This window comes from Pseudarthrobacter polychromogenes, assembly GCF_014644495.1.
Taxonomy (GTDB): Bacteria; Actinomycetota; Actinomycetes; order Actinomycetales; family Micrococcaceae; genus Arthrobacter; species Arthrobacter polychromogenes.
The window spans coordinates 266,936-323,194 of sequence record NZ_BMKU01000005.1; the positions used below are offsets into that span (position 1 = coordinate 266,936).

Genomic DNA, 56,259 nt, shown 5'->3' on the forward strand with positions numbered 1-56,259 from the left:
TCTCGATCGATGCGATCGGCACGCAGAAGAACCAGGTGGACGCAGGCAAGCTCCGCTACCTGGCCATGCTGACCGAGGAACGGGATCCAAAGAACCCGGACGTCCCCACCGCCAAGGAAGAAGGAATCGACCTGCAGAACGCTTCATGGGTGGGGATCATGGCTCCGGCCGGTACGCCCGAGGAAGTTGTCAGCAAGCTCTCCGACGCCATGGGCAAGGCTGTTGAGGACCCGGAGTACAAGAAGGTCATCGAAGGCTCCAACCTTGTGCCGACCTTCAAGGACGCGGAGGAGATGACGGCGTTCCTTGACGAGGAAGCCGACCGCTACGGACCGTGGATCAAGCTCGCGCAGGGCAAGTAGCGCAGGCACACACTTCGAGGCAGACGGGCCGGCCAGCCTTCCGCTGGCCGGCCCCTACTGAGGAACCCCAATGAACGATCACACAGCAACAGGGCCGCCGGCAGGCCTCAACCCAACAGACCCTGGGCAGGACCACGCCGAAGCCCATATCCACCCGGCGTCAGAGGTGCTGGTCACGGACCGTGCGCACCGGCTCAGGGAACTGGTTCCGGCCGCCGTCACCATCGGCCTCGGCGTCCTGGTCCTGGTGCTCGCACAGGGCATCCGCTCAGGGGTCCGGGTGGAACTCGGGCCTCCCTTCTGGCCCACCATGCTCGCATGGAGCCTTATCGTGTTCGGCGTCCTGCAGGTGGTGGTCAACGTGCTGCGCGGGGTCAGCCGGGCCAACCTCCCTGATCCGCTCAGCGGGTGGGGCATCGGCCGGATGCTGCTGACCGCCGTGATCCTGGTGGGCTACCTCATGCTGTGGAACGTCCTCCAGTTCTGGTTGATTACGTTCGCAACGTCAGTCGCGCTGACGGCCCTGTACGGCGGCCGGGGCTGGAGGCCGCTGCTCGTGTTCCCGGCCATCGTTACGGCCCTCCTCCATTTCCTTTTTGTCGTCGCATTGCGGGTGAACCTATGATCCAGATCGCTGCCTCGCCCGTCACGGACGGCATCATGACCGTCCTCCAGGTGGATACCCTCCTCTACATAGGCCTGGGCATCCTGGTGGGCATGCTCGTGGGTGCCTTCCCGGGTGTGACTGCCACCATGGCCGTGGCCCTCGCCAGCGGGTTCACGCTGACGCTGGAACCCATCCAGGGCCTCGCCGTCCTGCTGACCATCTACGTGGCCGCCCAGTTCGGTGACCGGGTGCCGGCCATCCTCATCAACACCCCGGGCACACCTGCCTCCATTTCCACAACCTTTGACGGCTACCCGCTTGCCCTGAAAGGACAAGCGGGCCTGGCCCTGACAACGTCCGCTTTCGGCTCAGCCTTCGGCATGCTTTTTGGCATCCTTATCCTGGCGGTTGCCGCGGTGCCCCTTTCGGAATTCGCACGCCAGTTCGGGCCGCCGGAAATGTTCGCGCTGGTGGTCTTCGGCCTGACCATGATGGTGGGTGTCTCCTCGGGACGAATCCTCAAGGGCCTTGCCGCCGGAGCCTTCGGTCTCCTGCTGGCCACCGTGGGCCGTGACCCCATCACCGGTGACGCCCGCTTCACCCTCAACGTCCTGGAACTGAACGGCGGCGTGCCGTTCATTCCGGTCATCATCGGGTTCTTTGGCGTGGCGGAAGTCCTCAACCAGATTCTCACCAGGCGCAGGCACCTGCACCACGTCAAGCCCGTCACCCAGCTGGGCCAGTGGATGCCCGGGCGGAAACTGATGCAGAGGCTGTTCAAGCCGATGGGAATCGGCGCGGTGACCGGATCCGTCGTCGGCCTTGTCCCGGCGGTGGGCGGCGACATCGCCGGCATCATCGCGTGGGACAACGCCAGGAAAGTCTCCAAGCACCCGGAGGAGTTCGGCAAGGGCTCCCTTGAGGGCCTGACTGCCGGCGATACCTCCAGCACGGCAACCCTGGGCGGCAGCGTGACCACCACCATGGCGCTCGGCGTCCCCGGCGATTCCGTCATGGCCGTCATGATCGGATCCATGATGATCTGGGGCATCCAGCCGGGGCCCAGCCTCTTCAGCAGCCGGCCGGACCTCGTCTCCTCGCTGGTCACGATCATGCTGATCGCCACCATCCTGACCCTCGGGCTGAGCCTCCTGCGCATGCGCGGCATGGTCAAGCTGCTGGAACTGCCCAGCCACTACCTGTGGGTCATCATCCTGATCTTCTGCATGGTGGGGACGTATTCCATCAACAACAGCGTCTTCGATGTGTTCATGATGATGATTTTCGGAGCCGTGGGGCTGTTTATGCTGCGTTTCGGTTTCCCTGCAGGCCCCGCTGTTCTGGGCCTTATCCTTGGCCCCCTGGCCGAGGCAAACCTGCGCCGCGCGCTCATCACCGACGGGTGGGCATCCGTCTTCACCAGTCCCATTGCGCTGGTGCTCCTTGCCATCTCTGTTGCGGCCCTGGTTGTCCCTCCCCTCCGCGCGCAGCTGAAGCGGCGCAAGGCCGTGGGTGCTGGAGCGGACCCGGCGAAGGTTTCGAGCTAGACACGCTTACGGACGCCGGGACCCACCCAGGTGGGCCCGGTGTCCTGTATTTTTCGGAAGGGCAAGAAGTCCATGGAAGAAGAACATCCGGCGTACTTTGTGAAGTCGGTGGGGAAGGCCTTTGACGTCCTCAGGGCGTTCACGTCGGATACCCCCCGCCTGACCGTCTCCCAGATTGCGGCGGCGACGGACATAACGCGCGCCTCTGCCCGGCGGTTCCTGCTGACGCTGGCGGACCTTGGGTACCTGCGGACGGACGGACAATCTTTTGAACTGACCGCCCGCTCCCTGGAGCTTGGTTCATCCTTCCTCTCCACCCTGTCCCTTCCCCGCGTAGCCGAGCCGCACCTCAAATTGCTGGCGTCCGAGCTCGGCGAGACGGCGTCGCTTTGCGTCCTTGATGGGGCGGACGTCGCCTACGTCGCCTGTGTCCCGTCCCCGCGGCTCCTCAACGTATCCATCAGCGTGGGCACCAGGTTTCCGGCGTGGGCGACGTCCATGGGCCGGGTGCTCCTCGCTGCCCTGCCGGCCGACAGCCTGGAGGCGTACTACGAATCGGTCCACCTGCAGCGTTATACCGAGCACTCCGTCGGCAGCCTGGAAGCCCTCAAGGACGAGGTCAGCCTTGCCCGGAGCCAGGGGTGGTCCATGGTGTCCCAGGAACTGGAGAACGGCCTGCGCGGCGTTGCCGTTCCCATCTGGTGCGGAGACGAGGCCGTCGGCGCCGTCAATGTCTCATTGCAGACCCACCGCTCCTCCCAGGACGTGATCGAACAAACAGTTGTCCCGCTCCTGCAGGAAACAGCCCGAGGGATAGGGCTGGACTACCAGGGCCGCCCGGCAAAACGCCTCGGCAGGGTGAATGTACTTGGGCCCGCAATGGCGGACATGCAAACCTGACAGGGCCCGCACGGCACCCCGGCCCGCGGCACCAGCGAACCAGCCGGCCCTTGCCCCGGAGCGGCAGGAATGCCACTGTGTCTCATGGCCACAGAAGCTGACGTCCGCAGGATTGCCCTGGCGATGCCGGGCGTCACGGAGCGGCTGAGCTGGGGCCAGCCCGCATGGTTCGCCAGGACCCTGATGGCCCGCATCTGGGAACCCGGAGTCCTCACCGTCAAGACTGACGAACGCGAGGCCCTGGCGGGAACGGAGCCGGAAACGTTCTTCTGGACCCCGCATCACGAGCGTTCTCCCCAGCTGGTGCTGGTGCGCCTGGCCGGGATCAGCGGGGAGCTGCTGGCGGAACTGCTGCAGGATTCCTACCGGCTGGCGGGCGGGGAACACAGCAGCCGCATGCAGCCGTAAGGTAACTGTTTGCCACAAAAGCACGCCGCCCTACTCCCGCGGCACCGGTGCGGGCCATAGACTCAAGCCAACTACGTGCAGCAGCGCCGCTCCGCGAAGCCACCTCGTCCAGGTGACCAGGAACGGCCCGGCAGGGCGGCGCTCCCGCATCCATGCAGCGAGGGGAGTCAGCGGGTGAAACTGGGCATACCGCGGGAACGCCGGGAGGGTGAACGGCGGGTGGCCGCCACCCCGGAAACGGTCAAGCAGCTGGCGGCGCTCGGCGTCGAGATACTCCTCGAGGAAGACGCCGGCGCCGCGGCCGGGTACCCGGACCTCGCGTACAGCCAGGCGGGTGCACACATTGTCCCTGAGCTCGATCCCGCCCAGCTGGACGTCCTCGCCCACGTCCGGCCCCTCGACCCGGACACAGCCCGGTCCCTCAAAAGGGGAGCCGTCACCGTGGGCCTCGCATCGCCGTCGTCCGAACTGCCAACCGTCCAGGCGCTCGCCGACGCCGGCGTCACATCCTTCGCCCTGGAACTCGTGCCCCGCATCTCCCGGGCCCAGTCCATGGACGCCCTCAGCTCGCAGGCACTCGTGGCCGGGTACCGCTGCGTCCTTGAGGCGGCCATCCGGCTGCCCAGGTTCTTCCCGCTGTACATGACCGCCGCCGGTACCGTCCCGCCCGCCCGGGTCCTGGTGTTGGGGGCCGGGGTGGCGGGCCTGCAGGCCATTGGCACCGCAAAACGCCTGGGCGCCCGGGTCTTCGCCAACGATATCCGCCCCGCCTCCGCGGACGAGGTAGCCTCCATGGGCGGCACCTTCATCCGGCTGGACCTCGAAACGGCGGAGGCTGCCGGCGGCTACGCCCGCCAGCTCAGTTCCGACGCCGGCACCCGGCAACGCCAGCTGCTGGCACCGCACGTGGCCCAGGCCGACGTCCTGATTACGACGGCGGCCGTCCCCGGCAGGCGGGCACCGCTCCTGGTCACGCGGGAGATGGTGCAGGGCATGCGGGCCGGGTCGGTGGTTGTGGACCTCGCTGCCGAGTCGGGCGGCAACGTGGAAGGCGTCGTGGCGGGCCAGGACGTTCCCGTACCCACCGCGGACGGCTCCGGCCACGTCTGGCTGGTCGGCCTGAAGGATGCACCCTCCGCCATGGCGTCGGACGCTTCCCGCCTGTACGCCAAGAACGTCGCCAACCTGCTGGTGCTGATGGTCCGGGACGGTGCGCTCGCTCCCGACTTCAGTGACGAGGTTGTCGCCGGGGCCTGCCTCACCCACGACGGCACGGTACGGCACCAGGCGACGGCGGACCTGCTGGCCGAGCGGGCCGGCGCCCGGCGGGAAGGGGCGCTCTGATGGACGGTATGAGCCTGCTGACCATCACGGTCCTGGCCGTCTTCGTCGGCTTCGAGGTGGTGTCCAAGGTCTCCAGCACCCTGCACACGCCGCTGATGTCCGGCGCCAATGCCATCCACGGCATCATCCTGGTGGGCGCCATCATCGTCGCCGGCCAGGCTGCAGACCCGTGGGTGCTCGCGGTGGCGCTCCTCGCCGTCGTCCTTGCCACCGCCAACCTGGTGGGCGGCTTTGTGGTGACCGACCGGATGCTGCACATGTTCCATGCGCGCAAAGCGGCCGGTACCAAGCAGGCCGCCCGGAAGGCGGACGGCAAATGAGCCTCCTGAACCCGGTGTGGACGTCGCTGCTGTACCTGGTCGCCGCCGTCTTCTTCATCCTGGCGCTGCGCGGGCTCAGTTCCCCGCGGACCGCCCGCCGCGGCAACCTGATCGGCGCGCTGGGTGCGTTGATCGGCGTCGTCACGGTGTTCCTGTCCGCGCAGCTGGACAACGTCCCGTGGATCCTTGGGGCCATCGTGGTGGGGTCGGCCGTGGCTGCCCCGGTGGCCCGGGGCGTGAAGATGACGCAGATGCCGCAGCTGGTTGCCGCCTTCAACGGCGTGGGCGGCGGAGCTGCTGCCCTCGTGGCGCTTCTCGAACTGAGCCACGCAGGCGATCCCTGGGTGCGGCTGGCCATCGTCTTCACGCTCCTGATCGGTGCCGTGTCCTTCGCAGGTTCGGGGGTCACGTTCGCGAAGCTCCAGGAACTGATGACCACGCGGCCGGTGGTGTTCCGCGGGCTCCCCGTGGTGATGGCCGCGGTGCTGCTCGCCGCCGTGGCGGCCGCCGTCGTCGTCGTTTTTACCGGTTCCCTTCCGCTCGCGTTGCTGCTGCTGGTGCTGGGACTGGCCGCCGGAATCCTGCTGGTGCTGCCGGTGGGCGGGGCCGACGTCCCTATCGTCATCTCGCTGCTGAACGCCTTTACAGGCCTTGCCGTGGCCGCCTCCGGCGTGGTGCTGGGCAACGTGCTGCTGGTGGTGGCCGGCACCCTGGTGGGCGCCTCGGGCACCATCCTTACCCGGGCCATGGCGGCGGCGATGGGACGCAGCGTGGCGGGCATCCTGTTCGGCGCCTTCCGGGGAGGCTCGACGGCGGGATCCACCGCCGTGAGCGAACGTCCCGTCCGTTCCTCCAGCGCGGAGGACGTTGCAGTACTCCTGGGCTACGCGCAGCGCGTCATCATTGTTCCCGGCTATGGGCTGGCCGTGGCCCAGGGCCAGCACACCGCGGCCGAGCTCGCACTGGCACTGGAAAGCCGCGGGATCGAGGTGGACTTCGCCATCCATCCCGTGGCCGGCCGGATGCCCGGACACATGAACGTGCTGCTGGCCGAAGCCAACGTCCCGTACGAATCCCTCAAGGAAATGGGGGAGATCAACCCGGAGTTCAAAACGGCGGATGTGGCGCTGGTAGTGGGCGCGAACGACGTCGTGAACCCGGCAGCCAAGACGTCCTCCGGTTCACCCATTTACGGCATGCCCATCCTGGAAGTGGCGGATGCCCGGCAGGTGGTGTTCCTCAAGCGTTCCATGCGTCCCGGGTTCGCCGGGATCGAGAATGACCTGCTGTACGAGCCGCAGACGTCGCTGCTGTTCGGCGACGCCAAGGACTCGCTGGCCCAGGTGCTCGGGGCCGTCAAAGCACTGTAGCCGCGCCCCTCGCGGCGAAGCTCCTGCCGGCCTGCTTCGAGGCCCGGGCGGGGCAGGCTAGTCTTCTCTCAGACGTAGCCTTTCCACTTGCCATCAGAGGACACCATGACTGCCAACAGCTCCACCTCTCTCCAGCGTGCTGCAATCATCGTCAATCCCGCCAAGCCGGTGGACATCGACGTGCGCGGCCTGGTGGCAAAGCACTGCGTGGAGAACGGCTGGGGCGAGCCGCTCTGGTTCGAAACCACCAAGGAAGATCCCGGTGTAGGCCAGGCCAAGGAAGCACTCGCGCAGGGGGCGGACATTGTGATCGCCGCCGGCGGCGACGGGACCGTCCGGTGTGTCGCCGAGGTGCTGTCCGGCGGGGACGTGCCCATGGGGCTGCTCCCGCTGGGTACCGGCAACCTCCTGGCCCGCAACCTCGGCATGGACGTCACTGATTACGACGGCGCCATGGCCGGGGCCCTGACCGGCACCGAGCGGAAGATCGATGTGGTCCGTGCCCGCCGCAGCGACCCGGACATGGAGCAGCTGTTCCTGGTGATGGCCGGGGTGGGATACGACGCCACCATCATGGCCGACACCAACGAGGAACTAAAGGACAAGGTGGGCTGGCTGGCCTACGTGGACGCAGGTATCCGGAACCTGCCCGGCAAGCCGGTCAAGGCCACCATTGTGATCGACGGGAAGCCGGCTGTCCGCCGCGGTGTCCGCAGCGTCATGGTGGGCAACTGCGGCAAGGTCCAGGGCGGCCTGGAAATCTTCCCCGAGGCAAAGGTGGACGACGGCCTGCTGGACGTTGCCGTGCTGGCGCCGCACCACGGGAAGCTGGGCTGGTTCTCGGTGGTTGCCGGAATGATCGGCAAGGGGCGGGGGAAGGACACAGCCGTAGAGTACTTCCAGGGCAAAACCGTGGAGATCACCCTGGAGCACAACGACGACTACCAGCTGGACGGCGACCACGAAGGGCAGGGCAAGCACGTGGTCATGACCATGGAACCGGCAGCCCTGACCCTCCGTATGTAATTCCCAACTGGGTAGCGCTAACTGTCGTTTTGGAGGGTCATAACGACACTTAGCGCTACTCAGTTGGGCGGGGACGGGGCGGGCCGGTGCGCCAGGATTTCGGCGAGCTCCGCGAGCCGGTGGGCGCGGGCTGACTCCGCAGGAGTGAACGGTTCCCCGGGCCGGGCAAAGGTGATGGGGCCGTGCCAGGCCGTCGGGATCTTAAGCCGGGTGCCGGCGTCGTGCCTTTCCAGCAGTGCCTCGGCAGGGGAAAGGACCCGTGCCCGCAGGAGCTCGGCCACGGCCAGCGGAAGCTCGTCCGGCGCCTCAGCTATCCGCGCCGCCAGGCTCAGCGCTTTTGTCTGCCCGTCCGCCATCGCCAGCGCGGTGGTTGGCCAGACGTGGGAGTGTGTACCGCCAGCCAGGTGCAGCGACTCCAGGAGCTGGTATTCGTCCACATCGCCGGGCGTGGACAGCACAAACTCGTCCAGTACGCCGCCGGCCACCGGGTGAACGTGGATGCTCAGGATGTTGGTCTCCAGGCGGGCCAGGGCCTTGGTGACTTTCTGCAGCGCCCCCGGCTCATCCTGCAGGACGGTGCGTGCCCTCCATAGCGCCGGCGCCCCGGCGAGCCGGCGCCTGTGCCGCAGCGCCGGTGCATGCAGCCATCCGCGAAGCACCCGTGCCGCGGAGGGCTCAGCCACCCAGATCACCAGGACGGTGGCTGTAACAGTCAGCACAAGGACCTTGGCCAGGTAGGAAAGCTGGGTGTCCACCACCAGGGCGTGGACCAGGAGCTCGATCGGCAGCATCACGGCCACGTTCGCCAGGGTCAGCCGGGTCCTTGTTGGTTCGGGCATCAGGCCGCACACTTCGCAGCTCAGTTCAGACGCGGGAGTCTTGCTTGCACCGGGCTTCATGGTCCAAGGATCGCGTCGTGCTGTTTCGGCGGTGTTGCCCGGCCGTTCCGATCGTGCGAAGCATGCCGGGCGTAGGATTTTTGGTGGAACGTCAGCGCGGCCGCCCGTCTCACCAGAAACAGATCCCAGACGCCCGGCACCGCAGGAAGGCCCTATTCCACGTGAAGATGCTCACCGAGATGTTCAACATTGCCCCCGCCAACAAGGACCACCACCCGGCCCTGAGGTGCGCGGTGGGTGTCTTCGTGCCACTCTTCACGCTTGTGCTGCTGGGCCGGCTGGACCTTGCCATCTTCGCGTCCTTCGGGGCTTTCACAGGCATCTACGGCCGCGGCGAACCCCACGGCATCCGCTTCGCACTGCAGCTGCGGGCCGGCCTGCTGATGCTGCTGGTCATCCTCCTCGCAGCGCTCGCTGCCCGGGCCGGCGGAGCCTGGGGACTGGACGAGGCCGGAACCACGTGGCTCCTGGTCCTGGCCACCACGCTGGTGGCAGGCGGCTGTTCGGTGGCAATCGCGTGGTTCCGCCTGCGCCCGGCGGGATCGCTGTTCCACATCTTCGCCTTCGCGGCCATTGCCTCCATTCCCAACCAGCCGCCGCTGTGGGAGGGCATGCTGGTGGCCTCCCTCACCACCGCCTTCTGCCTGCTGATCGGGTTCTCCTCCCGGATACTGCCCAGCCGCCGGGCAGCATGGTCCCGGCCGCGCCCCATCCGCCGCACCCCCGACGAAAAGCGTGCTGCCCTGCTTGAGGGCTTGGGCTACCTGGTGGCTGCAGGCCTGGCCGGTGCGCTGGCCACCTGGGCCGGCAGCCGCCTCGGGTTCGGCCACAACTACTGGGCCATGGTGGCCGCCGTCGTGCCGCTGGTGGGCCACACCACCCGGCACCGGGTCCGCCGCGGGGTGCAAAGGATCATCGGCACCGTGCTGGGGCTGGTGGTGATGGCGGGCATCCTGCTGCTGGGCCTGCAGCCCTGGCAGACCGTCCTGGTCATGGCGTTGTGCCAGTTCGGCGCCGAGATGTTCATCATCCGGCAGTACCTGCTGGCCCAGGTCTTCGTCACGCCATTGGCGCTGGTGTCCACCCTCCTCGTGGTTCCTTCCTCGCCTACCATCCTGCTCCGGGACCGCATCATTGAAACGGTGATCGGCGCCGCCGTCGGCATCGCCGTGGTCCTGGCCCCCGGCGCGTGGCGCCGTCTCCGCGGACGCGCGACGGCGGCCCCGGCCGAGGTGCCTTAGCCGCCGCAGCTGCGGCGAAGGTAGGCTGAAAGCGTCCCATTCAACGGAAGCGGTGCGTGCAGTGGCGAATTCTGCCTCGGGTGATTCGGTGGTGGACCGCATTGTCCGCTTGCTCTCCGCCTTCCCCGAGGACGTCAGCGCCCTGCAATTGTCCGAACTGGCGGAGCGCGCGGGCCTTCCGCTCACCACTGCCCACCGGCTGGTACGCCAGCTTGCGCACCACGGCCTGCTGGACGCCGCTCCCGGCGGCCTGGTGCGCCCCGGCCTGCGGCTCTGGGAACTGGTCAACCGCACCGCACCCACCCTTGCCCTGCGGCAGGCCGCCATGCCGTTCATGGAGGACATCCAGCAGGTCCTCAACCAGAACGTGAACCTGGCCGTGCTGGACGGCTGGGACGCGCTTTTTGTGGAACGGCTGTCCCGCCGCGGATCCGTGGCCAACCGGGCGAGGGTGGCCGGCCGGATGCCCGTCCATACCTCGTCCGCGGGACTGGCGCTGATGGCCCACCAGGACAGGCTGCTGCAAAGCCAATACCTGGACCAGTTCGCGGACCCGGACGGTAAGGTCGCCACCGACGCTGTCCGCTTGCTGCTCAGCGAGACGTTCCACCAGGGCTTTGCCCAGCTTAAGGGCGTGGTGGACCCGGACACGTGGGGGATCGCCGTCCCTGTGCTGGACGCCCGCCAGCGCGCGGTGGCGTCGCTCGGCGTCGTGGTCCCTTTGCGCGAGATGCGGCTGCAGGCACTGGTGCCCGCACTGCAGACGGCCGCCAGGGGGATAGCCCGCAGGCTGAACGACTCGTAGGCCGGCACCAATTCTTCCGTTGAACGGAATTCATATAACGCCGCTCACCTGCCGGAGCGCACACTGTTGGCAGAAGCACCACACGGCCGCGCAGCTGCGGCCCCGCAACGAAGCGAGAACGCCATGCCACGCACAATCATCACCACCCAGGTGGCCATCATGGGCGCAGGCCCGGCCGGCCTCATGCTGTCCCACCTGCTGGCCAAGGCCGGCATTGAGTCCACCGTCATTGAAGTCCGCAGCCACAAGGACATCTCGGAGACCGTCCGCGCGGGCATCCTGGAGCACGGCACCGTCAACATGCTCGTGGACAGCGGGGTCTCGGACCGGGTGCTGCGCGACGGGGACCGGCACGACGGCATCGAACTCCGGTTCAACGGGGAGAGCCATCGCGTGGATTTCAAGGACCTGGTGGGGGAGTCCGTCTGGCTCTACCCGCAGACCGACGTGTTCCTGGACCTCGCCGCCCGCAGGAAGACCGACGGCGGGGACGTCCGCTACAGCGTCACGGACACCACCGTGCATGACCTGGAAGGCCGGCCAAAGGTCTGGTTTACGGACTCCGAAGGGGCGGAGTTTGAGATCCAGGCCGACTTCCTGGTGGGTGCAGACGGGTCCCGCAGCCACTGCCGCTTCCAGATTCCCGAGGCCAGCCGCAAGTGGTACTTCCACGAGTACCCGTTTGCCTGGTTCGGAATCCTGGCCGAGGCTCCGCGCAGCGCCGACGAACTGATCTACGCCAACTCCGCCAATGGCTTTGCCCTGATCAGCCAGCGGACCGAGACCGTCCAGCGCATGTACTTCCAGTGCGACCCCAAGGAGAACGTGGCGGAGTGGGATGACGACCGGATCTGGGCGGAGTTCCGCAGCAGGGTCAACGGCAACGGCTTTGAGCTCAAGGAGGGGCCGGTGATCGACAAGATGGTCCTGCCGTTCCGCAGCTTCGTGCATACGCCCATGCGTCACGGCAACCTGTTCCTCGCCGGCGACGCCGCCCACACGGTCCCGCCCACCGGCGCCAAAGGCCTCAACCTCGCCATCCACGACGTCAAGATGCTCTTCGAGGGTCTGGATACCCATTACAACTCTGGCTCGGACCACCTCCTGGACTCTTTCAGCGGCCGGGCCCTGGAGCGGGTGTGGAAAGCGCAGCAGTTCTCCTACTGGATGACCACCATGCTGCACACCTCCACCGATGCGGACGACTTCTCCCGGGCGCGCCAGCTCGGCGAGCTGAATTCCGTGGTGTCGTCAAGGCACGGCATGGCCTACCTGGCGGAGGCCTACACCGGCTGGCCGGGCCACGCCTGACGTGCAGAGTTTTTGTCCAGATATGCAGGGTAAATAGCCCTTACACCCTGCATATCTGGACAAAAACTCTGTGGGGAGGGGCGACGGCGGGAGGCGCCTTAGGGGGCGAGCAGCCGGCGGACTGCGGCTGCGATGGACGCGGCCTCAGGCCGCTCGTCCCGCCTGACCGTGAGCAGGTGGAGCAGGACACCGTCGCCATAATCCGCCAGGTCCCGTGCCCGGGCGGCCGCATCGGCCACCCCCAGCGCGGTGAGGGCCGGGACCAGGCCGCCCACCAGCCGGAAATGCCCGGCAGTTACCGCTTCCGGCCGGTCCAGCGAAAGGGCCAGCCGGGCGCGGGTCAGGCCCGCGTGCTCGCCGGCCAGCGCCAGCAGCATGGAAGCCAGTTGGCCCGCAAGTTCCTCGAGGTTCCGCGGCGGACCAGCCGCTCCCTGGTCCCGGAGCAGCTGGGTGTCCAGGTGCTCCAGGCGGTCCAGCACCGCTTCCACCAGGGCGGTTCGGTTGCGGAAATAGTTGGAGGTGGTCCCTTCCGCCACCTGCGCGGCGGCGTCCACGGCCCGGTGGGTAAGGCCCTTCATTCCCTTGTCAGCCACGAGGGCGAGGGCGGCATCAAGGAGCTGGGTCCGGCGGTCAGGCATGCGCCCAGTGTAATTGAGCCCTTCCGGATCACTACAAAAGTAGTAAATTTACGTGCATGGACACAATCTCGATTGTTGGCGGCGGCATTGCCGGCCTGGCGCTGGCCGCGGGCCTGGACTCCAGCCGGTTCCTGGTGACGTTGTACGAGAAACGGCCCGAGCTGCCGGCAGTGGGCCACGCGCTGGGGATGTGGCCCAACGCCCAACGTGCGCTTGCGAGGCTGGGAATCCTTGAAGAGGCCCGGGCGGTCAGCCCGATGATCGGCAGCGGATCGGTCCGTGACGCCCAGGGAGAGCCCTGGATCACCATCAACGCGGGGGAGATGTTCGGCATCTCCCGGGTTGACCTGCTGCGGTTGCTGGACGGTGCCGTCCCGGGAACCGTCCGCCGGATCACCAGCACCGTCAGGTCACTTCCCGACGACGGCAGCCTGGTGGTCGGTGCTGACGGCGTGCACAGCGCAGTCCGGCGGGATGTCTGGGGCGCCGGAACGGATGCACGCCTCACCCCGTACCTCGCCCTCCGCGGGACCCTGCCTGCTCCGGTCAGCCAGGACGAGGTGGGCGAGTACTGGGGCCGCGGCGACCTGTTCGGCATGGCTGCCGCCCGGGGAGGGTCCTTCTGGTGGGCCAGCTACCGGTCCGGGATGGGCCCGTACGGGATTGACGCAGCGTCAGCCCTGGAATACGCCCGGGAGCGCTATTCCGGCCACGCGCCCGCCATCCGCCGCACGCTGGCCGCAGCCACGCCCGAAGCATGCCTTGTCCAGCGGATCTGGACAGTTCCGCATCTTGGCTCCTACGTCCGCGGGCGGACCGTGCTCATCGGCGATGCCGCCCACGCCATGCTGCCCACCCTGGGGCGCGGCGCCTGCGAGTCTCTGGTGGATGCCGTAACACTGGCTGACCTCCTCAACACGCTGCCCGAAGGCCAGGCACTGCGTGCCTACGACCGGCAGCGTCGGCCAAGGACCCGCGCCCTCAGCCTGGCGTCCTCTGCCATGGGGCGCGTCGCCTTTGCGGACGGTGCCCAGCCGCTGCGTGACGGCGTCCTCAAGCTGGCCCGGCGGCGGAACGCCCGCGCCGCCGTCGTCAGCGGTTCCGCTGGCTGATCAGCGCACGGGAGCTGCAGGCTGCGCGGCGTCCTCCCCGGCCACCGGCGTTCCCGGAAGCCCCGGACCGGGAACCTGGGAGGCCGGCGGGACGGCCGGCAGCTTCTTCTTCCGGGACCGCTCCCTGCTGGAGCGGCCATAGACGAGATACATGGTCACACCGGTGATGACCATCAGCAGCACCGTGTAGACGAACGTGTTGGCGACTCCGTCAACGCCCTCCGCGCCGTCGGTATTGGCCTTGATGACCAGGCCCAGCGGCTGGACCAGGGGGTGGGCCAGGAAGATCGCGGTGTCGTAGTCGTCCAGCAGGCTGTTGAAGTTCAGCGCCGTGATGGCGGCGGCCGCCGGGAGCACCAGCGGCAGGAGGATCCGCCGGAAGACGTACAAGGTCTTGGCGCCCATGATGGCCGCAGCCTCCTCCAAGGAGGAGTTGACCGAGGCGAAGGACGCCTTGAGCATGCGCAGCGTGAACGGGATCTTCACCGTGACGAACGCGATCAGCAGGATCACGGTGGTCCCGGTGAGGACTGCCCCCCCCACCAGGGGATTGGGGTGGTCGTAGCTGATGATGAGGCCCAGGGCCAGGAGCGCGGACGGCAGGATCCACGGAATGTGGAGCAGGTATTCGAAGACTGAGGCCACCCAGTTCTTGTACTTCTGCAGCAGCCGGGCCACAAACAGCAGCCCGCCCACGGCGATCAACGCCGCCAGGGCGCTGTACACCACGCTCACGATGAACGGCCGCAGCCCGGACGGCTGGGTCAGGACCCGCTGGTAGTTCTCCAGCGTGAGGCTGCCGAACACCAGCTCGCCCGTCTGGATCGCGGCGCCGTCGGCAAAGGAGTACAGCACAATCAGCACCACCGGCAGCGTGTACACCGCAAACAGCAGATAGGCCACCGCGTGGACCACCACGTTGGCCACAGGGTTGGTGATGTCCTGCTTCTGCAGCGCCGAGGAAACTTTGGACACCGAAAAATACGTGCCGCCCTTTTCCAGCCGGGACATCACGGCGAGCATCAGTATGGTGGCCAAACCCAGGATCACGGCCAGCAGCGCCGCCAGGTCCCGCGAGGTGGGGCTGTTGGTGAACGTCAGGATCATCGGGGTGATGGTCTGGAAGTCTCGTCCTCCGAGCACCTGCGGAGCGCTCAGGGCGCCGAGCCCGGTCAGGAAAGACAGGATGGTGACGGCGAACAGGGTCGGCTTGAGCATCGGCAGCACGATCCGCCGCAGGATGGTCCAGGTGGACGCCCCCAGGTTCCGGGCCGCTTCAATGGTCTGGTAGTCAACGCCTTTCAGGGCGTTGGCCACGAACAGCATGTGGTTGGTGGTGGTGGCGAACGTCATCACCACCAGGACGGCGAAGAAACCCGAGAACCACGCGGGGTCCATGCCGGGAAACACCTTGACCAGCAGGGACGTGACAATTCCCTTGTCCCCGTAGATGAACTTGTACCCGGCAGCCAGGACGATGCCGCCGTAGATGAAGGTGGACGCGTAGCCCAGGAACAGGATCCTGGAACCGCGGATCTGGAAGTAGTGCGTCACCAGGACAATGAACACACCCACCAGGTTCACCGTGATGGACAGGGCCACCGCCAGCAGGAAACTGTTGCCCAGCGCCTTCATGGCGCGTTGGGACGAGAAGAGCTTTTCCGCGGCCCGCCCGGAGAAGCTGCCGTCCGGGAAGAAGGTGGCGATCAGGACGTTGATGTTGGGCCAGACCAGGAATGCCGCGATGAACCAGGTCAGGACGGCCCCCACGATCAGTACGAAGGGGGAGCGGACCATGGCGCGAACCGCCGTGCTGCTCATGGCAGGACTGCTGCCGGGTCCCGCTGCCGAAGGGCGGCGCCTGTGTCCGGGTGGTATTGCAGAACGTGGGCAGGCTGGAGGTAGACGGTGGTTTCCGTGCCGGGGTCGTGGTGGGCGCCGCCTTCTTCCTTCACCAGGAGGCGGATGTCGGCGCCGTGGCTGCGCACCACGTACCGGCTGTGCAGGCCGTGGTAGGTGCGGGACACCACCGTGCCGGGAAGTCCGACGGCGGCTCCCCCTTCAGGCGCGGGGCTCAGGGACGCCTTTTCCACCCGCAGGTAGGAATTGGCGTCCGGGCTGAGCCCCGCCCCTGAGAGCCGGTTCAGCTCCGCCACGAACTCCGGCGTCAGGGCCGAGCTGTCCCCGATGAAGTTGCAGACGAATTCGGTGGCCGAATGGTCGTAGATCTCCTGCGGGGTCCCCACCTGCTCCACCGCGCCCTTGTTGAACACGGCTACACGGTCGCTCATGGCCAGGGCCTCGTCCTGGTCATGGGTGACGTACACCGTGGTGATCCCGAATTCGCTCTGCAGGTCCTTGAGCTGCTGGCGGAGCTGGTGGCGCAGCTTGGCATCCAGGTTGGACAGCGGCTCATCCAGCAGCAGGATTTTGGGCCGCAGCACCAGGGCCCGCGCCACCGCCACGCGCTGCTGCTGCCCGCCGGACAGCTCGGCGACGTTCTTGGACAGCTGCTCATCGCTGAGTTCCACCCGCCGGGCAATGTCCCGGACCAGGCGGTCGCTGTCCGCGGGTTTCTCCTTCCGGACCCGCAGCCCGAAGGCGATGTTTTCCCACACGCTCATGCTGGGGAAGAGGGCATAGTTCTGGAACACCATGCCCACCTGCCTTTTGTCGCTGGGAAGCCGGGTGACGTCCTTGCCGTCAACGTGCACTGTGCCGTTGGAAGGCTGGATGAAGCCCGCCAGCGTGCGCAGCGCCGTCGTCTTCCCGCAGCCGGACGGCCCCAGGAGGGTGAAGAACTCCCCCGGGAGCACGTGCAGGTCAAGGCCCGGGATGGCGGTGAAATCACCAAAGGAAACTTCGATGTTGTCCAAGCGGATCATGGCAAACCTGTCTGATGAAGCAAACGGCTGGGTGGACGGGGACCGGCAGTGTGCCGGGTTACGTCATGTACTCCAGCTCGATCTTTTCCACCCAGGCGCCCATGTTTTCCTGCACGAAGTCCCAGTCGATGTCCTGCTGCTTGAGGTCCGCGAAGAAGTCCACCACCTCGGGATTGGCCTGGGCTTCGGCCTCCTTGTTCACCGGCATCGCGTTGAACTGCTGGGCAAACTCGCCCTGGACTTCGGCGCTGCCGAACCAGTCGATGAACTTCTGCGCCTGTTCCTTCTTTTCTGTGCCCTTCACCAGCGCGATCTGTTCCACGGCCAGCGGGACGCCAACGGACGGGACCACTGTTTCCACGTTGACGTTGAAGGACTTCTCGCGTTCGGCGATGATCGAGGACGGCATCTGGCCCATGTCCACTTCACCGGCCGCGATCCGGGCAAAGAGGTCGGTCTTCGCAACTGCAGGGCTGCCGTTCTGGAAGTACTGCTCCACCTGCTCCCAGCCTTCGTCCGAGACGCCAAGGTCGCCGGAGTCGTCCTGGTAGCGGCTGAGGATTCCGGCGAAGACCAGCTGTGCCGTGGCGGTGCCCAGGCCGGTTACCCGCTCGTAGCGGTCTTTGAAGTCGTCCTTGGTCCACAGGTCGGTCCAGTCCTGCGGGGCGTTGTCCGCGGGGATCTTGTCCGAGTTGTAGCCGAGGAGGATGGCCTGCTTGACCAGCGGCCAGTACGTTTCGCCGTCGCCCAGTTCCTTGTCCACCTCGCCCGCCCACGACGGTTCGTAGGCCTCCAGGGCGTCCTCGGCCTGGATCTGCGAGAAGTACATGTTGTTGAGCCCGAAAGCGACGTCGGCGATGGGGTTGTTCTTTTCCGCGATCAGCTTGTTGGTGGCGTCCGCACCGCCCGCGCCGACGATCTCGATCTTGAAGCCGGCCTCGGCGGCCTTGGCGGTCCACCATTCCCCGCGGCCCTCACCGTTGGAGTTGGTGTAAACCACCAGGGTGTCCCCGGAACCGCCTGCCGGGGCTGAGGCATCACCGGACGCTCCCGGCGATGCTTCACCTCCTCCGCATCCGGCAAGAAGGGTGACGGCGACGGCGGCGGCAACCAAAGTCTTCAAAGTACGCACGATCTGGACTCATTTCTGGACTGGAATCGGAGCATGTCCGGCAAGCCTAACGCCGGGCAGGCGGAATTCACGGCTGTTATGGCTATCGATTCGATAAACAGCCCGGCTGGTTACTCTGGTCCAGTCAAAGGAACGGCCGGGGGCGTGCGGGTAAACAGGCGGTAAAGCGTCAGCCGCTACTGTGCGTCTCCGCTGAGCGTCTCCGTCAGGTGGTGGGTGGGGATCCTGTCCCGGTCGTAGGTGATTTCCGTGTAGCCGTGAGGCTCCGGCCTGCCTGATGGGTTGAGGTTCACGAAGACGATTTCCTCGATGGTGAGGATGCTCTGGCGGGTGATCATGTTGCGGACCTCGGCGCGCATGGTCAGGGATGTCCGGCCGAAGCGCGTGGCAGTCAGCCCCATTTCGATCAGGTCGCCCTGCACTGCTGAGCTGACGAAGTTGATCTCCGAGATGTACTTGGTGACGGCGCGCCCGTTGCCCAGCTGGAGGATCGCATAGATGGCCGCTTCCTCATCGATCCACTTCAGCAGGCTGCCGCCGAACAGCGTCCCATTTGCGTTCAGGTCCTCGGGCCGGACCCACTTGCGGGTACGGAAAGTGATGTCTGCTGTCTCCATAGGCCGAGGTTAGCCGAGGCGCTGCGGCCGCACCCACTGTGACGAAGCCCGCCCCGGAAGCCGGGACGCCTGCCTAGGCCATTGCGGTCTGCGCGGCGCTGCGGGCATTGATGCTCTTGGCGTAGCAGTACGAGTGCGCCACCCCAATGTAGTGGCCAAAGTTGGGCACACCCTCAAATCCGGAGTTTTCGTAAAAGTTCCGGCCGTCCGGCTGGGCAGATCCCGCTTCGGCCTTGATGCGCGTGTATCCAAGTTTGAAAGCTTCCGCCTCGAGGGCCGCCAGTATCGAGCTGGCCACGCCTGAGCCGCGGGTGTAGGGAAGGACGTACAGGCGCTTGATCTCTGCAGTGGTGGCGTCGATCATCCGCAGGCCGCCGCAGCCCACGGGCTGGCCCGAGCCTTTGTCATAAGCCACCAGGAAGACGGCACAGTCCGCGCTCGACGGCGGCGGGCCGGGTTCGTGGTCAGGGGTGCCAAAGCGGGCGTCGAGTTCGGCCTGCTGCGCGCGCCGCAGGTCGGCGCCTACGGGGTTGGACCAGGGCACCTGCCTGATGTTCAACCGCGGGTTGGTCTGCATTCTGCCTCGCTTCGCCGAAGGGTTATGCAAACTTAGGCTACGAGGAGGCGGTTACGCCGGTGTTTCCTGCCGGTTAGTTCCCGGAGAACGCATCAGGACTCGCCTGCCGCAACTTACTTGGCTGCCTAGTTATTAGCTGGTCTAATATGATTGCATGCGTTCTACGGGTAATGAGGGGTCCGGTTATTGGTACGGGCCCGACGGTCAGTTGGATTACAGCGCCGCGGTGTTGAAGTCCCTGCGGGACTACCGGACCGCTGAAACGGCGGTGCGCCGCTCCACCCGGGACTCCATGGGCATGGGGGAGACGGATATCCTGGCCCTCCGCTACCTGCTGCGCGTCCAGGCCTCCGGAAAGTCGGTGGTACCCAAGGACATCAGCCAGTTCCTCGGCATCACCAGCGCTTCCACCACATCCCTTATTGACCGGCTCGTGGCCAGCGGGCATGTCCGCCGCGAGGCCCACCCCACCGACAGGCGCTCCGTCGTTGTGGTTCCCACCGTTGAGTCCGACAGGGAGGTGCGCCTGACCCTTGGCAACATGCACCGCGAAATGATGGCGGTAGCCGAGGGCCTCTCGGTAGACGAGGCGAGGGTGGTGGTGGAGTTCCTGAGCCGGATGACCGAAGCGCTGCAGAAATCGCACCATGAGGAAAAAAGTAACTAGCCTGACTAGCTAGATGGACTAGCAATATGTATGCTTACGAATAATCCCGAACATTTACAGCCGGAGTCGTGAGCGTGTTGGTTACCTTTACTGAGCTTTTGCCCCTGGATTCCCCTGCATCCAACCCTGACTCCAGCGCACCGTGTCCGTCGGACGGCACTGGCAGCGGCGCTGCCCTCCATTGCGGAACGGCCATGGACCTCGTCACCCCCGCCGTGGGGCCGGCCGCCGTCGGCTACTCGTTTGAACCTGAGGGCGGCGGTCCCGTCCAGCTTCCGCCCGTGTGGCGCTGCGGGTGCGGCTTCCAGTTGGACGCATGGATCCGGTCCCCCTACGCCCGCGCATCCCGGGCCGGTGCCGCTGTGCAGGATGCGCCGCACTCCGCTGCCCTCTCAGCGTGAGCATCCCGTCCCCGGCGCACAGGCAGCCGCCTGGTGCGCTCACCCCCGGCGGGGCCGTGGTGGCCGGCCGCTACCAGTTCAAGGACCTCCTGGGCCGCGGCACACTGGCCCAGGTTTTCCGGGCCGCCGACCTTGACGGCGGACCGGATGTGGCCGTCAAAGTGGCGGTGGACGATTCCGTGAAGCATTTCGAGCGGATCAGCAGTGAGGCCGCCGTCCTGGCTGCCCTCAGCCACCCCTCGATTGTCAGGTATATCGGACTGGGCGTAGTCCCCAGCGGAACGCCGCTGGCCGGGCGGCCGTTCCTGGTGGAGGAGCTGGCCCTGGGCCCGAGCCTCTCGGAGGCCGCCCGTAGCAGCCGGCACCATCCCGACGCCATAGCCGGCTGGGCGCGGGGGCTCTTCGAGGCCCTGGCCCATCTCCATGGAGAAGGGCTGGTCCACCGGGATATCAAACCCGCCAACCTGATGCTGAGCGGGCTGCGGCGGAGCCCGGTGCGCATCGTGGATTTCGGCATCGTGGCGGCTGCCGGCTCACCTGCGGAACCAGGGGTTTCCTCAGGAACCGTGCACTACATGAGCCCGGAACAGGCCTCGGGAGGTCCCGTCTGTCCTTCCTGGGACGTCTATGCGATGGGTTTGGTCCTCCTGGAACTCCTCACCGGATCCAAGGCGTTTCCCGGGACGGCCATCGAGTCGCTCGTGGCCAGGACCCTTCGCAGTCCCCAGGTGCCGGACTCCCTGGGTCCAGGGTGGTCTTCCTTCCTCCGGTCCCTGACGGCCATGGACAGTGCGGAACGGCCGACGGCGGCGGAGGCCGCAGGCATGGCCGCGGGGCTCGTGCCCGTACCTGTGGACGAAGCCAGCAGCCCCTGCCGCAGAATGGCGGTTTTTCCCGCCCGCCGGATCCGGCAGCTGACCTAAGCCCCGGCGGTGTCCTGCCCGGTGGGGTCCTCCGCAGTTGGATCAGCCAGGGCGAGTCCGCCTACCGGGCTGCCGTCCCAGTGGAGCAGTTTCCAGCCGCGGTCCGGGTCGCCTTCCAGCGCCACGATTCCGGTGTTGGCCAGCACATGCCGGGCCGCGAACTCATGGTCCGCATCCTCCGCCCGGCGCCCCGCCCAGGTCCGGATGGCTGCGCCGTGGCTCACGACGGCCGCCGCCTCATGCCGGTGGTCGAGCGCCTGTTCAACCACCCGGCGGATGGCGGCGTCAAAGCGTTCAAAGAAGGTATGGCCGTCAGGGCCGGCCGGCATCCTCCGGTCCAGGTCCCCTGCCGCCCAGGCGAAGACCGTTCCCATGTAGCGCTTGTGGGACTCCTCGTCCGTCAGTTTCTCCAGGGACCCGGCTTCAATCTCGTGCAGGCCGTCCAGCACCTCGACCTCCAGACTGTGCACCCGGCCCAACGGTGCGGCGGTGATCTGCGTCCTGATCAGTGTGGACGCATACAGGGCGCCGATGGGTTCGTTCGCCAGCGAGCGGGCCATTGCCTCGGCCTGGCGTTCACCCAGTTCTGTAAGGCCGGGCCCCGGGTGCTCAGTGTCCAGCTGGCCGAGCACGTTACCGGGGGTCTGTCCGTGGCGGATGAGCAGCAACTTCATGCTTCCAGTTTCGCACTCCCGGCACGGCCGGGTGACCGCAACAGAAGGCGCCGGACCCCTTGGGAGCCCGGCGCCGCCGTCGTACTTTACTGCCGTACCGTCCGCGGAACGGGAGCGGGAGCTACTTCAGGTGGTCCACCAGCTGGTCCGCGATGCCGGTGTACTTGCCGGGCGTCAGCGCCAGCAGCCGGGCCTCGGCTTCAGGTGACAGGCCCAGGCTCTGCACGAATTCCTGCATGCGGCCGGCGTCCACCCGCTGGCCGCGGGTAAGGTCCTTGAGGCGCTCGTAGGGGTTTTCCATGCCTTCGACGCCGGCAATCGCTTCTGCGCGCATGACCATCTGGATGGCTTCACCCAGGACTTCCCAGTTGGTGTCCAGGTCTCCGGCCAGCACATCCTCAGCCACATCCAGGCGGTCCAGGCCCTTGGCAACGTTCGAGATTGCCAGCAGTGAGTGGCCGAATGCCACGCCGATGTTTCGCTGGCTGGAGGAGTCGGTGAGGTCCCGCTGCCAGCGGGACGTCACCAGCGTGGAACCCAGGACGTCCAGCAGCCCGCACGAGATTTCGAGGTTGGCCTCCGCGTTCTCGAAGCGGATCGGGTTGACCTTGTGCGGCATGGTGGAGGAGCCGGTGGCACCCGCAACCGGGATCTGCGCGAAGTAGCCGATGGAGATATAGCTCCAGATGTCCGTGCAGACGTTGTGCAGGATCCGGTTGAAACGCGCGACGTCGGCGTACAGTTCCGCCTGCCAGTCGTGGCTTTCGATCTGGGTGGTGAGCGGGTTCCAGGTCAGCCCCAGTCCCTCGACGAAGGACTTGGACACCTGCTGCCAGTCGGCGCTGGGCACGGATGCCACATGGGCGGCGTAGGTGCCGGTGGCGCCGTTGATCTTGCCCAGGTACTCCGTCCGGGCGATCCGGTCCAGCTGGCGGGTCAGGCGGTGCGCGATGACCGCAAGTTCCTTGCCCAGGGTGGTGGGCGTCGCGGGCTGGCCGTGCGTGCGGGACAGCATGGGGACGGCGCGGTTGTCCTCCGCCATCCTGCTGATCTGGGCCACCAGGGCGCGCGCGGCGGGCAGCCACACGTCCTCCACAGAGCCCTTGACGCCGAGCGCGTAGGAGAGGTTGTTGATGTCCTCGGAGGTGCAGCCGAAGTGGACCAGGGCGGTCAGGTTTTCGATGCCGATGGCGGGCAGGCGGCGGCCGATGTAGTACTCCACGGCCTTGACGTCGTGGACCGTGACGGCTTCGATATCCGCGAGTTCGGCCACCGAGCCTGCGTCGAATTCGGTCACGATGGCCCGCAGCTGGTCCTGCTGTGCAGAGGTCAGCGGCCCGGCACCCGGAAGGACGTTGTTGCTGGTGAGGTGGATCAGCCATTCAACTTCCACAGCCACACGGTCACGGTTGAGAGCCGCCTCGGAGAGGTAGTCCACCAGGGGCGCGACGGCTGACTGGTAGCGGCCGTCCAGCGGGCCGATCGCAATCTTTTCCGGGGACGCGGCAAGGGCCAGGCGTCCTGAGGGCGTACGGGTGTCAGCTGTGGCGGCAGTTTCAGGCATGTGCTGATTCTTTCACGAACTCCGGCGGCCCCTTAAGCGGCGGCCTGCACGTTACTTGTCCACATAGCCGACGGCGGCCCTACAGCCCGGGACAGTCCTTTCGTAGCGTCGGGGTAGGGAAGAGGGCCGGGCGGTGTGTCTTGGCGGGGTGCTACGGAAGTGGGGCGGCATGGAAGGGGAAGCTGAGGGATGGGAACGGGACTGGCGGCGGTGCGGGGCGTCCGTGGGGCGGAAGGGTGAGCAGTGAGCTGGCAGGGGCGGACCTGCAGGCCGACTTGCGCCGGGTTTCCCAGGTGGACCAGCTGGCTGCTCGTGTGGCGGCCTGCGTGGTTCGGGGAGAGGAAGTGCTTGCGGGATTCAGGGACATCCAGCTCCTGCAGTGGGAGTCGCCGGCAGGGCGGGCCTACCGGGACACCGTGGCTCTGCAGGCGTCGGCCCTGCGGCGCGCCCTCGAATCATTGATGGAAGCAAAGGCAGCCGTGGAACGGCACAGCCGGGAGACCCTGGTTGCCGGCTGCTCCTACGGCGGCAGGTTCTAGGTGGCCGAGGCCACGCCGTCCGGCACCGGCGGCCCTGTCCGGGTTACCGGCCCGGAACAGGACGGCCCCCTCACAATCCGGGGCGGGGTGGGCGGCATCAGCTTCCAGCTGGAGGAGCTGGCCGCGGGTGCGGAAAAAGTGGATGCCCTGGCGGGACGGCTTGCCGGGGTGGAGGCCGAGGTCCGCCGCATCTGGGAAGAGCTTATTCCGTTCCAGGACCAGCCCCGGTGGACCGGGACCATGGCCCTGAGCGCGGTGGGCGAGTCAGAGCGGAGCCTCCAGGCCGTGCGGACCGAACTCCAGCGCATCAGCAGCCAGGTCCGGGCGTGCAGGCAGGAGTACGAAATGGCGGAGGCAAGGGCAGCCGCTGAGCGGTCCCTTGGGATGATGGGCATTGGAGACCTCGGCAATGCTCTTGTGAACGTGTCCGTCACAGGCGCCGCTGACGAGAGAACGATGGAAACACTCGTCGCGTCCCTCGGGCTCGATGCCCCGGGAGTGAAGAAGCGCATTGAAAAGGAACCCTGGCCGTGGGAGGTGCTGGAGGACGCGGGCGCGTTCAACCGTCCCCTCGTTCTGGACCGCCAAGAGACGGTTTCCATTGATCTCGATTCCTCCCCGGCCGGCCTGCTGGAGCGCATCCGGCTCATCGATGCCCGCGGCCCGGGATTCATCGAGGTCATCCAGGTCCACGGGGGAGGAAAAAGTGCCTATGTGGTGGTGATTCCGGGCACGCAGCCGGAACTACTGAGCGCCGGCGGCAACAACCCCCTGGACGAGGTAGGGGTGGGTGAAGCGATGCTCTACGACTCTGACGAAATGAACATGGCGGCCCTGCAGGCTTTGAATGCCGCAGGTGCCGGGCAGGGAGACCCGGTGGTTGCCGTGGGATACAGCCAAGGTGGGATTCACGCCATGAACCTGGCTGCAGATCCCAGGTTTCTCCGGCAATATGACCTGAGGTACGTCCTGACGGCGGGTTCCCCCGTCGCAGGGATCAACGCCGCGCCGGGGGTGCAGTCTCTTCACCTCGAGCATCGCGCAGACTGGGTGCCCGGCTCCGACGGTGCACCCAATCCGGACACAAAGGACCGTGTCACCGTGTCCATGGGCCATGCCCCGAGGGCAGCGGAGGGGGAGGGCGGCCTCGGTACCGGCCACACCCTCACTACGTACCAGGACGGCGCCCGGCTGGTCTCAGCAAGCGACGACCCTTCACTGGTGCAGTCCACTGCGGCGCTGGGCGCTGTCCTGGGCGCCGGGGGCACAGCAACGGCCATGCGGTTTTCCCTGGCACGGACACCGGCGCCTGCATCACATCTCCACGCCGCGGACCTCCGCCGGCGGGAACGCGGGCATGGCGGGCGGTAGGCCGGTCTGCTAGCGGCGGACTCCGGTGATCCGGCCTGCCACCAGCGAGATCAGGGTGATGATGATGGCAGCGAACACGGCCGTCCAGAAGAACGAATCGATGGTGAAGTGCACCGGCGTGAAACTGCTGATCCAGGAGGTCAGGTACAGCATGGCGGCGCTGATGACGATGGTGAAGAGGCCCAGCGTGAGGATGGTGATCGGAAGGGACAGGAAGCTCACCAGCGGGCGGATGAACGCATTCACCAAACCAAAGATCAGGCCGATGAACACATACGCCAAAGCCGTGCCGGCCACATCCGTTCCCTGCGAGACACCCGTCTGGGCTACCGCGTCTGTTGTTGCCGATGTGGAGATTTCCAGCCCGGGAAGGATCCAGCTTGCAATCCACAGCGCCAACCCGTTGATGAGGACCCGGCCAATGAAAGAGAGCATGCGCCCATGCTTTCACACCTGCCTGTGAGCCAGGTGCAGGAGACGGTTCGATTGGGCAGTCGGCCGGAGTCGGCCCGGCGGCACCCGCCTCCTTCGGCGGGTGTCACACGTTTGCTTCCGGTATGACATCGGTGCAATGGATCTTGTCAATCTCCGACTGAAGCCTTGACATTCGGAAAGCGGTTTCTCATAGTAGAGAAATCGCTTTCCGACGTGCAGGCCGTCGCCTGCGCCGAAGCGTGGTTCATTCCAATGGAGGAAGAGAGATCATGCGTCATAAGAAGCCCCTAACACCCGTGTCTGTGGTGGCGGCCCTTGCCGTTTCACTGCTCGCAGCGCCAGCCCCCGCGTTGGCATCGCCCGCGCCGCAGGCGGACCCAACAGCCCAGACGGCCCGGCAGCCGCTCGAACGCCAGGTACTGCCGGAAAACGACGGCTGGGCGGCGGCGGGTGCCGGCACCACCGGCGGGTCCGCCGCCGGCGCTGACCGCGTGTACGACGTTTCCAGCAAAACCGAACTCCTGGCCGCCTTCGCAAGTGGCGGCGCGGACCCGAAGATCATCCGGGTCCACGGGGACATCGCGGCCAACGTGGACGCGAGCGGCTCTCCGCTCAGCTGTGAAGACTATGCCAGTGGCACCGGCTATTCCCTGGCGCAGTACCTTTACGATTTTGATCCCGCCCGGTATGGGACAACCAGGGAACCTGAGGGCGCCCAGGAAACTGCGCGGCGCGCAGCAGCGGCCAAGCAGGCTGCCAACATCCGCTGGGACATCCCCAGCAACACCACCATTGTGGGCGCCGGCCCGGACAGCAGCATCACGGGTGCAGCACTGCGGATCAACCGCGCCGGAAACGTGATTTTCCGGAACCTCACCGTGCGCGATGCCGCCGACTGCTTTCCGGCCTGGGATCCGACCGACGGCACCACCGGCAACTGGAACAGTGAGTATGACCTGCTGCAGATCATTAACGGTTCCACCAACGTCTGGGTTGACCATTCCCACTTCACCGACGCCCCCAACCTGGACAGCGCCCAGCCCAGCTACTTCGGCCGGCCCTACCAGGTCCATGACGGAGCGGTTGACGTCACCAATGGCTCGGACCTCGTCACCATGTCCTACAACCGGTTCTCCGACCATGACAAGCTCCTGCTCATCGGATCCACGGATTCCACCAACCGGGGTGACGCCGGCAAGCTGCGCGTAACAATCCACCACAACGTGTTTGAGAACGTGGGCCAGCGGGCACCGCGGGTCCGCTACGGCCAGGTGGACGTCTATAACAACCACTTCAAGACCTCCGCTGACTCCGACGTCCCCTACGGATATACCTTTGGGGCAGGGGTGGAATCGCACCTCTACGCCGAGGCAAACGCTTTTACCCTTCCCGCAGGTACCCCAGTCGCCTCGCTCATCGCATATTTCAAGGGCAAGGTCATCGCCACCACCGGGAACGCGGTCAACGGCAAAATCGTCGATCTCCGGGCAGCCTACAACGCAGCTGCTCCGGCGGACCGGCAGCTGGGTGCCGACGACAGCTGGACGCCGGTGCTGCGGACCCATGTGAACGCCGCCCAGGCCGTTCCCGCCCTCCTCGCGGACGCCGTCGGGCCCGTCTTTACGGCAGGGGCGGCCAACTGATGCGCCGCCTCAAACCCAGCCGCCGTTCCATCCTGGCTGCTGTTGCGGCTGGAGCAGCGACGGCCGCGGCGGGACTCTCCGGACCGGGCGCTGCGCGCTCGCAGGCCGCCGTCCGCCCCGCCAATGCGTCCCCGCAGGACCGGACCCGTCCGGTGATCTTCGTGGTGGGGGACTCAACCTCGTCGGCCTACCAGCAGTCGGAACGGCCCCGCGCAGGCTGGGGCCAGGCGCTCCCCCTGCTGCTGGGGCCGCAGGCAGGGGTATTCGACTACGCATGGTCCGGCGCTTCGTCCAAGAGTTTCGCCGACGCCGGCCTCCTCGATGAGGTGGCGGCCATGCTCCAGCCGGGGGATTACCTGCTGATTTCCTTCGGGCACAATGACGAAAAGGTCCAGGACCCGGCCAGGGGCACAGACCCCCAGACCACGTTCAAGGAATACCTGCAGAAGTACATCGACAGTGCCAGGGTCCGCGGCGCAAAAGCCGTGCTGGTCACACCGGTGGAACGCCGGCGGTTCAGCGCCCTCGGCGTTGCCCAGGATTCGCACGGCGCCTACCCCCAGGCTGTCCGGGAGCTTGCCGCTGCGACGGGGACGCCCCTCGTGGATCTCACCGCCTCCTCCAAGGACCTGTGGCAGAAGCTCGGCCCGGAAGGGACGAAGTCGCACTTCCTTTACGCGTCGCCCGGCCACTATCCGCAGTACCCGGAGGGCGTGGCGGACAACACCCACTTCCAGGCGGAAGGTGCCCTTGCCGTGGCCCGGCTGGTGGCCTCGGAGCTGCAGGCGCAGCAGGCAGGCCCGCCGGGATACTTCCAGCATGTTGATGCCCAGCTGGACCCCCTTGACGGAATCCACTGGCCCAGCGAACGTCCCATCGACAAGCCCGTGGTCCTGGAGGTCGGGGCAGGATCCGTGTTCCGGACAGTGCAGGCCGCCGTGGACGCCGTGCCGGCCGGAAGCACCCACCGCACGCAGATACGCATCGCTCCCGGAACCTACCGGGAACTCATCAGGGTGCCGGCCAACAAGCCAAGGATTTCGTTCATTGGTCTGGGGGAGAGGGCCGAGGATGTTGTGCTGGTCTACAACAACGCCTCCGGCACTCCGAAACCTGACGGCACCGGACCTTATGGCACGGGTGGAAGCGCCAGCGTGCGGATTGACGGACCGGACTTCGCAGCCGCGAACCTCACGTTCAGCAACGACTTCGACGAGGCCGCCAACCAGGAGATGAAGAACCGGCAGGCGGTGGCCCTCTTCCTGACAGGAGACCGGGCCGTCCTGCGCAATGTCCGGTGCCTGGGGAACCAGGACACCCTGCTGGTTGATTCGCCTTCCCGGGGGGTGCAGTCACGGTTCTTCTTCAATCACTGCTACGTGGAAGGGGACGTGGACTTCATCTTCGGCCGGGGAACGGCGGTGTTTTCCGGCTGCGAGATCCGGTCCCTGGACCGGGGGTCTGACAGCAACAACGGCTACGTGTCGGCCGGCAGCCTCAACATCCAGATCAAACACGGCTACCTGTTCACCGGCTGCCGGTTCGTCTCGGATGCCGCGGCCGGCACGGTTCACTTGGGCCGCCCCTGGCACCCGAGCGGCGACGTGGAGGCGATTGCCCAGGTGCTCATCAGGGACTCCTGGCTAGGTGCCCACATCTCCGGCACGCCCTGGACGGATATGAGCGGGTTCTCCTGGCAGGAAGCGCGGTTCCACGAACTCAACAACAACGGCCCCGGATCACGGGTGGCCCCCACCCGGCCCCAGCTCGACCCGGCCCTGGCCGGGGAGTACACGCTGGAGGCCTACCTGCGCGGCGCAGACGGCTGGGCGCCGCAGCTGGCAGGCACCAGGGCGGACAGCACCGCAGCACCGTCCGGCGCCTAGGCCAACAGCGTGTGACCAGCCTGCTTCCCTCCTGCAGCACGGGAAGTAGGCTGGTCTGCATGACGTCTTCTGAGACCCTCACGGGTGGTGTCCAGCCCCGTCCCGTGGTGGCTGGCCTGCCCCGCTATGCCGCTGGGAAGCCACCCGCCGCCGTTGACGGGATGGCCAGCTACAAGCTGTCCTCCAATGAAAATCCGCTGCCCCCGCTTCCTGCCGTCCTTGAGGCCATAGCGCACCAGGCCGACTTCAACCGGTACCCCGATCCGCTCAGCAGCAGGCTGCGTGCGGAGTTGTCCGGCTTCCTGGGCGTGCCCGCCGAGGACATCGTCACCGGCGCGGGCAGCCTGGGCGCACTGAACCAGCTGCTGGCCACGTTTGCCGGACGGAACGACGACGGGACGCCGGACGAAGTGGTCTACGCCTGGCGCTCCTTTGAGGCGTACCCGATCAGCGTGGGGCTCGCCGGGGCCGAAAGCGTGCGCGTTCCCGTTACTGCCGACGGCAGGCATGACCTCCGGGCCATGGCGGCTGCCGTGACCGCCCGGACCAAAATGGTCCTCCTGTGCACGCCCAACAATCCCACCGGACCCGTCCTGGGCACTGCCGAAACAGAGGATTTCATCAGGCGCGTCCCACCGCACGTGGTGGTGGTGATCGATGAGGCCTACCAGGAATTCGTCAGGGCTGAAGGTGCCGTGGACGGGATCGCCATGTACCGCAAATATCCCAATGTGGTGGTGCTCCGTACGTTCTCGAAAGCACATGGCCTGGCCGGGCTCAGGGTTGGCTACAGCGTGTCCAACCCCGCGCTGACGCAGCACCTCAGGGTCGCAGCAACGCCCTTTGCCGTGTCCCAGATTGCCGAGAAGGCCGCTATTGTTTCGCTGCAGAACTACCCCCAGGTTGTAGAAAGGGTACAAAGCCTGGTGGACGAACGCGAGCGTGTCACGGCAGGGCTGCGGAGCCTTGGCTGGGCTGTTCCTGATGCGCAGGGAAACTTCGTGTGGCTGGACCTGGGCGAACACAGCGCCGGATTTGCTGAACTTGCGGGCGCCCAGGCGCTGTCAGTGCGGGCGTTCCCCGGCGAAGGGGTACGGGTGAGCATCGGCGAGGTGGAGGCCAACACCAGGTTCCTCCAGCTGTGTGCGAACTATACAAACGCGCCACGGGCTTCCTAGCGCTTAACAAGTAGCTCGGCGCGTACCTACTGAAGATAAAGTTAGGATCAGTAAAGCAATATATATGCCGCGCCGGGAATCTATTCCTCTTGAGGCATATATCCCAGCGACATTGCACTGCATCCGCATGCGGCAAGCGAGGAGACGGTATGGGCACACATCTGCCTTCCACCGAGTTCGACGGAACAGCGGTAGACGACCAGCGTGAGGCTGATGCCGAGGCGGTCATGGGCGAGCCCCCCGCGCAGATGGTCCAGCTCCTGGGCCCCGACGGGAAGCTCGGTTTCGACCCCGTCTTCACCGAGTACGCGGAGAAGGTTACCCCCGAGGTTCTTCGCGGCCTCTACGCGGACATGGCCGCCATCCGGCGCTTCGACGTGGAAGCTACTGCGCTGCAGCGGCAGGGACAGCTCGCGCTCTGGGTCCCGCTGACCGGCCAGGAAGCCGCGCAGATCGGCTCCGGCAGGGCCAGCCGGCCGCAGGACTACATCTTCCCCACCTACCGTGAGCACGGCGTCGCCTACACCCGCAACGTGGACCTTGCCGAACTCCTCCGGCAGTTCCGCGGAGTGTCGAACGGCGGCTGGAACCCCAAGGACACGAACTTCCACCTCTACACCCTGGTCCTGGCCGCCCAGACGCTCCACGCCGTCGGCTATGCAATGGGCATCCAGCGCGACCAGAAACTTTCGGCAGCGCACGGCAGCGGGGAGGAAGCCGCGGTCATCGCCTACTTCGGTGACGGTGCAAGCTCCGAGGGTGACGTCCACGAGTCAATGGTCTTCGCCTCCTCCTACAACGCGCCCGTGGTGTTCTTCTGCCAGAACAACCACTGGGCCATCTCCGTCCCCACCAACGTCCAGACCCGCGTGCCGCTGTCCAACCGCGCCAAGGGCTACGGCTTCCCGGGGATCAGGGTTGACGGCAACGACGTCATCGCCGTCCACGCCGTCACCGAATGGGCGCTGGAACACGCACGCCAGGGCAAGGGCCCGGTCCTGATCGAGGCCTTCACCTACCGGGTGGGCGCCCACACCACCGCGGACGACCCCACAAAGTACCGCCAGTCCGCCGAGGAAGACGCGTGGCGGGCAAAGGACCCCCTGGCCCGCGTGGAAAAGTACCTGCGCGCCGAAGGCCTGGCCGACGACGCGTTCTTCGCCAAGGTCAAGGCCGACGGCGATGAACTCGCCGCGTACGTCCGCCGCACCACCCATGACCTTGAAACCCCGGACATCCGCTCCGCGTTCGCCAACACCTACGCCGAGGCTCATCCCCTGGTGGCGGAGGAGCTCGCATGGTTTGAGGAATACACCGCAGGGTTCGAAGGCGGAGACCTGCCGGCCGGATCTTCCGGACAGCCCGCAGCAAAGGCAGGCCACTGATGACAACCATGACCATCGCCAAGGCCATCAACGAGGGCCTGCGCGAGACACTCGCCAGCAATCCAAAGTCCCTGCTGATGGGGGAGGACATTGGCCCGCTGGGCGGTGTCTACCGCGTCACGGACGGCTTGATCGGCGAGTTCGGCCCCGACCGGGTGGTTGACACGCCGCTGGCTGAATCCGGGATCATCGGAACCGCTATTGGCCTTGCGCTCCGCGGGTACCGGCCGGTCTGCGAAATCCAGTTCGACGGGTTTGTCTTCCCCGGCTTCAACCAGATCACCACGCAATTGGCCAAGATGCATGCGCGCAGCAATGGCAACCTCACGGTCCCGGTAGTTATCCGCATCCCCTATGGCGGCGGTATCGGTTCCGTTGAGCACCACTCCGAATCGCCGGAGGCGCTGTTTGCCCACACTGCCGGCCTGCGCATCATCACTCCCTCCAACGCTCATGACGCCTACTGGATGGTCCAGCAGGCCGTGGAATGCCAGGATCCGGTGATCATTTTCGAGCCCAAGCGCCGCTACTGGCTCAAGGGTGAGGTGGACACCGCCGCGCCGGGCCGGGCAGAGGATCCCTTCAAGGCGCACGTCCTCCGCGAGGGGACAGACGCCACCGTCGTGGCATACGGCCCCCTGGTGCCGGTTGCGCTGGCGGCCGCGAACGCCGCGGAGGAGGACGGCCGGAGCGTGGAGGTGATCGACCTGCGGTCCATCTCCCCGCTGGACTTCGACACCGTCACAGCCTCCGTGCAAAAAACCGGGCGGCTGGTGGTGGCCCATGAGGCGCCCACCTTCGGCGGAATCGGCGGAGAGATCGCTGCCCGGATCAGTGAGCGGGCCTTCCACTCGCTCGAGGCGCCGGTCATCCGGGTAGGCGGCTTCCACATGCCCTACCCGGTTGCCAAGGTGGAGGAAGACTACCTTCCGGACATCGACCGCATCCTGGAGGCGCTGGACCGCGCCCTTTCCTACTGAGGCTTCCCAACCGAGGACACCATGACTCTCAACAAGTTCAACCTGCCTGACGTCGGCGAAGGGCTCACCGAGGCCGAAATCGTCTCCTGGAAGGTCAAGCCGGGCGACGCCGTCGCCATCAACGACGTCCTCTGCGAGATCGAGACGGCCAAGTCCCTTGTGGAACTTCCCTCGCCCTTCGCCGGGACCGTCACTGACCTGCTGGTCCCGGAAGGGGTGACCATCGACGTCGGCACCGCCATCATCAGCGTCAGCGACGACCTGTCCGGAGACCCCACCCCTGCGGATGTCCGGGCGCCTGAGGCTCCCGCGCAGCCGCTCTACGGCAAGCTTCCAGCGTCCGACGGCGGCACAGCAGACAGTGCCCAGGCCACGGAAAGTGCCCTGGCGGGAGGGCCCCTCGTGGGCTCCGGCCCCAAGGCCGACGCCATCAAACGCCGGCCGCGGAGGACGTCCCCCGCCTCTGCCCTGTCGCCCAACGCCCCGGAAGTGGAGCCCGTCCAGCCCCATTCGCCGGCCGAAGTGACCCAGGATCCGGGCCCGGCAACAAGCCCGGCCGCCGACGTCGACAACCGTCCCACCTTGGGCGGCACCATCACCGGCCTGGTCAACCGCGTGCTCGCAAAGCCCCCCGTCCGCAAAATCGCCCGCGACCTGGGCATCGACCTGGCAGACGTGGTGGCCACGGGATCCCGCGGCGAGGTGACCCGCGAGGACCTGGTGAGCTACCAGGCCCAGCGGGACGCGGAACTGGACAAGGCTGACGGGTTCTGGGGCAAGGCGGGCAAGCCGCAGGACCAGCGCATCGAGCGTATTCCCGTCAAGGGCGTCCGGAAGGCCACCGCAAAAGCCATGGTGGATTCCGCGTTCGCGGCACCGCACGTCAGCATCTTTGTGGATGTGGACGCCAGCCGCACCATGGAGTTCGTCAAGAGGCTCAAAGCGTCCCGGGACTTCGAAGGCATCAAGGTTTCGCCGCTGCTCATCCTGGCCAAAGCAGTGATCTGGGCGGCCGCCCGGAACCCCAGCGTCAATGCCACGTGGGTGGACAACGCCGACGGAACCGACGGAGCGGAGATCCAGGTCAAGCACTACATGAACCTGGGCATTGCAGCGGCCACACCGCGCGGGCTGATGGTGCCGAACATCAAGAACGCCCAGGACCTCTCCCTGAAGGAACTGGCGCTGGCGCTCAACAACCTGGCCGTTACCGCCCGGTCCGGCAAGACGAAGCCCGCCGAAATGCAGGGCGGCACGCTGACCATCACCAACATCGGAGCCCTGGGGATCGATACCGGCACACCCATCATCAACCCCGGCGAGGTTGCCATCGTGGCCTTCGGAACCATCAAGCAGAAGCCGTGGGTCCTTGACGGGGAAGTCATCCCCCGCTGGATCACCACGCTGGGCGGATCGTTCGACCACCGCGTGGTGGACGGCGACCTGTCCGCGCGCTTCATGGCCGACGTCGCCGCCATCCTGGAAGAGCCTGCGCTCCTCCTCGACTAGGACAGGACACTGGCAATCAACGGCAGCACCCTCCGGGTGAAGAACAGGGCCGCGCGGTGGGTGACGGAGGTATTCCAGCCGCCCGTGGTAGTCAGCATCCAGCTGCTGCTCAGTCCCATAACGCAGCCCGGCTTTCCCGGAACAATGGGGTACGGTGCGCTGGCCGCCCTGTTCGTCTGCGTGCTTCCGCTGTTCCTGCTGCTGATGCTGGTACGGCGGGGGAAAGTCACTGACCACCATGTCAGCGACCGCCGGCAGCGTGCCCCCGTGCTGCTGATGGCGCTGGCTTCCATCCTGGCCGGGCTCCTGGTGCTGGCGGCAGCGGGTGCCCCGCAAAGTGTGGTGGTGATGGTCCTCGCCGTGGTGGCGGGCGTAGTGGTGCTGGCGGGAGTCAGCCCGTTCTGGAAGATCAGCGGGCATGCAGCGGCGATGTCCTCGGCGGCAGTGATCAGCGTGCTCATGCTTGGCCCGGCGTGGCTTCCGCTGCTGCTCCTGATACCCGCCGTCGGCTGGTCCAGGGTGGTGCTGCGCGCCCACACCGTGGCGCAGGTGATCGCCGGTTCGCTCTTCGGCGGCGTGGTGATGGCCGGGATCTGGTGGGCCCTCCAGGGCCGGATGGTGGCTTAGCCGGTCTCAGTAGGCAGTGTATGCGGTCAGCATCTCAAGGGTGGCGGGGTCCGCGGTGGTACCCAGGGCCACGGCAGCGCCCGTCATGAGGACAGCCATGGCCGCTGCCATCCCGCCCCAGGCCGTCAGGAGCTTCCAGTCCTCCCGCAGCACGCTGCCCACCGTCTCGGGGAGCTTGATCCCCGGCGCGATGAGGTTGGGGGCGCTGTCCATGCTGCCATCATCCAGTAAAGCCACGACCCGGTCGTTGCTGCGGTCAACGCGCATGGAGCAGATGTGGTTGCCATGGCGGGCGAGGAGGATATCGTGGCCGGCAAGCTGGCGGCGCTGGAGGGTGATCAATGGGGCCCCTTGATGGTGGTGGATGCTGGGTGTCCGCACCGTTGGGGGCTCCTCCAATTTTATCGCCGGGGCGGAGCCGGGAACGCGTTTTTGGGCGTGAGAACGGACACCATGCGGGGCGCGCCTTCCGCATGGTGTCCGTAAAGTCTGCTACTCGGCGTCGTACGTATTGGCGATGTAGACGTCGCAGGGCGCGTTGTGGGCCACGCTGTTGGCAACGCTGCCAAGCACGCGCCCGATGCCGTGCATCCTGCGGTTTCCCACCACGATGATCCGTGCGTCCATCCGCAGGGCTTCCTTGATGAGGGCGTCGGCCGGCCTGCCGCGGGCGGCGGAGTAAGTGACCTTGATGTCCCTGCCCAGCGATTCCGCAACTGTCCGCGCCACATGCTCCGCTGCATCGGCGTCGGATACGATCCAACGGTCACTGCCGCTGCCGAACACCTCGGTGCGGTCGCTGTCGAAGGCGGACACCACGTGGAGCGAGGCGCCAAGGGCTGCTGCGAGGTCGCGGGCCGATTCGGCTGCCTTCTTGGCAGTTGCGCTGCCGTCAACCCCTACAACGATGATTCCGCTCATGTGTGCTCCTTTGCTTGGTTTCAGTAGCGCTGGTCAGGCCAAGGCTACAGCGCGGCGATGGCTTGCTGAAGCACCGGCGCAAGGCGGCGTACCCCTTCGGTGATGGCCTCGGGCGGGACGGCGCTGAAGGCGAGGCGCAGCTTGTTGGAAGGATCGTCCGACGGCGTGAAGGCGGCTCCCGGGATGAACACGACGCCGGCGTCGATCGCCTTGCGCAGCAGAGGGTAGGTGTCCACACCCTCGGGGAGGGTCACCCACACGAAGAAGCCGCCTTCCGGACGGGTCCACGTGGTGCCCGGTGGCATGTGTTCCTCCAGGGCTGCCAGCAGTGCGGCGCAGCGCTCGGCATACAGCCCGCGGTACGTTTCGATCTGGCCCTTCCAGTCGTAGTCGCGGAGGTAGGCCGAGACCAGCATCTGGTTGAAGGCCGGCGGGCAGAGCGTTACGGCCTCGGCTGCCAGGTAGTAGCGGCGCTGGAGGTGTTCCGGGACGAGCGCCCAGCCGATCCGCAGGCCCGGGGCGAAAATCTTGGAGAAGGACCCCATGTAGATGACGTCGTCCGGGTTCGCAGCCCGCAGTGGGGCCAGCGGTTCACCGCTGAAGCGCAGCAGTCCGTAGGGGTTGTCCTCCACCACTAGAATATTCGCATTGCGGCATATATCGACGATCTTTTGGCGCCGGTCCGCCGCCAATGTAATTCCCGAAGGGTTGTTGAAGTTGGGGATGGTGTAGAGGAACTTGATGTTCTTGCCGGCCAGTTGAAGGGCGGCAATGCGTGCCTCCAGCTGCTCCGGAACCAGGCCGTCGTCGTCCATCTCCACGGTTTCCACCTGGACCTGGTATGCCTCGAAGGTGTTGAGGGCGCCCACATAGGTGGGATCCTCCACCAGGACCACATCGCCGGGGTTGCAGAAGACTTTTGTGGCCACGTCCTGGGCGGACTGCGAACCGGCGGTGATGACCACGTTCTGCGGAAGCGCGTCCATGATGCCTTCCGCGGCCATCACGTCGCAGATCTGCGTGCGGAGTTCCTCCGACCCCTGCCCACTGCCGTACTGCAGGGCGGTCAATCCGTCCTCCGCGATGATCCTCGCGGCTGTAGCGGCAAGGCGTTCCAGCGGAAGGGACTGCAGGTAGGGGCTTCCGCCGGCGAGCGAGACGAGTCCCGGCCGCAGGGAGATGTCGAAGACGTCCCGCACTGCTGACTGCCGGATATTCGCGGCCCGCTCCGAGAAGAGTTCTTCGTGGCGGTGCGCGGAGGTCGCCGCCCGCTCGATGGCATCAATGGCTTCTGCTGGCAGCGTCCCTGCTGCGGCGTCGAGTGTTTCGTGGCTCACACCTTCAGGATACAGCGAGGTGTTGCCCTAAAAGCAACACCTGTTTATATATAAGCCACAGCTGGAGGCTTAGGCCCGCGCCCGCTAATCGAGGCTCAGCACTTCCGCGAGGGTGAGGCCATTGACGTAGATTTCTGCCCGGATTGCACCGACGGCAGCCACCGCTGTTTGCGTGAGCTGCGCTTCCAGGCGCGGGAGGTCGCACGCTCCGCCGGGGCGGAGGGAGCCGGCCAGGTAGACCGTCACCGTGGTCCCGTCAAAGCTGCCCGAGAGGAACTTCAGGCGCGAACTGGCGAGGGCGTTGTAGAGATCGGGTTCGTGCGCCCCCACCGCTGCGCTGCCTGGCGAGTCAAGCAGCGCACCGACTGCGGCAGGAAGGGCCTCATCGGCAGCGGAAGTTTCATGGGGGACGCCCACCAGGCTGTCGTTGCATCCAAAACGCACACCGTTCCGGCCGCCGTCGTCCAGGAGCACGTAGTACGCCGTCACCGTGTGCGGCGCGGCCCGAGTGTTGGTGGGCCCGGGCTTGTCGGAAGCCCGCAGCACCGCAGCATCGCCAAGGTCCTGGGGGGCTGCGGTGATGGGGCCCGGGTTGGGCGGACCCGGGGTACTTGGCGTGGAGGAATCCGCTGCCGGGGAGCTTGGCCCGCCGGCCCCGGCGGAGAAGCCGGCGGTTGCCTGGTTCAGCGATCGGGCAGGGGGAGCGGCCGCCTCCGTTCGGGCGGGATCCTGCAGTTGTGGGGCGGGCGTAACGGGCGGCGGGGCGGCCGGTGTGCTTCTGCTGATGGCAAGCGGAGCGGACGGTGCGGGCGTGGACTCCGGGGGCGCCGCTGCCACGCAGGCGCCGAGCCACAGCGGAAGCGCCAGGCTGGCTGCTGCTGTAATCCGCAGCCTTGCCCCGCGCTTTCCTGCCCCCCGTGCCCGCATGCCTCCACCGCAATCCCGTTCCGGTTTGGTGGATTAACGTTACGGCTGGCGCCCCGGCCCGGGAATGCCGGGAATGTACCGGTTGGGACAAGACTTGATCACGGGAGCAGTGCCTGCCGGGCCTGCGCCACGTTCGCGGCCGCTGCCCGCCATCAGGACGTCGGCCGGGCCGGCCACTCTTTACCCGCCCAGGGATCGTAATCGGCAATAAGGTCCTCCTGCGGCGGACGCTCGCCCTCTGGGACGTGCTGCAGGTTCACCCGCACCCGGTACCAGAGCGAGCTCGATCCGCGCATTCCGTCCACCAGCACATCGGCCGGATGCAGGGCCGGGACAAGGTCCGCGTGCCGGGATTTCCATTCGTCGAGGGCGGCTTCCGCTTCGGGCTTTGTCCTGGTCCGGGCAACTTCAATGAGCGGCATCACCGACTGCCGGCGGCCGGAGCCGTCGCCGCTGCGAGGTGGTTTTTCCGCAGGGCCGAGCTCCGCGGCCAGTCTCAGGAGTCCATCCAGGGTGCCTGCCGCGTCATCAATACCGGCGTGCGGGTCGCCCATGTCCGCGAAGCGCCGGGGCACGGTGGGCACCGTGAACTGGTCCGGCCTGGCGGTCTGGACCTCGTCCCAGGTCAGGGGGGTGGAGACCCGGGCGTCGGGCAGTGGCCGCACTGAGTACGCGGACGCCACGGTGCGGTCCTTGGCGTTCTGGTTGAAGTCAACGAACACGCTCTCGCCGCGCTCCTCCTTCCACCACCGTGCGGTGGCAAGGCCGGGCGCGCGGTTCTCCACCTCGCGGGCAAGGGTCTCGGCGGCGAGCCGGACCTCCCGGTAGGTCCACTGCGGCGCGATGCGCACCAGGATGTGAAGCCGCGCGAGCCGCTGGTCTTCGGCCACCCCACCAGGCCGGCGTCATCGAGCACGTCCCGCGCCACAAAGGCGGCGTCCACGATCTGGGACCACTCCACGCCCGGCATCGGATCGAGGTCCACCCGGAGTTCGTCGGGGTGTTCCAGGTCCTCCGCGCGCACGGGGTGGGGGTTCAGGTCGAGGCAGCCGAGGTTCACCACCCAGGCCAGTCCGGCGGCGTCCCGGATGACGGCTTCTTCCGCTGAGGTTCCCGAGGCGTAGTGCAGGGTGGCGGTGTCGATGAAGTCCGGGTGGTTTTCGGGCACCCGTTTCTGGAAAAACGGCTCGGCGTCGATGCCTTTGGGAAAGCGCTTGAGGACCATCGGCCGGCCCCCGGCGCCGCGGAGTGCCCCGTCGGCGACGGCCAGGTAGTACCTCACCAGGTCGAGCTTCGTCAGCCCGGGTTCGGGAAACAGCACCTTGTCCGGGCTCGAGATGCGGACCTCGGTCCCGGCGATGGTGAGGATCTCGGCCGGGGTCTTTGAGGGACTCATGCGGTCACGGTAGCAACGATCGGGTGCGGCAGCCAGAGCAGCACTGGCGCGGTCGGGCGCCGGGATCAGGCGTCCGGGCGGGCTTAAAAAGCAGTACCCGGCGCGTTGGCTGCGCCGGGTACCGGGGGCGGCGGCTAAGCCGCGGGCTGGGACGCGGTGATTGCGTCGAACACGCCCTTGATCTGCTCCACAACCTCTGCGTCGTCTTTCGGGTGGACCTCGGCGAAGCGGACCATGGATCCCGGCACGGCGAGCTTGACGTCCTCGAGGATCTGCGCGCCGGCGATGCCTGCTGCCTTGCGGGCCTCGTCCTGGGCCCAGACCCCACCGTACTGGCCGAACGCGGTGCCGACGACGGCGGTGGGCTTGCCGGCGAGGGCGCCGGCGCCGAACGGGCGGGACAGCCAGTCGATGGCGTTCTTCAGTGCGGCGGGAACGGTGCCGTTGTGCTCAGGAGTGACGAGCAGCAGCGTGTCTGCCTCACTGGCCGCAGCGCGCAGGGCGGCCGCTGCCTCGGGGACCTGGCCCTCGACGTCGATGTCCTCGTTGTAGAACGGGATGTTGCCAAGGTTCCCGTGGATCACCACGTCAACCTGCTCCGGCGCGTTCAGCTGGATGGCTTCGGCCAGCTTCTGGTTAGTGGACTCGGCGCGGAGGCTGCCGACGAGGGTAAGGACGGTGCTCTTGGTCATGGGAACTCCTGGGGTCTGGGTCCGCGGGAGGGCCGCGGGCCGGTCTAAGCTGAGGCTTGTCAGTGCCTTCACCCATCTAAACGGACTACGGTCCGCTTAAAATTCCCGAGGTCTGAAATGTCGGATGTGAGTTCCATCCCGCCGCGGCCCGGCCTGCCGGTGGGAACGGCGGCAGAGCGCCGGGACGCCGCACGGAACCGGGAGCGCCTCCTTGCTGCTGCCCGGGAGCTCATCGCTGACTGCGGGGCGGAGGGGCTGACCATGGACCGGCTGGCCGAGCATGCCGGGGTGGGCAAGGGCACGGTCTTCCGCCGGTTCGGCAGCCGGGCAGGGCTGATGCTGACGCTGCTGAGCGAGTCCGAGGCCGTCTTCCAGTCCCGGTTCATGTTCGGGCCGCCACCGCTGGGCCCCGGCGCGCCCGGGCTGGAACGCCTCATCGCCTTCGGGGTGGAGCGGATCTCCTACGTCATGGAGTTCGGGGACCTGGTGCTGGCCGCCGAGCATGCCTCGCACGGGCGTTTTGAAGCCCCCGCCGCCGTCCTGTGGCACCGCCATATCGAGATCCTCCTGCGGGAAGAAGGCTTTGGGTCCGACCCCTGGCTGATGGCCTGGTCCCTGGCGGCCACCCTAGATCCGGAGCGGCTGTTAAGCCTTGTCAAAGTCCACGGGATCACGCCTGACAGGCTTGCCGCTTCCTGGCGGGATCTTGTCACACGGGTGGTCCGCGGCGCGTAGAGTAGGCCACACACCGAATGTGTGTCCAGTCACACCAACTTCACAGAAGTATTCATAACGATCTGATACGGGCGGGTAGCTTTCCGGGCATTCGCCCGCATTTTCGGTTCCGGCTTGTGATAGTTTCCTCTGGAATGTGACCCGCGACATAGTCCACAAGGGCTAAGCCTGAAAGGCTGCGGGACGCCAGCTACCCGCTGGCAAGGACCCGGTGAGGCGGCGCAACCCCCCGCTGATCAGGGGAAAACGGAAGGATCCAGCACGTGATTGTTGATTTGCCTAGCAGCCTGGCCCGCCTGCGGATGACGCGGTGTCTGACCGTCCAGCTGCCGGCGGCGACGATCCAGAAGTAGCTGCGGCATGCTCAGGTACCTCGCCAAGCGCGGCATCACGTACGTCTTCATGATCTTCCTGACAACGTCGGCGGGATATTTCCTTGCCGTCAGTTCCCTCAAGCCCGCGCTGCTTGAACAGGAACGGATTCCCCGTCCCACCCCGGAGCAGGTGGCAAACTCGATGCGCCTGAAGGGCCTCGACCCCGACCTCAGCCCCTGGGAACGCTATGTCGAATGGCTTACTGCCATTCTCACGCGTTGGGACTGGGGCCGCAGCCCCAACGGCGCCTTCATCAACGCGGAGTTCGGGGACCGCGTCTGGATCTCCACCCGCCTTTTCCTGGCCTCCATCATCCTCACCCTGGTGATTGGGGTGGCCCTCGGCGTCTATTCGGCCGCCCGGCAGTACAAGTTCCAGGACCGCGTCATCACCTCGTACAGCTACCTTGCGTACATCGTGCCGGCCCCTATTGCCTACTTCCTGGTGCAGTTGGGCGCCATCAACATCAACGAGACTGTGGGCGAACGCATCTTCTTTGTCACCGGCATTTCCACCCCGGGGATGGAACCGGGCTGGGCCCAGTTCATCGACATGCTGGCGCACTACGCCGTCCCCACTGTTGCCATCACGCTGGTGGGCTGGGGGTCCTACCAGATTGCCCAACGCCAGTACCTCCTGGACAACGTCAATGCCGACTTCGTCCGGACCGCCCGGGCCAAGGGACTCACCAGGAACCAGGCAATCTCGCGGCATGCGCTGCGGGTCTCGTTCATACCCGTGGCCCAAAGCATTGCCTTCACCATCCCGGCCATCTTTGCCGGCGGCTTCTTCGCGGAGAAAATCTTCGCCTGGCCCGGCGTGGGTTCCTGGAGCATCGACGCCATCTCCCTCCAGGACGTCAACGCCGCCACGGCCACGCTGGCCTACGGTTCCGTGATCTTCGCCCTGGGAGCCATTCTGGCGGATTTCGCCACCACCCTTGTTGACCCGAGAGTGCGGGTGCAGTAGCCGTGACCAACCTCAATGCAGTAGACCCCGCCGCCGTCGCGCAGGACGCCCACCTGGAGGGCGCCGACGTCGTCATTGGCAAAAACACCATCATCTTCCGCCGCTTCATGCGGAACAAGACAGCCGTGGCAGGGCTTGCCATCTTCCTCGCCCTGACCGTTTTCTCCTTCGTGGGCGGGTACTTCACCCAGTGGGACAAGCAAACCATCGACCCCTTCAACATCGGCATGCCGCCGTCGGCCGAACACTACCTGGGCACCTCCCAGGCCGGGATCGACCTCTACGCAATGACGGTGGAAGGCACCAGGATCTCCATCCTGATCGGACTTATCGTCGGGCTCGTGTCCGTCCTCGTCGCCGCCGTCTACGGGTGCACCATGGCCTACTTCGGCGGCAAGGTGGACAAGGTGATGCTCTTCATCCTCGAAGCGCTCATCATGATGCCGGCCCTCCTGGTGGTGGCTGTGGCCACCAGCGGCGGAGGCGAAGGGCTCAGGCGGGACCTGCCGTCCTGGCTGCTGCTGATCATTGTGCTGCTCGTCTTCAGCTGGATGGGAACTGCGAGGCTCATCCGGTCCCTCTCCATGTCCCTCATGCAGCGGGATTTCGTCAAGGCCGCCCAGTACATGGGTGTGCCGGCGCGGAGGATCGTGTGGCGCCACCTGGTGCCCAACATCGGATCGCTGCTGGTCCTGGACATCACCCGTGGAGTCACCGGTGCCATCCTCGCGGAAGTTGCCTTCTCCTTCATCGGCATCGGCATCAAGGTTCCGGATGTGAGCCTCGGCGTGCTGATCGGCGGCGCCACATCCCAGGTGCAGACCTTTCCCTGGATGTTCTGGGTGCCGTTGACCGTTATGTTCCTGCTCACGGGCTCGCTCGCCATGATGAACGACGGACTGCGCGACGCCTTCGATCCAAGCTCAAGCTCCTCCGGCAGCGCCAAAAAGCGCACCGCCCTGAAAGCCCGTGTTAAGGGGAACGCCTCATGAGCAGCGAAATCGCCGCCGGACCGGTTGACCAGCCCCAGTCGGCTGTGGAGCGGCTGCACATCGCCGGCCTTCACGCCCCGGCGGACGCAATCCTGTCCGTCCGGGACATGAATGTACGCTTCAACACCGAAAACGGTGTGGTTCATGCAGTCCGGGGTGTCGACTTTGACCTCATGCCTGGAAAAACACTCGGCATCGTGGGTGAATCCGGCTCCGGCAAATCGGTCACGTCCCTGGCAATCATGGGCCTCTTGCCCTCCACGGCGGAGGTCACCGGCTCGGTCCGGCTGAAGGGCAAGGAGTTGCTGGGCCTCAGCGACAAAGCCATGTGCGAATACCGCGGCAATGAGCTGGCCATGGTCTTCCAGGATCCGCTGTCCTCGCTGACGCCCGTCTACACCGTTGGCAACCAGATCATCGAAGCGCTGACCATCCACAACCCCACCATGAGCAAGCAGGCGAAAGAAGCCCGCGCCGTCGAACTTCTTGCCATGGTGGGCATTCCCAGCCCTAAGGAACGGCTCAGGGCCTTCCCGCACGAGTTCTCCGGCGGCATGCGCCAGCGCGTGATGATCGCCATTGCCATCGCCAACAACCCGCGGGTCCTCATCGCGGATGAGCCGACGACGGCGCTGGACGTCACCATCCAGGCGCAGGTGCTGGAGGTGCTGCATACGGCGCAGGAGGAGACCGGAGCCGCCGTCGTGATGATCACGCACGATCTCGGCGTGGTGGCGGGCATGGCGGACGACATCATGGTGATGTACGCGGGCAGGCCGGTGGAGACCGGGGCGGTGGATGATATCTACTACAACCCGCGGATGCCGTACACCATGGGCCTGCTCGGCGCCGTTCCGCGCGTTGACGTTGCGGAGAAGTCGTCGCTGGTGCCCATCGAGGGTATGCCGCCCAACCTGATCCACACGCCCACCGGCTGCTCCTTCGCGCCCCGCTGCCCGCTGGCCGCGGACGCGTGCCTGGAGGGTGAACCGGCGCTGGCGCCGGTTCCGGGGCCGGCCGCCCACCGCGCTGCCTGCATCAAATCCGGTTCGCTGGGCGGCGACGTTGATGTCCATGACGTCTTCGCCGCCCCGCCGGTGCCCGTATCCCGCTTCGACGCCATCCCGCGGGAGGAGCGTTCCACCGTCCTGCAGCTGAAGGACGTCCGCAAGCACTTCCCGCTCACCAAGGGCGCACTGCTGAAGCGCCGCATCGGCACCGTCAAAGCCGTGGACGGACTGAGCTTCGATATCCGCGAAGGGGAATGCTTCTCCATCGTGGGCGAGTCGGGATCAGGCAAGACCACCACCCTGCTGGAAATCATGGAATTCCACAAGGACCAGGACGGCGAGGTGGTGATCGGCGGCATCAGCAACAAGCAGGCTGCCGACGGCAAGACCAGGAGCGCTATGCGCCGGGAGCTCCAGATGGTGTTCCAGGACCCCACCGGCGCGCTCGATCCGCGCTTCACCGTGTATGAAGTGCTAGCCGAACCGCTGCAGAACGCCGGCATGAATAAGGTAGACACCAAAAAGCGCATCATGGAACTGATGAAGCTGGTGGGCCTGCAGCCTGACCACGTGAACCGCTTCCCCAACCAGTTCTCCGGCGGGCAGCGCCAGCGCATCGGCATAGCCCGCGCACTGGCCGTGAACCCGAAGCTTGTAGTCCTGGACGAGCCTGTCTCGGCCCTGGACGTCTCAGTGCAGGCCGGCGTCATCAACCTCCTGGACAAGCTCCGGGCCGAGCTGGGCCTCAGCTACCTGCTGGTGGCGCACGATCTGTCAGTAGTCCGGCACATCTCCAACCGGGTGGCGGTGATGTACCTGGGGAAAATCGTGGAAATCGGCGAAGTGGACCGGGTGTTCGACAACCCCCGCCACCCCTACACCCGCGCCCTGCTCTCCGCCATCCCTGTACCGGACCCCCAGCTGGAGCGCACCCGGGAACGCATCATCCTGCGGGGCGACCTGCCGTCTCCACTGGGCACCCCCAAGGGCTGCAACTTTGCCACCCGCTGCCCTGTGTTCGCAGCGTTGCCGGCAGCCAAGCAGGAAAAGTGCCTGACCCTGGAACCGCCGCTGGAACAGGTAGCACCCTCCCCGGCGGCCCGAACCCTGGCGGCGGATCCACTGCCCGCCCTGGACCAACGCTTCGCCTGCTTCTTCCCTGACGGAGAACTGGACGAGGACATGCTGGTAGTCCACGAATCGGCGGACCACCATGCGCCCTAGGTTTCTTCGACCCATCACAAGCACCACCACTCGCACCAACGAAGGGAACACCATGAGGAATCTGAACAGGATCGGCGGAGCGGCGGCCATCACCGCAGCTCTGGCGCTGACGGCCTGCGGCGGCGGTGGCGGGTCCACCGGCCCGGAAACGGCCAAGGGACAGGAGGCAGGCAGCGACCTGTCCAAGCTCATCAGCGTCAACGAGAAGCCTGCTGCGGACCTTGAACAGGGCGGCAAGGTCACTCTTCCGCTGGGCAACATCGGCCCCGACTTCAACGGGTTCTCCAACAACGGCAACAGCGCTGACAACTCCGCGCTACAAATCCCAATGAACCCGGTCGCTGTGAACAGTGGCGGCATCGGGGGCTGCTGGAAGCTCGACTTCGAGGGCAAGGCGTCCCCTAACAAGGACTTTTGCGAGACCGTGGAAAACGAAGTCGAGGATGGCAAGCAGACCATCACCATCAAGGTCAACGAGAAGGCCACCTACAACGACGGCACCCCGATCGACGTCAAGGCCTTCCAGAACACCTGGAACATCCTGAAGAGCCCGGATGCGGGCTACGACATCGTCAGCTCGGGGGCCTATGAATTCGTGGAATCCGTCGAGGCAGGCAGCAGCGACAAGGAAATTATCGTTAAGACCAGCCAGCCGGTCTACCCGCTGGAGGACCTGTTCTTTGGCCTGATCCACCCCGCCGTGAACAGCCCCGAGATCTTCAACGAGGGCTTCAACGGCGAGCTGCACCCGGAATGGATGGCCGGTCCGTTCAAGCTGGACCAGTACGACACCGCGGCCAAGACCGTCACGCTGGTGCCCAACGAGAAGTGGTGGGGCAACAAGCCGGTCCTGGAGAATGTGGTGTTCCGCCAGCTGGAGACCAGCGCCCAGATCGCTGCCTTCAAGAACGGTGAGATCGACGCCATGTCCGCCAACACCATCTCCCTGTACAAGCAGCTTGAGGGCACCAGCAACTCCGAGGTCCGCCGCGGCCAGCGCCTGTTTGCCGGCGGTATGAACCTCAACGCCCAGCGCATCACCGACGTTGCCGTCCGCGAGGCCATCTTCGCCGCGGTTGACCGTGAAGCCCTCCGCAAGGTGCGCTTCAACGGCCTGAACTGGGAAGAGCCCAGCTCCGGTTCCATGATGCTCCTGCCCTTCTCCGAGTACTACCAGGACAACTACCCCGTGAAGGAAACCGGACCGGAAGCCGCCAAGAAGGTGCTGACGGACGCCGGCTACACCGAGAACGCGAACGGCATCATGGAGAAGGACGGCAAGCCCGCGGCCTTCAAGATCAGCAACTTCGGTGACGATCCCACCACCCTCGCCTTCACCCAGACCCTGCAGCAGCAGCTCCAGGCCGGCGGCATGGATGTTGGAATTGACCAGCGCGCCTCGGCCGACTTCGGTAAGGTCCTGGGTTCACGCGAGTTCGACATGAGCGTCTCCGGCTACACCGTGGGCGCGGACGCCACGTCCGCCGTCAAGCAGTACTACGACTCCAAGACCAACGAGAACCAGCTGGGCGACGCCGAGCTGGACAAGAAGATCGCTGATCTGGCCTCCATCGAGGACAACGCCGAGCGTAACAAGGCGGCCATGGAAGTGGAGAAGGAGCACATGGCGAAGTACTTCTCCATGGGTGTGGTCATGAACGGCCCGCAGATCTCCTTCGTCCGCACGGGCCTGGCCAACTACGGCCCGTCCCTGTTCCAGAGCCTCTCCCAGGTTCCGGACTGGACCACCCTCGGCTGGGAAAAGAAGTAACCCCACCCAGTAACGCTCTCTCACTTACTGCAGGTTTTCCTGCGACGCTCTCTCACTTTCCCGGTGATCCTTACCGGAAAGTGAGAGAGCGTTCGTGTTTTTGGGGCAGCAACTGAGAGAGCGTCCGGAGTACGGTAGCCCTATGACCGGGACTGAAGCATCAGCACGCACTATTCGCACCGCCGTCGTGGGTTTCGGGTTGTCCGGGAGCGTGTTCCACGCGCCCCTGATAGCAGCGGACCCGCGGTACTCACTCAGCATGATTGCCACGTCCAACGCCGGGAGGGAAGCCGCCGCGGCCGCGCAGTACCAGGATGTGAAGACCGTGCCGGACGGCGAGGCAGTCCTGGAACACGCCAACGATGTGGACCTGGTGGTGCTGGGGACTCCGCCCGCCACCCATTACCCGCTTGCCAAGGCCGCCCTGGAAGCAGGCCTGGATGTGGTGGTGGACAAGCCTTTCGCCGTGACCAGCGTGCAGGGGCAGGAACTCATCACGCTGGCCCGGCAACTGGGCCGGGTCCTGACGGTGTTCCAGAACCGGCGCTGGGACGGCGACTTCCTGACCCTGCGCAAGCTCCTGGCAGCTGATGCCCTGGGTAACGTGACACGGTTTGAATCGCGCTTTAAGCGGTGGTCGCCCGCTATCGCCAAGGCCTGGAAGGCCCGCTCCACTGCGGCCGACGGCGGCGGAACGCTGTTCGACCTTGGCAGCCACCTGATCGACCAGGCCCTTCAGCTTTTCGGGCCGGCCGCCGTGGTCCACGCGGAGCTGAAGGCACGCCGCTCCGATGAGCGGGCGGACGACGACGTTTTCCTGGTCCTGCGCCATGAGTCCGGCGTGATCAGCCACCTCACCATGAACATGCTCTGCGCGCAGCAGGCTCCGCGGTTCCGCGTGCTGGGTTCCGTGGGCGGTTTCACCAAGAACGGGGTGGACCCGCAGGAGCCGTACATCGCCGCCGGCGGCAGCCCCGTGGACGCGGAATACGGCCAGGAGGCGCCCGAGTGGGCAGGCCTCCTGGGCCGCGATGGACACCTGGACGCCCTGCCCACCGAGCGCGGCGCGTACCCGGAGTTCTACCGGCTCCTGGCAGAGAAGATCCTCGACGGCGGCGCAGCGTCAGACCTGCCCCTCCCCGTAGACCCAACAGACGCCGTCGAGTCCCTGAAAATCATTGAACAAGCACGGGAACTGGCTTCGGCGCAGAGGCATTAAAGGACGGAACGGCAGTCATCCAGAAAGCGTGCGTCAGAGCGACGAAGGAGCAGCACGCGTTGGATGACTGCCGTTCCGGCAGCTCAGAGACCTACGCCGAAACCAGTTCGTGCCAGTCCGCTACGAGGGGCAGGTTGTGGGCCTCGGACACGGAGTGGTGCGCCACGTGGCCGGCGGCGATGTTGAGGCCGGCTGCGAGGGCGGGGTCGCGGTCGAATGCTGCCCTGACGCCCAGGTTGGCGAGGGCCACCGCGTGCCGCAGGGTGACGTTGGTCAGCGCGTAGGTGGAGGTGTTGGGTACGGCGCCGGGCATGTTGGCCACGCAGTAGAAGATGGTGTTGTGCACCTTGTACGTGGGTTCCTGGTGCGTGGTGGGGTGGGTGTCCTCGAAGCAGCCGCCCTGGTCCACGGCGATGTCCACCAGGACTGAGCCGGGCTTCATGCGGGCCACGAGGTCGTTGGTGACCAGCTTGGGGGCCTTGGCGCCGGGGATGAGGACGGATCCGATCACCAGGTCCGCGTCCACCACGGATTTTTCGATCTCGTACTTGTTGGAGGCCACGGTCTTGAGCCGGCCCTGGTACTGGGCGTCCAGTTCGCGCAGGCGGTTGATGTTGATGTCCAGGATGGTGACGTCGGCGCCCAGGCCCAGGGCCATGGCGGCGGCGTTGGTGCCGGCCACGCCGGCGCCGAGGACAACGACCTTGGCGGGCCGGACGCCGGGAACGCCGCCGAGCAGCACGCCCTTCCCGCCTGCGGGGGCCATGAGCGAGGATGCGCCCACCTGCACGGAAAGCCGGCCCGCAACCTCTGACATGGGGGCGAGCAGCGGAAGGGTGCGGCCCTCCTGGACGGTTTCGTAGGCGATGGCGGTGACGCCGGAGTTGATGAGCTCGCGGGTGAGTTCGGGCTCGGCGGCCAGGTGGAGGTAGGTGAAGAGGATCAGGCCCTTGCGGAAGCGGTGGTACTCGGCTTTGACCGGTTCCTTGACCTTCATGACCATGTCCGCGCGTGCCCAGACGTCGTCCGCCTCGTTGACGATCTCGGCACCGGCGATGGAGTATTCCTCATCGGTGATGCCGGAGCCCAGCCCCGCGCCGCGCTCCACCAGCACGGTGTGGCCGTTGCTGCGGAATTCGTGGACGCCGGCGGCGGTGATGGCCACCCGGAACTCGTTGTTTTTGATTTCTTTGGGGACGCCGATGATCATCGTGGGCTCCATATCTTCGGCCTGGTCAGCCGGAAAGTGCGGAAGGATTTCGTGTATCAACGATAAATCCGGTTGTGAGCCAGCTGACATGAAAGCAAGGTGGGGGCGGAGGCAGATCCCCGTCGTTGCGCGGATCCCGCCGTCCTCAGCTGGACGTTTGTCGAGCCGGAGGGCGGCAGGTGTCGCCTCATGTCCGTTCGTCCACGGGACCTTCCGGGCAGTAGTGTTGGCGCATGCAGCTGCAGGGTGTGGAACAACTGGTTGAGCAGGTGGCGCAGAAGCTGGGCCGTGGCCTGTCGCTCGAGGACCTGGACGGTGTGCTGCTTGCCTACAGCTCCAACCAGTCCCACGCAGACCGCGTCCGGGTGAACTTCCTGCTGAGCAAGAAAGTCCCGGCGGACGTCAGCGCGTGGCAGCTCTCGCACGGCATTGCCACGGCGGTGCGGCCGGTGGTGGTTCCCGCCAACCAGGACCTTGGCATGCTGGGCCGGGTCTGCGTTCCCCTGATGGTGCGCGGCTTCCGGGTGGGATACCTGTGGGTGCAGCAGGACTCGGCGGATGAAAGCCCGACGGCGATCCTCACCCAGCTGCCGGCCGTCAACCACGAGCTCGAGATGCTCTCAGGGCTCCTGCTGGACTCGAACACTGCGGAATCGGAGTTTCGGCGCGGACGGGAGCGGGAGTTCCTGGCCGCCTGCGCCGGCGAACCCAATGCGGTGGCCGCTGTCGCGGGCTGGAAGGAGGTCCAGGGCCGTGGCCCCTGGCAGGTGGTTACGGTGCTCGACGCCGACGGCTGGTCCGGCGGGCCGGACCCCATCGCGTCCACCCTGATCCACCGGGCCGCCGCCCTGCAGGCGACCATTGGTGTGGACTCTGCCCTGTTCAGCGCCGGCACGGAGACGCATTCGGTGGTCCTTTTCCGTGAGTTGTCCGGCAGGGCCAACCACGCCCAGGTCCTGGTGCACTACCAGCTGGAACTCGCCAAGCGCTCCGGACGTCCGGTCCACCGCATCATCCTGGGCCTCAGCGAGGGCTTTGGCCGGCCGCGGGAGCTCGCCTCGGCGTACCGCCAATCGAAGGTGGCGGCCCAGGCCGCAGCCGTGGACCCGCAGCTCGGCGAACTCGTCGACTGCCGGGCCGCCGGCGTCTACCAGCTCCTCGCATCCGCAGGGGGCGGCGCCAGTGCCTGGGCTGACTCGGGTTCGGTCTACGTCCGCATGCTTGAGGACCACGACCGCAACGGGGAGCTTTTGCCGGTACTGGAACTCCTCTACGACAATGACGGCTCCGTCCAGGACGTGGCCACCAAACTCCACCTTCACCGCAGCAGCATCTACAACAGGCTGGGCCGGATCCGGCAGCTGCTCGGCGTGGATCCGCTCAAGGGGATGCCCCGCCTGGAGCTGCACGCCGCGCTGAAGATGCGCCGCTGGGCAGGCAGGCCCAGGATCTAGCCGCCCGCCCCGGGGTCCTTGCCCACGTCGCGCAGCTCGGATTTTTTCTGCCCCTCCAGCCACGCCATGATGGCGGCCCGCGGAATCCGCCGGTGGGTGCCGCGGTACTCCACGGGGATCTCGCCGCGGTCCGTCATGTTCCGCAGGTAGGTGTGCGAGATGCCGGCCAGCTCCGCTGCCTTGGATGTGGTGAGCATGTCCTCCACGCTGCTGACCGTCACCGCGTCGCCGCGGCTGAAGCGGTGCAGGAGATCGACGACGGCGTCCCTCGCCTGGGGCGGCAGCCGGTGGACCGTGCCGTCCACGAAGACGGTGATGTCGTCGCTGCCGGCCAGTGCACGGCCCAGCTTCTCGGCATCCTCCGACGGGAGCGCGCCAGTGATCCGGGGAGCTATCAGTGCCATGCACCCAGCCTACCGGCGGCCACCCCGCCCCGGGCGGGTATGCTCGGCTGATGGAACTTAGTGGCGGCCGGGACGTCGAGGCGGGCGGACTCCGGGGCAAGTTGTACGCCTCGGTAAAGCCCGCAGGAGCCCAGCCCAGGCCCGCCTACGTCCTGCTGCACGGCATCGGAGTGTCCCACCGGTACCTCGCCCGGCTGCATCTGAAACTGGCCAGGGAAGCGGACGTCTACACCTTCGACCTCCCGGGCTTCGGAAAGGCTTCGAGGCCCCCGCGCCAGCTGCAGATCGGGGACTTTGCGGCGTTCGTGGGCGCTGTACTGGCGGAGTCAGGAGTTTCCAGCTATGTGGTGGTGGGCCACTCCATGGGGACGCAGTCAGCGGTGGAGCTCGCACTCCTGGAACCCGGCCGGGTGGCGGGCGCCGTGCTGATGGGACCCGTGGTGGACTCCCCCCGGAAGACAGTCACCAGGCAGGCGCTGGCACTCACGCGTGATGCCCTGTTCAGGGAGAGCCTGACCTCGAACGCCCTCGTGTTCAGCGACTACTTCAGGGCCGGCCCGCGCTGGTACCTGACCGAGCTTCCCGTGATGATGGACTACCCCATGGAGGAAAAGGTGGCCGCCGTCAGCCAGTCCGTCCTGGTCCTTCGGGGCGCCAGGGACCCCATCGCGCGCCGCCCCTGGTGCGAACACCTTGCCGCAGTCGCCCGTCAGGGCACCATGGCCGAAGTCCCGGGGCAGGGCCACGTCCTGCAGCACACCGCCCCGGGCGCATCGGCCGAAGCCATCAGCGGCTGGGTCCGCGCCCTGGACGGCTTCGGCGTCACCGCCTAGGCCGGGCGACTCCAGCCCAGGCGGGCGTCGCCCCTAGAGTCCGAGTTCGTCCAGGACGGGCAGCTTCTCCCGAACCCACGCCCGCGCTTCCGTGGCGCTGGGAGCGGACAATGCCAGCTTGGCCAGCTGCTGCGCTTCCTCGAGCGTGACGGTCTTCAGGACGGCGGCCACGGCAGCGAGGGAGCGGGCTGTCATGGACAGGGTGCTGACGCCCAGGCCGGTAAGGACGACGGCGAGGGCGGGGTCGGCGGCTGCCTCCCCACAGACGCCCACGGGTTTGGTGTTGCCTTCCGCCCGGGAGCCTTCCACTGTCAGGCCCACGAGGCGCAGGACGGCAGGCTGCCACGGGGTGTTGAGGTTGGCGAGCGGGCCGAGCTGGCGGTCCGCGGCCATGGCGTACTGGGTGAGGTCGTTGGTGCCGAGGCTGGCGAAGGCCACCTCCCGAAGGATGGCTTCCGCGGTCAGGGCGGCGGAGGGAACCTCAACCATGACGCCGGGGGTCTTGATGCCCGCATCGGCGCACATCGAGGCAAAGCGTGCGGCTTCTTCTGCGGTGGAGATCATGGGCGCCATGACCCAGACGTCCGCCTCCGACTGCTTCTCGGCCAGGGCGATTGCCTCGAGCTGGCGGTCCAGGACCCCGGGGGTGGTGAAGTCGGTGCGGTAGCCGCGGACGCCCAGGGCCGGATTGGGCTCGGTGGAGTCGGTCAGGAACGGAAGCGGCTTGTCCGCGCCGGCATCGAGCGTTCGCAGGACCACTTTCTTGCCCGGGAAGGCATCAAAAACACTCTTGTAGGCTGCGGCCTGTTCTTCGACGCTGGGCTCGGTGTCCCGCTCGAGGAAGCAGAATTCGGTGCGGAACAGGCCGACGCCCTGGGCGCCCAGCTTGGCGGCCGCCTCGGCATCCTTGCCGCCGCCCACGTTGGCAAGCAAAGGCACCAGGTGGCCGTCCGCCGTCGCTCCCGTTCCGCTGAAGTCGGCCAGCAGGGACGCGGTGGCAGCCCACGCTTCCGCAGCTGCGCGCAGGGATTCGTCGGGTTCGGAGGTGATGCTGCCGGCGGCGCCGTCCACATAGACTTCGGTGCCGTCGGGGAGCTCGTCCACGCCGACTGCGGCCACAACGGCGGGAAGGCCCAGGGACCGGGCGATGATGGCGGTGTGGGACTGCGGACCTCCGCCGGCCGTGACCAGTGCCAGGACCTTGTTGGGGTCCAGGGTGGCGGTGTCAGCGGGGGCCAGGTCCTCGGCCACCAGGACGAACGGGGTGCTGGAGGCGGGGATGCCGGGGGCGGGCACGCCCCGCAGTTCGGCAACGATCCGGGCGCGGACGTCCAGGACGTCGGTGGCGCGTTCGGCCATGTAGCCGCCCAGGTTGTGGAGCATCTCTGACACTGAGGAGCCGGACTCCCAGATAGCGCGCTCTGCGGACATTCCGCGTGCCACAAGCTTGGCCGCACCCTTGATGAGCATGGTGTCCTTGGCCATCAGTGCGGTGGCTTCCAGGACAGCCTTGCCGTCTCCGGTGGCGTGGGCGGCGCGGGCCTTCAGTTCATCGTGCACCGCCTGGGAGGCTGCCTTCAGCGCTGCAGTTGCTTCCTCGGCGGTGGTCCCTGGCGCCAGCTGCTCGCCGGCGGGAGGTTCGCTGATGGGTTTGGGCATCTGCCGGACGGTGCCGATGACGCGGCCTGGGCTGACGCCTACTCCTGGGAAGTTCTGCACTGAAGGTCCTCATTCTCTGCCGGTTGCCAGGCCCGCCCGATATGTCCGGCGCCATGCCGGTCCGCCGGAAGACTGCTGCGTCCGGAGGCGTGAAACGTGCCTGAAAAAAATTGTATGTGATTCAGTTCATATAGCAATGCTATAGGTGCTAGGGTAGCGGTTATGAGTTTGGATGGCCAGCTTCCCCCCAAAATGCGGCTGCTCCGTGCTGCCGCGGAGCTGCTGGCAAACTCCGGGGGAGCACCCGTCTCCACCCGCCAGATCACCCAGCTGGCGGGGGTCACAGCCCCCACGCTGTACCACCACTTCGGTGACAAGGAAGGTCTGTTCGACGCCGTCGTCGCCGCAGGGTTTGAAGAGTATGTTGCGGGCGAAAGGGATTTCGCCCCCTCCGGACAGCCGCTCGAGGATATCCGGAGAATGTGGGACAACCATGTCCAGTTCGGGCTGAACCAGCCGGAGCTGTACCTGGTGATGTTCGGCAACATCCGCCCGGAAAGCCGCCCGGCAATCGTCGCAGATGCCGAGGCACTCATGGAGGAGATGCTGAATAAGGCAGCGGTGGCGGGCCAGCTGAACGTCCAGCCCCGGGAAGCAGCCAGGTCCATCCTGGCGGCCAACGTGGGCGTGACGCTGATGCTGATCGCGGAGCCCGCCTCCGAACGGAACCTCGAACTGTCCACCATGACCCGGGACGCCATGATCTTTGCGGTGTCCGCCGAGCCCGCCGGCGGCGCGGCTCCGGGCGACGCCGGGAAGTCCTCGGTAGTGGTGGCCGCGATCGCCCTGAACGCCGCACTTCAGGCCTCGCACTCTGACCAGCTTTCAAGCTCGGAACTCAAGCTTTTCCTCGAATGGCTTCACCGCATCTCCACCAGCCCGGCGGGCTGAACCCGCACATTCCGGCAGTACGTCGTCGTAAGTATCGGACCATCCTGCGGAGCCGCAGGAATGACGGTTAGGAAATCACATGGCAACAGAGACAGTTGCAAAACCCCGCACCAGCGCACGCGTGCACGTCCAAAAGTTCGGGACGTTCCTGTCCGGCATGATCATGCCCAACATCGGCGCCTTTATTGCCTGGGGCCTCATTACCGCACTCTTTATTGAAAAGGGATGGTTCCCCGTTCCCCAGCTGGGCGGCTTTGGGGAGACGGACGGGGTGGCGAACACCGGCCTAGTGGGGCCGATGATCACCTACCTGCTGCCGCTCCTGATCGCCTACACCGGCGGCCGGATGGTTTATGACGTCCGCGGCGGCGTTGTCGGTGCCATCGGCACCATGGGCGTGATTGTGGGTGCCGGCATCCCGATGTTCATCGGCGCCATGATCATGGGCCCGCTGGGCGGCTGGACCATGAAGAAGATCGACTCCATCTGGGACGGCAAGATCCGTCCCGGCTTTGAGATGCTGGTCAACAACTTTTCTGCCGGCATCTGGGGTGCCCTGTTGGCCATGCTGGGCTTCTATGGCATCGCCCCACTGGTTTCGGCGTTCAGCACAGGCGCCGGCAACGTGGTCCAGTTCCTGGTGGACAACGGACTGCTGCCGCTCACCAGCATCTTCATCGAACCGGCCAAGGTGCTCTTCCTGAATAACGCCATTAACCACGGCGTGCTCACTCCGCTGGGTGTCCAGCAGTCGCTGGAGCAGGGAAAGTCCATCCTGTTCCTGCTTGAGGCCAACCCCGGACCCGGTTTTGGCATCCTGCTGGCTTATATGGTGTTTGGCCGCGGTGCCGCCAAGGCGTCCGCCCCGGGTGCCGCCATCATCCACTTCCTCGGCGGTATCCACGAGATCTACTTCCCCTACGTTTTGATGCGCCCGCTGCTGATCCTCGCTGCCATCGCCGGCGGAATGACCGGCATCGCCACCCTGGCCATCACTGGTGCGGGCCTGGTGGCGCCGGCCGCCCCCGGCTCCATTTTCGCCGTGCTCGCCCAGACCTCCCGGGACAGCTACATCGGCGTGATCCTTGCGGTCCTGCTGGCGACGGCCGCCTCCTTCCTGGTGGCCTCGGTCATCATGAAGACCACCAAGCACAGCGATGAGGTGGACCTCAACGATGCCACCTCGCGGATGGAGCAGATGAAGGGCAAGAAGAGCTCTGTGGCCTCCACCCTGACGGGCACCGGGGCAGGTGCTGCAGCGGGCGGCGGTGTTGGCGTCCTGGCCGGGCCGGTGCGC

The 56,259-nt window shown here is 66.4% G+C and carries 53 protein-coding genes and 1 pseudogene (2 of these 54 only partly in view); 35 read left to right on the top strand and 19 right to left on the bottom strand.

What is annotated here, in order from left to right; genetic code table 11:
* The 9 genes from IEX43_RS10510 to IEX43_RS10550 form a co-directional block, all read left to right on the top strand.
* On the top strand, positions 1 to 362 hold the 3' portion of the coding sequence (locus IEX43_RS10510; protein ID WP_188810784.1) for a Bug family tripartite tricarboxylate transporter substrate binding protein. Its footprint begins 610 nt before the window's first position; 362 of the gene's 972 nt are visible here — the last part of the coding sequence; its start codon lies off the left edge, out of view; it ends in the stop codon at positions 360 to 362.
* A 70-nt stretch (positions 363 to 432) separates the two neighbouring features.
* Positions 433 to 987, top strand: coding sequence for a tripartite tricarboxylate transporter TctB family protein (locus IEX43_RS10515; RefSeq protein WP_188810786.1), 555 nt, complete (start codon positions 433 to 435; stop codon positions 985 to 987).
* Positions 984 to 2,516, top strand: coding sequence for a tripartite tricarboxylate transporter permease (locus tag IEX43_RS10520; RefSeq protein ID WP_229666403.1), 1,533 nt, complete (start codon positions 984 to 986; stop codon positions 2,514 to 2,516). The genes IEX43_RS10515 and IEX43_RS10520 overlap by 4 nt, the downstream gene beginning before the upstream one ends.
* Before the next feature lie 72 nt (positions 2,517 to 2,588).
* Positions 2,589 to 3,416, top strand: a complete 828-nt coding sequence (locus IEX43_RS10525; RefSeq protein WP_188810788.1) for an IclR family transcriptional regulator domain-containing protein — start codon at positions 2,589 to 2,591, stop codon at positions 3,414 to 3,416.
* Between the two features lie 84 nt (positions 3,417 to 3,500).
* Positions 3,501 to 3,824, top strand: a complete 324-nt coding sequence (locus IEX43_RS10530; protein ID WP_188810791.1) for an MmcQ/YjbR family DNA-binding protein — start codon at positions 3,501 to 3,503, stop codon at positions 3,822 to 3,824.
* Positions 3,825 to 3,998: 174 nt separating this feature from the next.
* Positions 3,999 to 5,168, top strand: coding sequence for a Re/Si-specific NAD(P)(+) transhydrogenase subunit alpha (locus IEX43_RS10535; RefSeq protein ID WP_188810793.1), 1,170 nt, complete (start codon positions 3,999 to 4,001; stop codon positions 5,166 to 5,168).
* Positions 5,168 to 5,488: an NAD(P) transhydrogenase subunit alpha part 2 gene (locus IEX43_RS10540; protein WP_188810795.1), complete on the top strand. Its 321-nt coding sequence runs from the start codon at positions 5,168 to 5,170 to the stop codon at positions 5,486 to 5,488. Before IEX43_RS10535 ends, IEX43_RS10540 begins: the two co-directional genes overlap by 1 nt.
* Entirely contained in the window at positions 5,485 to 6,858 is a 1,374-nt protein-coding gene (locus IEX43_RS10545; RefSeq protein ID WP_188810797.1) for an NAD(P)(+) transhydrogenase (Re/Si-specific) subunit beta, read from the top strand. The genes IEX43_RS10540 and IEX43_RS10545 overlap by 4 nt, the downstream gene beginning before the upstream one ends.
* 105 nt (positions 6,859 to 6,963) lie before the next feature.
* Positions 6,964 to 7,884, top strand: coding sequence for a diacylglycerol/lipid kinase family protein (locus tag IEX43_RS10550; protein ID WP_188811000.1), 921 nt, complete (start codon positions 6,964 to 6,966; stop codon positions 7,882 to 7,884).
* A gap of 59 nt (positions 7,885 to 7,943) precedes the next feature.
* On the opposite strand, the gene IEX43_RS10555 is transcribed toward IEX43_RS10550, so the two are convergent.
* On the bottom strand, positions 7,944 to 8,783 hold the full coding sequence (locus tag IEX43_RS10555; protein ID WP_188810799.1) for an ACT domain-containing protein: 840 nt from the start codon (positions 8,781 to 8,783) through the stop codon (positions 7,944 to 7,946).
* A 161-nt stretch (positions 8,784 to 8,944) separates the two neighbouring features.
* Here IEX43_RS10555 and IEX43_RS10560 point away from each other — a divergent pair, with 161 nt between their 5' ends.
* The 3 genes from IEX43_RS10560 to IEX43_RS10570 all read left to right on the top strand — a co-directional run bounded on the left by IEX43_RS10560 (position 8,945) and on the right by IEX43_RS10570 (position 12,140).
* On the top strand, positions 8,945 to 10,024 hold the full coding sequence (locus IEX43_RS10560; protein WP_188810802.1) for an FUSC family protein: 1,080 nt from the start codon (positions 8,945 to 8,947) through the stop codon (positions 10,022 to 10,024).
* A gap of 61 nt (positions 10,025 to 10,085) precedes the next feature.
* On the top strand, positions 10,086 to 10,829 hold the full coding sequence (locus IEX43_RS10565) for an IclR family transcriptional regulator (protein ID WP_188810803.1): 744 nt from the start codon (positions 10,086 to 10,088) through the stop codon (positions 10,827 to 10,829).
* 123 nt (positions 10,830 to 10,952) lie between these two features.
* On the top strand, positions 10,953 to 12,140 hold the full coding sequence (locus tag IEX43_RS10570; RefSeq protein ID WP_188810805.1) for a 4-hydroxybenzoate 3-monooxygenase: 1,188 nt from the start codon (positions 10,953 to 10,955) through the stop codon (positions 12,138 to 12,140).
* A gap of 98 nt (positions 12,141 to 12,238) precedes the next feature.
* On the opposite strand, the gene IEX43_RS10575 is transcribed toward IEX43_RS10570, so the two are convergent.
* Positions 12,239 to 12,778, bottom strand: a complete 540-nt coding sequence (locus tag IEX43_RS10575) for a TetR/AcrR family transcriptional regulator (protein WP_188810807.1) — start codon at positions 12,776 to 12,778, stop codon at positions 12,239 to 12,241.
* Between the two features lie 56 nt (positions 12,779 to 12,834).
* Here IEX43_RS10575 and IEX43_RS10580 point away from each other — a divergent pair, with 56 nt between their 5' ends.
* Positions 12,835 to 13,890, top strand: coding sequence for an FAD-dependent monooxygenase (locus IEX43_RS10580; RefSeq protein ID WP_188810808.1), 1,056 nt, complete (start codon positions 12,835 to 12,837; stop codon positions 13,888 to 13,890).
* On the opposite strand, the gene IEX43_RS10585 is transcribed toward IEX43_RS10580, so the two are convergent.
* The 5 genes from IEX43_RS10585 to IEX43_RS10605 form a co-directional block, all read right to left on the bottom strand.
* Positions 13,891 to 15,711 (bottom strand): ABC transporter permease, encoded by a 1,821-nt coding sequence (locus tag IEX43_RS10585; RefSeq protein WP_188810810.1) that lies wholly within the window; start codon positions 15,709 to 15,711, stop codon positions 13,891 to 13,893.
* Positions 15,708 to 16,775, bottom strand: a complete 1,068-nt coding sequence (locus tag IEX43_RS10590) for an ABC transporter ATP-binding protein (RefSeq protein WP_188810812.1) — start codon at positions 16,773 to 16,775, stop codon at positions 15,708 to 15,710. The genes IEX43_RS10585 and IEX43_RS10590 overlap by 4 nt, the downstream gene beginning before the upstream one ends.
* A gap of 58 nt (positions 16,776 to 16,833) precedes the next feature.
* Complete coding sequence (locus IEX43_RS10595) at positions 16,834 to 17,907, bottom strand: extracellular solute-binding protein (protein ID WP_188810814.1); 1,074 nt, start codon at positions 17,905 to 17,907, stop codon at positions 16,834 to 16,836.
* Positions 17,908 to 18,083: 176 nt separating this feature from the next.
* The gene (locus IEX43_RS10600) at positions 18,084 to 18,524 is read right to left on the bottom strand and encodes an acyl-CoA thioesterase (RefSeq protein WP_188810816.1); all 441 of its coding nucleotides are present in this window, start codon (positions 18,522 to 18,524) and stop codon (positions 18,084 to 18,086) included.
* A gap of 73 nt (positions 18,525 to 18,597) precedes the next feature.
* Positions 18,598 to 19,101 (bottom strand): GNAT family N-acetyltransferase, encoded by a 504-nt coding sequence (locus IEX43_RS10605; protein WP_188810818.1) that lies wholly within the window; start codon positions 19,099 to 19,101, stop codon positions 18,598 to 18,600.
* A gap of 154 nt (positions 19,102 to 19,255) precedes the next feature.
* Between IEX43_RS10605 and IEX43_RS10610 the strand changes: the two genes are divergently transcribed.
* From IEX43_RS10610 to IEX43_RS10620, 3 genes are all read left to right on the top strand, one after another.
* Entirely contained in the window at positions 19,256 to 19,768 is a 513-nt protein-coding gene (locus IEX43_RS10610) for a MarR family winged helix-turn-helix transcriptional regulator (protein WP_188810820.1), read from the top strand.
* A 194-nt stretch (positions 19,769 to 19,962) separates the two neighbouring features.
* Positions 19,963 to 20,169 carry a hypothetical protein gene (locus IEX43_RS10615; protein ID WP_188810822.1) on the top strand — a complete coding sequence of 69 codons (207 nt, stop codon included), beginning with the start codon at positions 19,963 to 19,965 and terminating at the stop codon, positions 20,167 to 20,169.
* Entirely contained in the window at positions 20,166 to 21,092 is a 927-nt protein-coding gene (locus IEX43_RS10620) for a serine/threonine-protein kinase (protein ID WP_229666404.1), read from the top strand. The genes IEX43_RS10615 and IEX43_RS10620 overlap by 4 nt, the downstream gene beginning before the upstream one ends.
* On the opposite strand, the gene IEX43_RS10625 is transcribed toward IEX43_RS10620, so the two are convergent.
* Both IEX43_RS10625 and purB read right to left on the bottom strand, forming a co-directional pair.
* On the bottom strand, positions 21,089 to 21,766 hold the full coding sequence (locus tag IEX43_RS10625) for a histidine phosphatase family protein (RefSeq protein ID WP_188810826.1): 678 nt from the start codon (positions 21,764 to 21,766) through the stop codon (positions 21,089 to 21,091). The two genes, IEX43_RS10620 and IEX43_RS10625, sit on opposite strands and share 4 nt — an antisense overlap.
* Before the next feature lie 121 nt (positions 21,767 to 21,887).
* Positions 21,888 to 23,330, bottom strand: coding sequence for an adenylosuccinate lyase (gene purB, locus IEX43_RS10630; RefSeq protein WP_188810828.1), 1,443 nt, complete (start codon positions 23,328 to 23,330; stop codon positions 21,888 to 21,890).
* A 236-nt stretch (positions 23,331 to 23,566) separates the two neighbouring features.
* Here purB and IEX43_RS10635 point away from each other — a divergent pair, with 236 nt between their 5' ends.
* Together IEX43_RS10635 and IEX43_RS10640 are read left to right on the top strand one after the other, a co-directional pair.
* The gene (locus IEX43_RS10635) at positions 23,567 to 23,869 is read left to right on the top strand and encodes a hypothetical protein (protein WP_188810830.1); all 303 of its coding nucleotides are present in this window, start codon (positions 23,567 to 23,569) and stop codon (positions 23,867 to 23,869) included.
* Positions 23,870 to 25,240 carry a hypothetical protein gene (locus IEX43_RS10640; RefSeq protein ID WP_188810832.1) on the top strand — a complete coding sequence of 457 codons (1,371 nt, stop codon included), beginning with the start codon at positions 23,870 to 23,872 and terminating at the stop codon, positions 25,238 to 25,240.
* A 9-nt stretch (positions 25,241 to 25,249) separates the two neighbouring features.
* Here the strand turns inward: IEX43_RS10640 and IEX43_RS10645 are convergent, their stop codons facing one another.
* Entirely contained in the window at positions 25,250 to 25,675 is a 426-nt protein-coding gene (locus tag IEX43_RS10645) for a phage holin family protein (protein WP_066272442.1), read from the bottom strand.
* A 269-nt stretch (positions 25,676 to 25,944) separates the two neighbouring features.
* Here IEX43_RS10645 and IEX43_RS10650 point away from each other — a divergent pair, with 269 nt between their 5' ends.
* The 7 genes from IEX43_RS10650 (at position 25,945) to IEX43_RS10680 (ending at position 34,883) form a co-directional block, all read left to right on the top strand.
* On the top strand, positions 25,945 to 27,318 hold the full coding sequence (locus IEX43_RS10650) for a pectate lyase family protein (RefSeq protein WP_188810834.1): 1,374 nt from the start codon (positions 25,945 to 25,947) through the stop codon (positions 27,316 to 27,318).
* Complete coding sequence (locus IEX43_RS10655; protein ID WP_188810836.1) at positions 27,318 to 29,204, top strand: pectinesterase family protein; 1,887 nt, start codon at positions 27,318 to 27,320, stop codon at positions 29,202 to 29,204. The genes IEX43_RS10650 and IEX43_RS10655 overlap by 1 nt, the downstream gene beginning before the upstream one ends.
* 59 nt (positions 29,205 to 29,263) lie before the next feature.
* Entirely contained in the window at positions 29,264 to 30,382 is a 1,119-nt protein-coding gene (locus IEX43_RS10660; protein ID WP_188810838.1) for a histidinol-phosphate transaminase, read from the top strand.
* 149 nt (positions 30,383 to 30,531) lie between these two features.
* Positions 30,532 to 31,767: a pyruvate dehydrogenase (acetyl-transferring) E1 component subunit alpha gene (gene pdhA, locus IEX43_RS10665; protein ID WP_188810840.1), complete on the top strand. Its 1,236-nt coding sequence runs from the start codon at positions 30,532 to 30,534 to the stop codon at positions 31,765 to 31,767.
* Positions 31,767 to 32,747 (top strand): alpha-ketoacid dehydrogenase subunit beta, encoded by a 981-nt coding sequence (locus IEX43_RS10670; protein WP_188810842.1) that lies wholly within the window; start codon positions 31,767 to 31,769, stop codon positions 32,745 to 32,747. Before pdhA ends, IEX43_RS10670 begins: the two co-directional genes overlap by 1 nt.
* A 21-nt stretch (positions 32,748 to 32,768) precedes the next feature.
* On the top strand, positions 32,769 to 34,256 hold the full coding sequence (locus tag IEX43_RS10675; RefSeq protein ID WP_188810844.1) for a dihydrolipoamide acetyltransferase family protein: 1,488 nt from the start codon (positions 32,769 to 32,771) through the stop codon (positions 34,254 to 34,256).
* Between the two features lie 60 nt (positions 34,257 to 34,316).
* On the top strand, positions 34,317 to 34,883 hold the full coding sequence (locus IEX43_RS10680) for a phosphatase PAP2 family protein (RefSeq protein WP_409372348.1): 567 nt from the start codon (positions 34,317 to 34,319) through the stop codon (positions 34,881 to 34,883).
* Between the two features lie 6 nt (positions 34,884 to 34,889).
* Here the strand turns inward: IEX43_RS10680 and IEX43_RS10685 are convergent, their stop codons facing one another.
* The 6 genes and pseudogenes from IEX43_RS10685 to IEX43_RS10710 all read right to left on the bottom strand — a co-directional run bounded on the left by IEX43_RS10685 (position 34,890) and on the right by IEX43_RS10710 (position 40,156).
* The gene (locus tag IEX43_RS10685) at positions 34,890 to 35,225 is read right to left on the bottom strand and encodes a hypothetical protein (RefSeq protein WP_188810846.1); all 336 of its coding nucleotides are present in this window, start codon (positions 35,223 to 35,225) and stop codon (positions 34,890 to 34,892) included.
* A gap of 150 nt (positions 35,226 to 35,375) precedes the next feature.
* Positions 35,376 to 35,804: a universal stress protein gene (locus IEX43_RS10690; RefSeq protein WP_104186955.1), complete on the bottom strand. Its 429-nt coding sequence runs from the start codon at positions 35,802 to 35,804 to the stop codon at positions 35,376 to 35,378.
* A 44-nt stretch (positions 35,805 to 35,848) separates the two neighbouring features.
* Positions 35,849 to 37,141: an aminotransferase-like domain-containing protein gene (locus IEX43_RS10695; protein ID WP_188810848.1), complete on the bottom strand. Its 1,293-nt coding sequence runs from the start codon at positions 37,139 to 37,141 to the stop codon at positions 35,849 to 35,851.
* A gap of 84 nt (positions 37,142 to 37,225) precedes the next feature.
* The gene (locus IEX43_RS20285; RefSeq protein WP_229666405.1) at positions 37,226 to 38,068 is read right to left on the bottom strand and encodes a hypothetical protein; all 843 of its coding nucleotides are present in this window, start codon (positions 38,066 to 38,068) and stop codon (positions 37,226 to 37,228) included.
* Positions 38,069 to 38,220: 152 nt separating this feature from the next.
* A pseudogene (gene ligD / locus IEX43_RS10705) lies at positions 38,221 to 39,464 on the bottom strand (non-homologous end-joining DNA ligase).
* Between the two features lie 134 nt (positions 39,465 to 39,598).
* Positions 39,599 to 40,156 (bottom strand): NAD(P)H-dependent oxidoreductase, encoded by a 558-nt coding sequence (locus IEX43_RS10710; protein ID WP_188810850.1) that lies wholly within the window; start codon positions 40,154 to 40,156, stop codon positions 39,599 to 39,601.
* Between the two features lie 126 nt (positions 40,157 to 40,282).
* Between IEX43_RS10710 and IEX43_RS10715 the strand changes: the two genes are divergently transcribed.
* The 6 genes from IEX43_RS10715 (at position 40,283) to IEX43_RS10740 (ending at position 48,451) form a co-directional block, all read left to right on the top strand.
* Positions 40,283 to 40,891 carry a TetR/AcrR family transcriptional regulator gene (locus IEX43_RS10715; RefSeq protein WP_188810852.1) on the top strand — a complete coding sequence of 203 codons (609 nt, stop codon included), beginning with the start codon at positions 40,283 to 40,285 and terminating at the stop codon, positions 40,889 to 40,891.
* A gap of 360 nt (positions 40,892 to 41,251) precedes the next feature.
* The gene (locus IEX43_RS10720) at positions 41,252 to 42,235 is read left to right on the top strand and encodes an ABC transporter permease (protein ID WP_188810855.1); all 984 of its coding nucleotides are present in this window, start codon (positions 41,252 to 41,254) and stop codon (positions 42,233 to 42,235) included.
* Positions 42,236 to 42,237: 2 nt separating this feature from the next.
* A complete protein-coding gene (locus tag IEX43_RS10725; RefSeq protein ID WP_188810856.1) occupies positions 42,238 to 43,227 on the top strand; it encodes an ABC transporter permease in 990 nt (329 codons plus the stop codon).
* Positions 43,224 to 45,461, top strand: coding sequence for a dipeptide ABC transporter ATP-binding protein (locus IEX43_RS10730; RefSeq protein ID WP_188810858.1), 2,238 nt, complete (start codon positions 43,224 to 43,226; stop codon positions 45,459 to 45,461). Before IEX43_RS10725 ends, IEX43_RS10730 begins: the two co-directional genes overlap by 4 nt.
* Positions 45,462 to 45,513: 52 nt before the next feature.
* Positions 45,514 to 47,232, top strand: a complete 1,719-nt coding sequence (locus IEX43_RS10735) for an ABC transporter family substrate-binding protein (protein WP_188810860.1) — start codon at positions 45,514 to 45,516, stop codon at positions 47,230 to 47,232.
* 142 nt (positions 47,233 to 47,374) lie between these two features.
* Positions 47,375 to 48,451: a Gfo/Idh/MocA family protein gene (locus IEX43_RS10740; protein ID WP_188810862.1), complete on the top strand. Its 1,077-nt coding sequence runs from the start codon at positions 47,375 to 47,377 to the stop codon at positions 48,449 to 48,451.
* Between the two features lie 91 nt (positions 48,452 to 48,542).
* Here IEX43_RS10740 and ald read toward each other — a convergent pair whose 3' ends face one another.
* Positions 48,543 to 49,661, bottom strand: a complete 1,119-nt coding sequence (ald, locus tag IEX43_RS10745; RefSeq protein ID WP_066272403.1) for an alanine dehydrogenase — start codon at positions 49,659 to 49,661, stop codon at positions 48,543 to 48,545.
* A 233-nt stretch (positions 49,662 to 49,894) separates the two neighbouring features.
* On the opposite strand from ald, the gene IEX43_RS10750 reads away from it, so the two are divergent.
* A complete protein-coding gene (locus IEX43_RS10750) occupies positions 49,895 to 51,115 on the top strand; it encodes a PucR family transcriptional regulator (protein ID WP_188810864.1) in 1,221 nt (406 codons plus the stop codon).
* On the opposite strand, the gene IEX43_RS10755 is transcribed toward IEX43_RS10750, so the two are convergent.
* A complete protein-coding gene (locus IEX43_RS10755) occupies positions 51,112 to 51,519 on the bottom strand; it encodes a helix-turn-helix domain-containing protein (protein WP_188810866.1) in 408 nt (135 codons plus the stop codon). The two genes, IEX43_RS10750 and IEX43_RS10755, sit on opposite strands and share 4 nt — an antisense overlap.
* 50 nt (positions 51,520 to 51,569) lie before the next feature.
* Between IEX43_RS10755 and IEX43_RS10760 the strand changes: the two genes are divergently transcribed.
* Positions 51,570 to 52,352, top strand: a complete 783-nt coding sequence (locus IEX43_RS10760) for an alpha/beta fold hydrolase (protein WP_188810868.1) — start codon at positions 51,570 to 51,572, stop codon at positions 52,350 to 52,352.
* A 33-nt stretch (positions 52,353 to 52,385) separates the two neighbouring features.
* Here the strand turns inward: IEX43_RS10760 and ptsP are convergent, their stop codons facing one another.
* Positions 52,386 to 54,071, bottom strand: coding sequence for a phosphoenolpyruvate--protein phosphotransferase (gene ptsP / locus IEX43_RS10765; protein ID WP_188810869.1), 1,686 nt, complete (start codon positions 54,069 to 54,071; stop codon positions 52,386 to 52,388).
* A 162-nt stretch (positions 54,072 to 54,233) separates the two neighbouring features.
* On the opposite strand from ptsP, the gene IEX43_RS10770 reads away from it, so the two are divergent.
* A complete protein-coding gene (locus IEX43_RS10770) occupies positions 54,234 to 54,962 on the top strand; it encodes a TetR/AcrR family transcriptional regulator (protein ID WP_104186986.1) in 729 nt (242 codons plus the stop codon).
* Positions 54,963 to 55,041: 79 nt separating this feature from the next.
* Positions 55,042 to 56,259: the 5' portion of a PTS mannitol transporter subunit IICBA gene (locus IEX43_RS10775; RefSeq protein ID WP_188810872.1), read on the top strand. The gene runs 891 nt beyond the window's last position; 1,218 of the gene's 2,109 nt are visible here — the first part of the coding sequence; the start codon lies at positions 55,042 to 55,044; the stop codon falls past the right edge of the window.

Coding starts and splice junctions, on each gene's coding strand:
- IEX43_RS10750 (WP_188810864.1), top strand. CDS start 49,895: ATGCAGCTGCAGGGTGTGGAACAACTGGTTGAGCAGGTGGCGCAGAAG.
- IEX43_RS10660 (WP_188810838.1), top strand. CDS start 29,264: ATGACGTCTTCTGAGACCCTCACGGGTGGTGTCCAGCCCCGTCCCGTG.
- IEX43_RS10605 (WP_188810818.1), bottom strand. CDS start 19,101: ATGCAGACCAACCCGCGGTTGAACATCAGGCAGGTGCCCTGGTCCAAC.
- IEX43_RS10760 (WP_188810868.1), top strand. CDS start 51,570: ATGGAACTTAGTGGCGGCCGGGACGTCGAGGCGGGCGGACTCCGGGGC.
- IEX43_RS10615 (WP_188810822.1), top strand. CDS start 19,963: ATGGACCTCGTCACCCCCGCCGTGGGGCCGGCCGCCGTCGGCTACTCG.
- IEX43_RS20285 (WP_229666405.1), bottom strand. CDS start 38,068: ATGCGGGCACGGGGGGCAGGAAAGCGCGGGGCAAGGCTGCGGATTACA.
- IEX43_RS10730 (WP_188810858.1), top strand. CDS start 43,224: ATGAGCAGCGAAATCGCCGCCGGACCGGTTGACCAGCCCCAGTCGGCT.
- IEX43_RS10570 (WP_188810805.1), top strand. CDS start 10,953: ATGCCACGCACAATCATCACCACCCAGGTGGCCATCATGGGCGCAGGC.
- ald (WP_066272403.1), bottom strand. CDS start 49,661: ATGATCATCGGCGTCCCCAAAGAAATCAAAAACAACGAGTTCCGGGTG.
- IEX43_RS10585 (WP_188810810.1), bottom strand. CDS start 15,711: ATGAGCAGCACGGCGGTTCGCGCCATGGTCCGCTCCCCCTTCGTACTG.
- IEX43_RS10555 (WP_188810799.1), bottom strand. CDS start 8,783: ATGAAGCCCGGTGCAAGCAAGACTCCCGCGTCTGAACTGAGCTGCGAA.
- IEX43_RS10550 (WP_188811000.1), top strand. CDS start 6,964: ATGACTGCCAACAGCTCCACCTCTCTCCAGCGTGCTGCAATCATCGTC.
- IEX43_RS10590 (WP_188810812.1), bottom strand. CDS start 16,775: ATGATCCGCTTGGACAACATCGAAGTTTCCTTTGGTGATTTCACCGCC.
- IEX43_RS10770 (WP_104186986.1), top strand. CDS start 54,234: ATGAGTTTGGATGGCCAGCTTCCCCCCAAAATGCGGCTGCTCCGTGCT.
- pdhA (WP_188810840.1), top strand. CDS start 30,532: ATGGGCACACATCTGCCTTCCACCGAGTTCGACGGAACAGCGGTAGAC.
- IEX43_RS10690 (WP_104186955.1), bottom strand. CDS start 35,804: ATGAGCGGAATCATCGTTGTAGGGGTTGACGGCAGCGCAACTGCCAAG.
- IEX43_RS10755 (WP_188810866.1), bottom strand. CDS start 51,519: ATGGCACTGATAGCTCCCCGGATCACTGGCGCGCTCCCGTCGGAGGAT.
- IEX43_RS10540 (WP_188810795.1), top strand. CDS start 5,168: ATGGACGGTATGAGCCTGCTGACCATCACGGTCCTGGCCGTCTTCGTC.
- purB (WP_188810828.1), bottom strand. CDS start 23,330: ATGCCTGAAACTGCCGCCACAGCTGACACCCGTACGCCCTCAGGACGC.
- IEX43_RS10710 (WP_188810850.1), bottom strand. CDS start 40,156: ATGACCAAGAGCACCGTCCTTACCCTCGTCGGCAGCCTCCGCGCCGAG.
- IEX43_RS10625 (WP_188810826.1), bottom strand. CDS start 21,766: ATGAAGTTGCTGCTCATCCGCCACGGACAGACCCCCGGTAACGTGCTC.
- IEX43_RS10670 (WP_188810842.1), top strand. CDS start 31,767: ATGACAACCATGACCATCGCCAAGGCCATCAACGAGGGCCTGCGCGAG.
- IEX43_RS10530 (WP_188810791.1), top strand. CDS start 3,501: ATGGCCACAGAAGCTGACGTCCGCAGGATTGCCCTGGCGATGCCGGGC.
- IEX43_RS10610 (WP_188810820.1), top strand. CDS start 19,256: ATGCGTTCTACGGGTAATGAGGGGTCCGGTTATTGGTACGGGCCCGAC.
- IEX43_RS10580 (WP_188810808.1), top strand. CDS start 12,835: ATGGACACAATCTCGATTGTTGGCGGCGGCATTGCCGGCCTGGCGCTG.
- IEX43_RS10525 (WP_188810788.1), top strand. CDS start 2,589: ATGGAAGAAGAACATCCGGCGTACTTTGTGAAGTCGGTGGGGAAGGCC.
- IEX43_RS10545 (WP_188810797.1), top strand. CDS start 5,485: ATGAGCCTCCTGAACCCGGTGTGGACGTCGCTGCTGTACCTGGTCGCC.
- IEX43_RS10735 (WP_188810860.1), top strand. CDS start 45,514: ATGAGGAATCTGAACAGGATCGGCGGAGCGGCGGCCATCACCGCAGCT.
- IEX43_RS10600 (WP_188810816.1), bottom strand. CDS start 18,524: ATGGAGACAGCAGACATCACTTTCCGTACCCGCAAGTGGGTCCGGCCC.
- IEX43_RS10655 (WP_188810836.1), top strand. CDS start 27,318: ATGCGCCGCCTCAAACCCAGCCGCCGTTCCATCCTGGCTGCTGTTGCG.
- IEX43_RS10650 (WP_188810834.1), top strand. CDS start 25,945: ATGCGTCATAAGAAGCCCCTAACACCCGTGTCTGTGGTGGCGGCCCTT.
- IEX43_RS10720 (WP_188810855.1), top strand. CDS start 41,252: ATGCTCAGGTACCTCGCCAAGCGCGGCATCACGTACGTCTTCATGATC.
- IEX43_RS10740 (WP_188810862.1), top strand. CDS start 47,375: ATGACCGGGACTGAAGCATCAGCACGCACTATTCGCACCGCCGTCGTG.
- IEX43_RS10520 (WP_229666403.1), top strand. CDS start 984: ATGATCCAGATCGCTGCCTCGCCCGTCACGGACGGCATCATGACCGTC.
- IEX43_RS10515 (WP_188810786.1), top strand. CDS start 433: ATGAACGATCACACAGCAACAGGGCCGCCGGCAGGCCTCAACCCAACA.
- IEX43_RS10645 (WP_066272442.1), bottom strand. CDS start 25,675: ATGCTCTCTTTCATTGGCCGGGTCCTCATCAACGGGTTGGCGCTGTGG.
- IEX43_RS10675 (WP_188810844.1), top strand. CDS start 32,769: ATGACTCTCAACAAGTTCAACCTGCCTGACGTCGGCGAAGGGCTCACC.
- IEX43_RS10575 (WP_188810807.1), bottom strand. CDS start 12,778: ATGCCTGACCGCCGGACCCAGCTCCTTGATGCCGCCCTCGCCCTCGTG.